The sequence below is a fragment of the Streptomyces sp. NBC_00989 genome, from assembly GCF_045162655.1.
Classification (GTDB): Bacteria; Actinomycetota; Actinomycetes; order Streptomycetales; family Streptomycetaceae; genus Streptomyces.
In genome coordinates, this window is the sequence record NZ_CP108728.1 from 1,203,769 (window position 1) to 1,260,785 (window position 57,017).

Genomic DNA, 57,017 nt, shown 5'->3' on the forward strand with positions numbered 1-57,017 from the left:
CCCGCAGTGGTGCCGCGAATTCCGGGTGCGCGTCGGGGAGTTGTCGTACGACCAGACGGACGCGCCGGTCGAGGACGGGTGGCTGCGCCTCGAACGGACCTGGGCGCGGGGCGACTCGGTCGTCCTGGAGCTGGTGCTCGAACCCCGGCTGACCGCCGCCGACCCTCGCGTGGACGCCGTGCGCGGCTGTGCGGCGATCGAGCGCGGGCCGCTCGTGTACTGCCTGGAGCAAGTGGACGTCCCCGGCGGCGGTCTGGACGACATCGTCCTCGACCCCACACGCCCGCTCGCCGTGAAGCACCGCCCGGATCTGCTCGGCGGGGTCACCACCGTCGTCACCGCCGGGTACCGCAGGCGCCTTGCGGACGACGGGAGTTGGTGGCCCTACCGGGCCCCCGCACCCGACGCCGCGCCGACCGGCGACCTGGTCGAGCTCACCGCGATCCCCTACTACGCGTGGGCCAACCGCCAGGACGGCGCCATGCGCGTCTGGCTGCCCACCTCCTGAGCCCCGCGCGCCCACCCCCTGTCTCCCTCCTACGAGCCGCACCAAGACAACGAGGTCACCGTGAGAAACACCCGCCGCACCCTCCTCACCGCCATAGCCGCCGTCGGCGCGCTCACCTCGGTCGCCGCCTGCGGGGGCGGTTCCGACTCCTCCGCGTCCGGTTCCGGGAAGACCGGCGGGACGTACAACTTCTGGGACCCGTACCCGCAGTTCGACGCCTCCTCGGCGTGGGGCAAGCTCGTCACCAAGTGCGGCAAGGACGCCGGGGTCAAGGTCAAGCGCACCAGCATGGACACCACGGACCTGGGCAACAAGGCGCTGCTCGCCGCCCAGCAGGGCAACGCCCCGGACGTGATGCTGGTGGACAACCCGGTCGTCTCCACGCTCGTGGAGGCGGGGATCCTCAACAAGACGAGCGACCTCGGCCTCGACACGTCGTCGATCCAGAAGAACATCCTCGGCGCGGGCGTCATCGACAACGCCTCCTACGGGGTGCCCATCGGCGCCAACACCCTCGCGCTCTACTACAACAAGAAGATCCTCACCGCGGCCCACGTCGACCCCGCGTCCGTCAAGGACTGGGCCTCGCTCACGGCGGCGCTGAAGAAGGTCAAGGCGGCCGGGAAGAAGGGCATCACCTTCTCCGCGATCAACACGGAGGAGGGCAGCTTCCAGTTCCTCCCGTGGTTCTGGGGCGCGGGCGGCGACCTCACCAAGCTCGACTCGGACAAGGGCGTCGCCGCGCTGTCGCTGTGGAAGCAGTGGGTCGACGGCGGATACGCGCCGAAGGACGTGCTGCAGAACACCCAGACCACCAGCTGGCAGGAGTTCGCCACCGGCGACTACGCGTTCAGCGAGAACGGCACCTGGCAGCTCGGCAACGCGGACAAGGCCGGCTTCGCCTACGGCGTCATCAACATCCCCGGGCAGAACGGCGGTTCGGCGCCGGTGCCGACCGGCGGCGAGTTCGTCACCGTCCCGGTGCAGAAGAACACCTCCCGCTACGACGTCAGCAAGAAGATCGTCACCTGTCTGACGAACTCGACGAACCTGCTGACCACCGACACGACCCTGACGTACGTGGCGCCCACCGCCCAGGTGCAGGCCCAGCAGGTGAAGCAGAACCCCGAACTGAAGCCGTGGATCGGCGCGGTGGCCGCCGCGCGCGGCCGCACCAGCGGCGGTCTGGGCACCAAGTACCCGACGATCTCCCAGCCGATGTGGACCGCCGTGCAGAACGCCCTGTCGGGCGGCAAGAGCCCGCAGGCGGCCCTCGACGCCGCTCAGACGGCCGCGAGCAAGGGCTGACACCGGCCTCCGCGCTTCTCCGGAAACCGCATCGCCACCGCCGGGACACCGCCGCCGGCCCGGACACGCCACCCGCATCCAGGAGTACCCATGACCATCGCCCGCGTCGACCGCCGCGCGCAGCGGTCCCCGGCCGGGTCCGGGGCGACCGGCACCGGACAACGGACGGACACGTCGGACCTGCGGCGCCGACAGCGCCGCGGCAGCCGGCTCACCGCGCTCGCCTTCATCGCCCCACTGCTCGTCTACCTCGCCGCCTTCTACCTCTATCCGCTCTACCGCAACCTCGACCTGAGCCTGCGCGACTACACCGTCCGGTCGTTCGTGCAGGGCGACGCGCCCTTCTCCGGCCTCGACAACTTCAGGACCGTCCTGGACGACCCCACGTTCGGCCCGGCGATGCGCCACACCCTGGTCTTCACCTTCGCGTCGATCGCGTTCCAGTACGTGGCCGGGCTCGCCCTCGCGGTCTTCTTCAACCGGCACTTCCGGCTCGCCGGAACCCTGCGTGCCCTGTTCCTGATCCCCTGGCTGCTGCCGCTGATCGTGTCGGCGTCGACCTGGTCGTGGATGTTCAACAGCGAGTCCGGTGTCATCAACTACGCCCTGCACTTCGTGGGCGTGTCCCCGGTGGACTGGCTCAACTCGCCCGACTGGGCGCTGACTTCGGTCGTCATCGCGAACATCTGGATCGGCATCCCATTCAACCTCGTCATCCTCTACAGCGGGCTCCAGAACATCCCCGCCGAGCTGTACGAGGCCGCGTCCCTGGACGGGGCCGGGGCCTGGCAGCAGTTCCGCCGCATCACCTTCCCCCTGCTGCGCCCGGTGTCGGCGATCACCCTGCTCCTCGGACTCGTCTACACGCTCAAGGTGTTCGACCTGATCTGGATCATGACCAAGGGCGGTCCGGGCGACGCCTCGTCCACCCTCGCGACCTGGTCGTACCAGCTCGGCTTCGGCACGCTGCTGCCGAAGTTCGGCCCCGGCGCGGCCGTCGGCAACATCCTCATCCTCATCGCGCTCGTCTTCGGCCTGCTCTACATCCGCGTCCAGAGGAGGCAGGAAGCGTGAAGTCCCGTACGGGAAAACGCCGTTACACCGTCATCGGCGTCCTGCTGACCGCGCTGATGCTCTTCCCGGTGTACTGGATGATCAACGTGTCCCTCACCCCGCAGCAGGACATGCGCAAGACCCCGCCCGACCTGCTGCCCCTGCACCCCACCTTCGAGGGCTACCGGGCCGTCCTGAACGACCAGTTGCCCTACCTCGGCACCAGCCTGCTCATCGGCCTGGGCACGGTCGCCCTCACCCTGGTCCTCGCCGCCCCGGCCGGATTCGCCCTGGCCAAACTGCGCCCGCTGGGCGGCGGAACCCTCGGACTCGCCCTGCTGGTAGCCCAGATGATCCCCGGCATCGTCATGGCGATGGGCTTCTACGGCATCTTCCTCGACCTCGGCCTGCTCAACTCCTGGTGGGGGCTGATCGTCGCGGACTCCACCATCGCCGTGCCGTTCGGCGTGATGATCTTCACGGCCTTCATGTCGGGCATCCCCGGCGAACTCATCTCCGCGGCCCGCATCGACGGCGCCGGCACCTGGCGCACCTTCCGGTCCGTGGTGCTTCCGGTCAGCCGCAACGCGGTGGTCACCGTGTCGCTCTTCAGCTTCCTGTGGGCCTGGTCCGACTTCGTCTTCGCCAACACCCTTGACGGCGGCGGCGATCTGCGGCCGATCACCCTCGGCATCTACAAGTACATCGGCAACAACAACCAGGAGTGGAACGCGATCATGGCCACCGCCGTCGTCGCGTCGATCCCGGCGGCCGTCCTCCTGGTCCTCGCCCAGCGCTACGTGGCCGCGGGCGTGACCGCCGGCGCGGTCAAGGACTGATCCACGATGCCGGCCGCCCCGGGCCCCCGGGTCGGGCGGGGTCGCGGGCCGCCAATGCCTCCCCGAGCCGCCTCCGCACCGCATCGCAACTCCCCGCACCGCACTGAGCAAGTCCCCCTCCCTTCCTCAGGAGAGCCGCTGATGTCATACCTGAGCCACCGTCACCGCCCCAGAGTGCCCCTCGGCCGCGCCGGCGCCACCACGCTGGCCACCGCCCTGGCCGCCACCGCCATCGCCCTGACGGGCACACCCGCCCAGGCCACCCCCACGTCGGCCACCACCTTGGTCGTCAACGCCGCGCAGAACCTGCGCTCCGTCACCCACGTCGGCACGGGCAGCCTCTACGGCCTCGCCACCGCGAGCACCCCCGCCGACAGCCTCGTACAGGCCCTGAAGCCCAACACGTTCGTCCAGATGGCGCCCGGCGGCAGCCAACTCCCCAACGGAGAGCCCGCGCCCGCGGGTGACGCCTTGGTCGTCGCGCCGAAGGCCGCGGCCGCGGGGGCCAAGGTCGTCGTACGGATGCCGGACTGGTATCCGAACTTCCCGTACCAGTGGGTGAGTTGGAGCAACTGGCTCTCGGCGGTCGACCAGCAGGTCGCCTCGGTGAAGTCCTCCGGCGCCGGCAACATCAGCGCGTACGAGCTGTGGAACGAGCCGGACTGGACCTGGGACACCACCAACGCGGGCGCTTTCGACGCCGGTTGGGCCCGTACGTTCAAGGAGGTCCGCACCAAGGACACCACCACCCCGATCCAGGGTCCGAGCTACTCGGCGTGGAACCAGTCCTGGATGACCACGTTCCTCACCGACGCCAAGGCCAGCGGTACGGTCCCCGACGTCATCGCCTGGCACGAGCTCCAGGGCAGCTCCGGCATCGCCGCCCACGTCGCGGCCTACCGCTCGCTGGAGAGCAGCCTCGGCATCAGCCCGCGCCCGATCGCCATCGAGGAGTACGGCACGCCCACCGAGATGGGCAACTCCGGCGCCCTCATCGGCTACGCCGCCAAGTTCGAGCGCGCGGGTGTCCGCGACGCCGAGCTGGCCTTCTGGAACCACTACGGCACCCTCGGCGACACCCTGACCGACACCGGCGGCTCGCCCAACGGCTCCTACTGGACGTACAAGTGGTACGGCGACATGTCCGGGAACATGCTCACCACCACACCGCCCGCGCAGACCGGCATCGACGGTCTCGCCTCCCTCAACGGCGCGGGCAACCAGATCAGCGTCATCGCCGGCGGCTGCACCGGCTCGTGCGCCGTCACGGTCAACGGGCTCTCCTCCCTGTCGGCCTACGGCAGCACCGTCCACGTCAAGTTGGAGTACAGCCCCGACACGGGCCGCACCACCGCCTCCCCGGGCCCGATCACCGTCTCCGACACGGACTACACCGTCTCGAACGGCTCGATCACCGTGCCGGTCACGATGAACGCCAGTGACGGCTACCACCTGACGATCACCCCCAGCGGCACCTCGACGTCCCTGGCCGGCCGCTACCAGATCACCAACAAGAACAGCGGCCTCGCCCTGGACACCCTCAACGCGGCCACCGCGCAAGGCACTTCGGTCGTCCAGGCCACGTCCACCACCGGCACCGACCAGAACTGGACCCTCGTGGCCGCCGGCCAGGGCCTCTACAAGATCGTCAATCAGAAGAGCGGGCTGCTGCTGGGCATCACCAACGCGGGCACCAGCAATGGCGGCACCGCCCTGATCTGGGGCGACAACGGCACCGCCGACCACCTCTGGCAGGTCATCCCGGCCCGCGACGGCTACGCCAAGATCGCCAACTACAACAGCGGCCTCCTGCTCGGCGTCGACCAGATGAGCACCACCTCCGGCGCCCAGGTCCTGCAATGGTCCGACAACGGCACCGCCGACCACCTGTGGAAACTCACCTCACGCTGAGGCAACCGCCAAGGGTCCCGCGTTGGTCGTCCACGACGAACGCGGGAAGGACCTCACCCGGCCCTGGAACGGCAGTGCGTGGCCTTGGCCGCCGAGCGGCGCACCGAAGCTGATCTGGAGGCGATGGCCGCACCGCCGGCCCGAGCGCAGAACCCCACGCTGGACATCACCGAGTGGCTGAGCACGGACCTGGAGTTCCACACGGCCGTCACTCGCGCGGCGGGCAACCGCATTCTCCCCGCCTTCTTCGAAGCCATCCACGACCAGGACACCGACCGTTCCTGTGCGCGACCACTCGACCACGTGAACCATCTGGACGAGGTACGCACCCAAGCACTCGCCGACCGCCGGGCACACGAGGTCCCGACCCCCAGCCCGCTCCCCCAGGACCGGGCCTCCGCTGCGGCAGCCCGGCCGGTCGGGGTGAGCCGCTGTCACTGCCAGTAGAACGAGGCGAGGCGGTCACAGTGCGGTGACGTCGGTGCGCCGGCCGTCCGGCTTGAAGGGCAGCGCCGTGACCGTCGCGCGGATCTCCCGCTGCGGGGTGCCGGGACGGCCCCACAGGACGACGACCTCCGTGCCGGGTGCCGTGTGCGCCGGGTCGAGCACGCACAGGGAGATCATCGACCGCAGGGTCGGGCTCACCGTCCGGCCCGTGGCCACGCCCACCGGATCACCCGCCACCAGGACCTGGTCGAAGTGGGGACCGCGGCCGCGCGGCATCTCCATCTGGTCCGGCAATTCGGCCTCGCTCAGGAGCGAGGTGAGGACGGCGGCGACATCCTGTTCGTTCCACCGCAGACCTACCAACTGCCGTGTGGGTACGCCGCTCTCGGCATCCCTGACGAGTGCGTCCCGGCCGATGAAGTCGCGGTCGGGGACGCCCTTGCGGAAGCCCCAGCCGAGCTCGCCGGGCTTGCGGAAGTAGTCGGTCACCCCGCCCGCCGGGACGAAGCTGCCGGTCGGCACACCCTTGCGGAACTGCCTCGGCGCGCCCGGCGTGAGGATCGACGCCGGCAGATAGTCCAGCCCGTTGGTCGCGATCCCGGCCTCGATGTGCTGAACAGGCTGGGCGCGGAAGCCCAGTTGACGGATGCCGACGCCCTGCCCGCTCGCCACGACCGCCGCCCAGATCCCGTTGGCGTGTTCGGTTGGCCCATGCAGCTCGTACCCGAGTTCGCCCGAGATCCCGGTACGCAGGACCCGTACCGGAACCCCGTCGACCGTCGACACACGGCTGCGGCTGAAGCCGATGTCGCGGAGATCGTCCCCCGTCAGCTTCTCCAGCGTGGCCAGGGACGCCGGCCCCTGGACGCCGAAGATGAACACGTCGGGGCTGATGTCGGTGGCCGCCGCGTCCCAGCCGCCCAGGCTCAACTGCCACAGCAGCCAGTCGCAACTGCCCGCGGTGTAGACGAACTCGTCGGGTCCGAGCCGGCACAGCACGCCCTCGGAGGCGACCCAGCCGTTGTCGTCCAGCTGCACATGGTGCTTGATCTGCCCGGTCTCGAAAAGGGACAGGTCCCGCATCCCCAGCCGGCTCAGGAACGCGAGCGCCTGCGGGCCGTGCACCTTGATCTTGTGCAGGGAGGTCCAGTCGCCGACGTAGCACGAGCCGACATGGGCGGCGCTCTCCTCGACCCAGTCCGTGTACTCCTCGGGAAGCAGGAGCTGCGCGAAGCGGCCGTAGGTGCCCCGTGTGTTGCCCTCGTCCTGGGCCGCGGCGGCCGGGCTGAACATCGCCGGGCGCTCGGTGACGAACGGTGCGTCGTTCAGCCGGAGGACCGCTTCATAGGTACTGCGCTGTTGTGAGAGAAGGTCCATTTCACTCTCCGTCGCGTGGCCGTCGTCCAGGGTGCCGTCCGGAGCGGCACCCCGGTGCTAGATCGATTAAGTCGGACGGTAACAGGCGTTTCGGGGCGAGGCGAGAGTCGTGAAGCACCATTGATCGGTCACGCGGCGCAAGCAATGCGGAACTTCCGCGCACCGCCGGACCGGTCAGGAGCGGCGGCGCCCGCGCCGTCGTACCGGCAGATGCAGCAGGTCCGTGCCCAGCACCATCGAGCCGCCGAAGTCGGCCCGGCGTGCGCTGTCGCGGAGCAGGCGGCGCCAGGTCGCGTCGGAGACCGCGGTCTGCTGTCCCGGGCCGAGGTGGGTCGCGACCAGCGTCCCCGCGTCCGACTCGGCCGCGATCCGGCCGAGTCGGGCCACGTCCGTGTGGGTCGAGGTGATGTGGTCGATCAGCGCCTGGGGCAGGCCGAGACTCGCGAGACCCGCTGGATACAGGGCTTCGTGGACAAGGACGTCCGCGTGCGCCGCGAGCTTGACGATGTTCGGGGTCGGTGCCGTGTCGCCGGAGAAGACGACGCTGCCGTGGTCCGTGTCGAAGCGGTACGCGTAGGCGGGGAACACCGCGCCGTGCGGGACCAGGACGGCGGTGACCTTCACGTCGTCGTTCTCCATCACGGTGAACGGGGCCATGGCCGGCGCGGAGTTGGTCGCCGAGGCGCTGGCACCGGACGGCGGCAGTACGTCGTGGACGGTGAGCAGGGTCGCGGGGTCGATGCCCGCGTGCTCGGTCATGAAGAAGGTCGGCGACGCCGCGTACGCCTGACCCGCCAGCCTCGTCATCTCGACGGTGCCCGGCACGATCCCGGGAGCCCCGGCGACGGTCGACGCGATACCGGCGGAGCCAGGGCCGTAGACCTCGATCGGGTTCTGGAAACCCTGTGCGCCCGAGGCGCCCGCCGACAGCAGGGGGAACGAGTAGTAGTCGACGATGTGGTCCGCGTGCAGGTGGGTGAGGAAGATCCCGGCCAGCGACGGCATCGACAGACCGGCGCGCAGATACTGGGTCACCGCTCCTCGTCCGCAGTCGACGACATACGTCCTGCCGTTCACCGTCAGCGCCGACGAGATGCCGTACCGGGTCGCCAGAGGCGGCGGCCCGCCGTTGGTACCGAGCAGCGTCACGGACAGGCCCGTACCGGAGGCCGCGGATCCGGTGTTCGTCGCCGCCGCGGCCTGTTCGGCGCCGAGCAGTGGTGTGGCGACGACGGCAGCGGCGGAAGCCGCCATCGCGCCGAGCATCGTCCGGCGGGACGTCGGTTCACCCAGGGGTTCGCACATGAAGAGACAGCTCCTTCGTGGCTCGGTTCGCGTTGCCACAGTGGCCACACCGAGCACGACTGTCCATCAGTCGGTACAAAATATGAGTTCCCATGACGAACAGTAAGATTTCGCGCCGCGCAAGTATGTGCTGACGTCAACGGCCGATCGTGGGAATCGGGTTCTCCGCGAACCACTGGGCGAGGAAGTCCAGGAAGACCGTGATCTTGCGCTGGGTACCCGGCCCGGGCCCATGGATCGCGTAGAGCGGCCGGTCGGGTGCCGCCAGGTGGGGCAGCTGGACTTGGAGGGCCCCGGAGACGAGATCGTCGTAGGCGGACCGCTGCGGCAGCAGGGCGATGCCGCGCCCGTGGACGGCCGCCTTCTGCAGGGCGATGTAGGAGTTGGACGAGAAGGCCACGTTGCGGATCTTGTGCAGCGTGGAGGTGGGGCCGTGCCCGATGCGCCAGACCGGGTCGTTGACGTGCACGAGGCAGTCGCGGGCGGCCAGGTCGTTGGGGTGCGTCAGGGGTCCGTGTTCGTCGACGTACGTCTTCGACGCGCACAGGACGAAGGGCAGCGAGGCGATCTTCTTCAGGCGCACGTTGGAGTCCCGGAGGTCCCGGGTGTGGAACGCCAGGTCGAAACCGCCGTCCAGGAAGTCGTACGTCCGGTCGGAGACGCCGCCCAGCTCGAACCGGATCTGGATCTTCGGGTGCGCGGCGGAGAAGGCGGCGATGGCGTCGCCGAGGTCCAGGCTCCCGATCCACTTCGGACAGATGATGCTGAGCACGCCCTCCGCCCGGTCGTGCAGATCCGCGATGTTGGAGTCCTCGGCGTCGATCTCCTTCACGATGCGGGAGGCGAACTCGGCGTAGCGCAGGCCCGGTTCGGTCAGGCTCACCGAGCGGGCCGTGCGGTTGACCAGCCGGACGCCGACCTGCCGCTCCAGCTCGGCGACATGCCGCGACACCAGTGATCCCGACGACCCCAGCGCCTTGGCCGCGCCGCTGAAACTGCCGAGGTCGGCGACGATGACGAAACAGCGCATGAGAAGCAGACGGTCCATGGCGGTCCTCCGGTCGTCCACGGCGCCGGTGTCCCTCCGGGCCGCGTCGAACATGGGGCGATGCAGTTGGGCGGAGCCGTCTCGCAGGCGGCGAACCTGGACGGCGGACGATGAGAGAGCGGAGGACCGTCAGGATCACATCGGTCAACGCTTCTACCATCACTATATCGATCTAGTGAACGTAACAGAACCCACTCGCGACCGCGAGGCCTGAGCTGGAAAACCCGGTGCGGTGCAGCGCGGCGCGGCGGGTCCGCGGTCTTTGTGATCGACGAGCGGTACGTGGACGAGGACACCTCGGCGGCCGCACCGGGCAGGCACCTACCATGGCCGGTGTGAGGATGACAGCGACTGACCGGCGACAACTCATCACGCGGGCTGCGGGTGAGCTGTTCATCGCGCGCGGCTACGCCGGTGTCTCCATGGAGGACGTCCTGACGGCGGTGGGCGGCTCCAAGGCGACCCTCTACCGCTATTTCACCGACAAGAGCGCCCTGTTCCGCGCATCAGTGGAGGCGCTGTGCGACGAGTGGTCCCAGCCGCTGCACACGTTCACGCCGAGCAGCGAGAACCTCACGGAGACCCTGGTCGCGCTCGGTGAACACTTCGCCGGCGTCGTCCTCACGCCCGAGGCGATCGCCCTGCACCGCCTGGTCACCGCCGAGGCCGTACGCATTCCCGGGCTCGGCGAGGTCTTCGCCGAGCACGGACCGAACGCGGGCCACGCGGTGCTCGGGCGATGCCTCCAACAGGCCTGCGACGACGGGCTGATCAAGGTCGAGGACCCGGTGCGAGCGGCGGAACAGCTCTACCAGGCCATGCTCGGCCACGCCCAGATGCGACTGCTGACGGACGCGCCGGTCAAGCTGACCGACGCCGAGATCCATGCGTCCATCAACGAGGCGGTACGGGTCTTCCTGCACGGCGTCTCCGTCGACCCTGTCTGACCTTCCCGGGTGGAAGCCCGCCGTACCCGGCACATGTCTTGCCCTCGAAACGTACTGTACCGTACCGTACAGTCGCCCGAGTGCCAGGCGTGAAGGGACGGCCGATGCCGACGACGACGATCCGAGCCGAACATGTGGGAAGCCTGCTGCGCCCCGAGGAGCTGCTGGCGGCGCGCGCCGCACACCGGCGCGGCGCGCTCGCGGACGAGCGGCTCGCGGAACTGGAGGACCAGGCCGCGGCAGCCGCGGTGAAGCTCCAGCAGGACGCCGGGATCCAGGTCTTCACCGACGGCGAGGTACGCCGGGACGACTTCATGGCCTCGGTGGTGGAGACGGTCGGCGGGCTGTCACCCGCCGAGGAGTCGTCGGCCCGGCCTCGCTGGATCCGTGACAGTGACGGCGCCGAACTCGACGGCGACGTCGCGTCGGTGGCCATCACGGAGCCCCTGTACCGGCGGACGCCGCTGTCCCTCGCCGAGGCCCGATGGCTGTCCGGGAACGCACCGGGGCCGTACAAGATCACGATGGCCAGTCCGACGATGGTGGCGGGCTTCTGGCGACCGGGGGTGTCGGACGACGTCTATCCGACCCGACGGGACGCGGTGGCCGCGCTGGCCGGCATCCACCGGCAGGACATCGCCGACCTGATCGGTGCCGGAGTCTCCTGGCTGCAACTCGACTCGCTCGCCTACTGGGCCAACATCGATCCCGAGGCCGCCCGGATGCGCCGGGTGACGGACCTGGAGGGGCATCTCTCCCACATCATCGACACGGACAACGGCCTGATCCGGTCCGCCCGTTCGCGGCGCCCCGGCATGACCCTGGCCATGCACTTCTGCCGGGGCAACATGCGCAGCGCCTGGTCCGCCCGGGGCGGCTACGAGCCCATCGCGGAGCGGGTGTTCGGCGAGGTCGAGGTCGACCGCTTCCTGCTGGAGTACGACACGGAGCGCTCCGGCGGCTTCGAGCCGCTGCGGTTCGTGCCGCCCGCCAAGACCGTCGTCCTGGGGCTGGTGTCGTCCAAGGTGGCCGAGCTGGAGTCGGTCGACACGCTGCGCCGGCGCATCGACGAGGCGTCGCGGTATCTGCCCCTGGAACAGCTCGCCCTCAGTCCGCAGTGCGGGTTCGCCTCGACGAGCCAGGGCAATCTGCTGACCGTCGACGACCAGCGCCGCAAGCTGGAACTCGTCGCCGAGACGGCACGTCTGGTCTGGGGCTGACGGCGGAACACCGATCCGGGGCCTGATGCGGCGGGCGGGCACTCGGGGGCCTGGGCGATGGCGGGGACCTCAGGCACCGTAGCGGCCAGGGGTTGGGAGCTGTGCCGGCCGGGGGCAGGCGAGGGCTCGGGCTCCGTAGCAGGCGGGGGCTCAAGCGCTACAGCGGCCGGGTCTCGGGCGCCAGGGTGAGCGGGGCCTCAGGCACCGACGCCGCCGAGTACTCAGGCGCCGGGGCGGGCGGCGAGCCGTTGGTGCGGCTTCGCGTCGTAGGGCGGACCGTTGGACGCGATGGTCAGCAGCCTCTCGGCCTTCAACTCGGTTTCCTGCCACTCCCGTTCGGGGTCCGAGCCCCAGGTGATGCCTGCTCCGGCGCCGAAGTTGAGGCGCTGCCGGGCCCGGTCGATCCAGAACGTGCGGATGCCTACGGCCAGTTCGCCGGTGCCGCGATCGGCGTCGACCCAGCCGATGCCGCCGCAGTACGGCCCGCGCGGCGCGGTCTCCAGGGCGGTGATGATGGCAAGGGCGCTCTCCTTCGGGGCGCCCGTGACGGATCCCGGCGGGAAGGTCGCCGCCAGCAGTTCGGGCCATCCTGCTCCGTCCCGCAGTTCTCCGCGCACCGTGGAGACCAGGTGGACGAGGCCGGGATGGCGTTCCACCGCGCACAGGTCCGGCACGGTGACGCTGCCGGTGGCGCACACGCGGCCGAGGTCGTTGCGGACCAGGTCGACGATCATCACGTTCTCGGCGTGGTCCTTCTCCAGGAGATCCGCCTCGGTACGCCCGGTGCCCTTGATGGGGCCCGACTCGATCAGCCGCCCTTCGCGACGCAGGAAGAGCTCCGGAGAGGCTGTGGCCACCTCAAGTCCCAGGCCCGGCAGCCTGATCAGGCCCGCGTACGGCGCGTGGTGCCGTGCCGCCAACCGGTCGGCCAGCGCCTCGATGTCGGCGTCGGCCGCTATGGGTGCCGACAGCACGCGGCACAGGTTGGCCTGGTAGACCTCGCCGCGCGCGATGTGCTCGCGGATCCGACGTACGCCCGCCGTGTACGCGTCGCGGTCCAGCGAACTGGCCCACTGCCCGGGCACGGGCCCGTCCCATCGGGCACCTCGGACGGGGTGCTGCGCGACCGACCGTACGTCACGGAAGCGGGCGCACGTCAGGCGTCCTTCGAAGTCGGCCACGACGGCCCAGAAGCCCGCGGAGTCGAGCGCGGCGGGGTCATGCGTGACGTCGGCCAGTCCGGTCGCCACCCGGCCGCCGAGCCGGGCCAGCGGGGGCAGTTGCATCATGTCCGGCACCTTTCCCGAGCACGGACGAACAGCGCGGGCACGCGGCAGCGCCCTGGGAGCCGACCGCCCGACTCGCCTATGCGGGCACGGTCTCGGACTCGGTGTTCCACTCGGCCGCGCGGAGCGTGTTGACCATCAGCATGGCGATGGTCATCGGCCCGACCCCGCCCGGTACGGGGGTGATGCGACTGGCGATGCCGTCGAGTTCGGCGGCGCGGACGTCACCGGTCAGACCCTCGGGCGTGCGGTGGATGCCGACGTCGATCACGGTCGCGCCGGGCTTGACGTGCTCGGGTCCGACGAGACCCCGTACACCGGTGGCGACGACGACGATGTCGGCGGGGCGGGTGACGGCGGCTAGGTCGGCGGTGAACTCGTGGGCGACCGTGACGGTGGCGCCGCGCCGCAGCAGCAGTTGGGCCAGGGGACGGCCGACGAGTTCGCCCCAGCCGACGACGGCGACGCATGCGCCCCTGAGCTCGATGCCTTCGGCGTCGAGGAGTTCGATGACGCCACTCGGGGTACAGGGGCGCAGTCCTCGTTCGCCGCGGGCCAGCCGGCCGGCGCTGGCCGTGGTCAGACCGTCGACGTCCTTGCCCGCGGGGATCCGGTCGATCAGGGCCGCGGCGTCGAGCTGGGCGGGCAGGGGCAGTTGGAGGAGGATGCCGGAGACCTCCGGGTCGGCCGCCAACTCGTCGATGACCGCGGCGACTTCGTCCCCGGAGGCGTGCCGGGAGAGGTGCCGGTGGAAGTCGCGCATGCCGGCCTCGCGGATGGCGCGGCGTTTGGCGGCGACGTAGACGGCGCTGGCCGGGTCGTCGCCGACCAGGATGGTCGCCAGACCGGGCACCCGTCCGCAGACCGCGGCCTCGGCGACCCGTTCGGCGACCCGGGCCCGGATGTCACGGGCGATCCGGACCCCGTTGATGGTGGTTGTCATGATGGCGAACCGCTTTCTGCTGGTGAACAATTCACCCGGCGAAGAGAACTGCCTGCCGAGGTCGCGGCGGGCCGGCCGCGGATGTGCAGATGTACGGCACCGGGACCGCGCGTCGGACGGGGGCCTGCCGTGTCCACCGCCCCCGGTGACCGGGGGCGACACAACCACCGTTCCCGGCACGGGCGTTGGGCCGATACGTGGTTCAGGCGAAGACGATGGTGTGCCTGCCGTTGCGGATGACCCGGTCCTCGGCGTGCCACAGCACCGCGCGGGAGAGGACGGCGCGTTCGACGTCGGCGCCTCGGCGGGTGAGGTCACCGGCGGTGTGGGCGTGACTGACGCGCACCACGTCCTGCTCGATGATCGGGCCCTCGTCGAGGTCCTCGGTGACGTAGTGGGCGGTCGCGCCCACCAGTTTCACTCCCCTCTCCTTGGCCTTGGCGTACGGGCCGGCGCCGATGAAGGCGGGCAGGAAGGAGTGGTGGATGTTGATGATCGGTACGCCGACCTGCTCGATGAAGTCGCCGGAGAGGATCTGCATGTAGCGGGCGAGGACGACGAAGTCGACGTTGTCCTTGAGCAGTCGCAGATGCTCCGCCTCGGCGGCCGACTTGTCCGCGCCCATGGACGGCACGTGGAAGAAGGGGATGCCGAAGCTGCGTACCTCCTCCGCGGTGTCGGGGTGATTGGAGATCACCATGCTGATGCTGACGGGGAGTTGGCCCTGGCGGTGGCGCCAGAGCAGGTCGAGCAGGCAGTGGTCGGACTTGGAGGCGAAGATCGCGACGCGCTTCGGCACGGACAGGTCGCGCAGCGTGTAGGAGAGGCCGTACGGCTTCACCAACTCCTTGTCGAAGTCGGCGCGGAGACCGGGCAGTTGGGCCCGCAGGCCGTCCAGCCCGAAGACGGTGCGCTGGAAGAAGGCGCCGCCCTGCGGGTTGTCGGAGTACTGGTCGAGGGAGACGATGTTGGCGCCGTGCCGGCCGAGCACCGAGGTCACGGCCGCGACGATGCCGGTGGCGTCGGCGCCCTGGACGATCAGCGACGCCTGGTGACCCGCTCCCCCGGTCTTCCTGGCGATCCCGGTGGGCGCGGCCTGCGTGAGGGTCATACGAGGTTGTCCTTCCTGAACTGGGCGATCCACTCGGACGTGGCCCGCAGGCCGCCGAAGGTGTAGAAGTGGATCTTTATGTCTCCGTGGCGGGCGGGGTCGTGGCCGTCGGCGAGCGCGCGCAGGAACTTGTCGGGGCCGGCGGTGCCCATCAGGTTGGTGATGGACAGGCCGTACTTCTTGGCGATGGAGGCGCTGGTGCCGACGCCGAACCGGGTGGCGTAGGACATCAGCCGCCGTACGCCGGCGGGGCCGGGGACGCCGATCCGGACGGGAAGGGTGATGCCCGCCGCGCGGACCTTCTCCAGCCAGGCCAGGACGGGGTCCACGTCGAAGCCGAACTGGGTGATGACGCTGCCGTCGAGTTCCTGCGCGGCGATGGAGGCGTTCTTGTCGCGCAGTGCGGACCAGAGCGCGTCCCCGGCGATGTCGGGGTGGCCCTCGGGGTAGCCGCTGATGCTGACGTGCCGGACGCCGTACTCCCGTAGCAGTCCCGTCTCGATCAGGGCGAGCGAATCCTCGTAGGGACCCTCGGGCCGGGCGGGGTCGCCGCCGACGGTGAAGACGTTGGCGCCGGTGCCGTCGGCCCGCAGGGCGGCGAGGAACTCCTCGAACTCGCCGTGCGAGCCGAGGCGTCGGGCGGAGATGTGCGGTACCGGCACGAAGCCGAGGCGTTTCACCGCCCGGGACGCCTCCAGGCGCATCTCCAGGTTCTCGTTGCCGAGGAAGGTGACGTTGATGCGGGTGCCCTGCGGGATGGAGTCCCGGGCCTCTTCCAGTTTCGGGACGTCCTTGCCGGTCATCTCCAGGGAGAAGTCCTCCAGCAGCGATGTGCTCACCGCCGCCGAGGCCGTGCTGAGGGGGTTCATCGTGCTCCTTGTCGATAGAGAAGGGGGGCCGCGGGGCGCGTGGCCCGACCTCGGCAGGGTGGGGGCGGTGGACGGCCGGACGCGTGACGTCGCCTCCGGCCGCCTGCCGTGGGCGATGCCGAACAGGTCCGGCTACGGCCAGCGCGCCCCGGAGGGGCGCGGGGCGGTGTCGATCTGCGGCTCCGCCACGTGGGCACGACGAGCCCCCACAGACCCGCAGACGAAAAGCCGGCCCCGCGGAGCGCTACGCGTTACGCCGGTACTCCGTGCGCGCGTGCCGGTCGAACGGGCTGGCCTGGACCGTGGCGCGGATGCGCGGGAACCCGAGGTCGGCCTCGGGATCGGTACCGGGACCCGGGTGCTCGCCCCAGACCACGGTGACCTCGGTGCCGGGCTCGGCGTGCGCGGAGTCGATCAGCGTCTGCGCAAGCACGGTGCCGACCGGGTCGATCGACGCGGTCTGCATGGTCGTACCGACAAGGCCCGCCGAGGTCTCCACCCGGTGGCGGGCGTAGGTGAGGACGAAGCCGGGGTCCTCTCCCCCGCCGACGACCCGGCGCACGTCGTCGGCGTCGAACACCAGGGTGACCTTGGTGCGGCGGGGTTCGTCCTTCGTCTTGAGCAGGGCGTCGCGGCCGTGGAAGTCGTGCCCGAAGTGGATCAGCTTGCCGTAGCCCAGTTCGTAGGGGGAGACGTAGTAGTCGGCGATGTCCTCCGAGAAGTAGCTGCCGTTGAGGGGACGCTTTCCCTCGATGCCGAACAGGGGCAACCAGGCGCGGTATTCCGCGAGTTCGGGGTCGGCGTAGATACCCGGGACCGGCGAGGGGATCCAGCCGCTCTCCACGCTCGGCGTGGTGTAGGCCAGCGCGCCGACCTGGACCAGGCCGAGCGGTTCACCGGCCTTGAGGAACGCGTCGTGCACGTACGCCGCGTGCTCCCACGGGCCGATGAACTCGTAGCCGGCCTGTCCGGCCATGCCGTGGCGCAGCGCCTCGAAGGAGCGGCCGTCCAGGGTGACCGGCGTGGAGTGGAAGAACTTGGTCTCCGGCAGCGGGCCGCCGAAGACGTTCTCGATCAGCTCCAGTGCCAGCGGGCCCTGGATCTGGTACCGGAACAGCTTGGGGTCGCCGCCGCCGGGGCGGAAGGCGGAGGAGGTGTCGGTCTCGAAGCCGACGTCGTAGCCGCCCTTCTCGGCGTGGTACTGCACCCAGTGCTGGGCGGCGGGGACACCGCTGAGGAGGTACTTGTTCTCGGCGCGCCGGGCGAGGATGCCGTCGGTGACGATCTTGCCGTCGCGGGTGACGGGTACGTACTGCTTGGCCTGGCCGATCGCGAACTTCTCGAAGTTGTTGGCGCCGTACTCGGCCAGCACGCGGGTGGCGTCGGGGCCCTCGATCCACAGGTCGTACATGTGGTGCGAGAGGTTGAGCAGCGCGACGCCCTCGTGCCAGGCCGCCTGCTCCTGGCGCCATCCGACGTACTCCCGCTCGACCACCTCCGGGGTCCACGGCTCGGCGTTCGGCTGCCACAGCAGACCGATGGGCGAACCGGCCTTGTCGATGCCGTCCTGAAGACTGGGGATTGCCATTGCGGCTCCTCTCAAAGCCATCTCCCTGAAGTACTAAATCGATCTAGTGACGCGGCTCGTCACATCGTGATCGGCTCACTTCGGGAAGGAAAAAGGGGATCGCTAGAACGATCTAGCGCAAGCTAGCAGACGGGTTTGGAGCTTGGCGAGACTCGTGCGGCGCCTTTCCGCACCGGCTCCGCACGACGGTCTCCGGCTCCGGGAGCCGGCGGTCGCCCGCCCAGGCGGCCGCCACGCACACCGCGTGCAGGCTGGAGCGGACGTCGTGCACGCGCACGCAGAACGCGCCGGCTGCGGCGGCCAGCGCGGACACCGCCGCCGTGGCCGCGTCGCGGTCGCCGGGCGCGGAGTCGATCCCCGCCCGGTCGCTCAACGCGGCACCGATGAAACGCTTCCTGGACGCCCCCACCAGCACGGGGAAACCGGTGGCCCGCAGAGCGGGCAGATGCGTGAGCAGTTCCCAGTCGTGGGCGGCCCGCTTGGCGAACCCGAGGCCGGGATCGAGGATGATGCGCCCCGGATCGATTCCGGCCGCGGTGAGTGCCTCCACGCGGCGCAGCAGTTCGGAGGTGACGTCGCCGACGACGTCGCGGTAGACCGCGTGGCGGTCCATCTCACGACTGGGCGCACGCCAGTGCATCGCCACATACGGCACCTCGGTCGCCGCGACGACGGCGGCCATGGCAGGATCCGCCAGCCCGCCGCTGACGTCGTTGACCAGACACGCGCCGGCCTCGATCGCGGCGCGGGCGACCGCCGCGTGCATGGTGTCCACACTGACGGCCACCTCCGCACGCACCAGCTCCCGCACCACCGGCACCACACGGGCCAACTCCGCCTCCACCGGGACGGGTTCGGCTCCCGGCCGGGTGGACTCGCCGCCCACGTCGACCAGGTCCGCACCCTCCTCGGCGAGTTTCAGACCCCGCTCCACGGCCTGTCCGGTCTCGATGTACCGGCCACCGTCGGAGAACGAGTCCGGAGTCACGTTCAGGATGCCCATCACCAGACACCGGCCGGGTCGTGGAAGCCCGGCGGGACCTTTCGGTGGTGGCTGCGCAACGGCGGCGCATCGCATGTCGATCATCGGTCGAACGACCTCCTCCGCCTGCGGGCCGTACGCCCTGCGAGCTGGAAAAGCTAAATCGATATAGCAGGCACGTTACAACGGATTGCTAAATCGTTCTAGTCCTCGGCGGGTCAATTTCGTCGCCCGCCGTCCGACGCCGTCCCTCGACGTGGGCGCAGCGGTCGTGACCGGCCACAGCGCTGCGGCGCCACACGCCGGAGGTGTCCCGCAACCTGATCCCGTCGCGATGGGCGACCGCGTCACCGACCGGCTCGGCGCGCAGCCGGGCGACCACGTAGCCGGCGGCCAGACCGGTGATGTCGCAGACGACACCCATGGGCAGCAGCGAGCGCGTCTCGGCGATGGCGTCGTCCTCGCCCGCGCGCATCACCACGCGGATGTACGGCGCGACGCCGTGGGCGGCGATGGCCACGGCCACGTTGTCCAGGTCGTCGGAGCCGACGGCGGCCAGCGCCCTGGCGTGACCGATGCGCAGCCGTTCCAGTACATGGCGGTCGCCGCCGTGACCGTCCAGGACGGGAATGCCGAGGGTGCGTGCCAGCCGCGCGGTGGCGGCCTGCGGGTCGCGTTCGACGCCTACGACGGGGATGCCCAGGGCGCGCAGCTCGACGCAGAGCCGCATGCCGACCTGACCCATTCCCACCACGATGACGTGCCCCGCGCGGGGCAGGGTGCGCGGACCAACCAGCCCGATCAGACGCGGACCGAGCATCCGCTCGACCACTCCCGCGGTGAAGAAGGCGGTGAAGACGACGGTGCTCAACATCGCGAGGACGGCGAAGATCTGGTACGCGTGGGCATCCGGTGGCGCGGCGGCCGGACCGACGCCGGCCACCACCCGGGCGGCCTCGAACAGCGCCTCGGACGGGCGATGGCCGAACGCCGTGAGCCACCCCCAGTCGGCGGCGAGTACGACGAGCATCGCGAGCATGCCCAGGACGAGCAGCCGGGTGCCCGGGTCGTGGGAGCGCAGCTGGAACCCGACCCGTCTTCGGCGGTACCGGCGACGCCACTGCCCCGGCAGCGCCGATTCCGCTGCGTCCAGGACGCCGTCACGCTCTCGGACGACCTGGACACACCCTCCGCGCAGGCGAGCGGCGACGAAGGAAGGATCCAGGCACGGGCCGGCCAGGGACGGCGCCGCGAGGTCGGCCGGCGAGGTGACATCGCACTGCGGCAGGAGGCGCGCGAGCTCGTCGGCGATCGTGCGGTCGAAGATCGTGACGATCAGCGGAACGTCGGGCGCGACGTGGGCGACGGCCAGCGCGTAGCGCAGGGCCGCGACGTCGTCGTGGAGCAGTACTGCTACGCCCGCCGGCCGCGGGGCCAGCGCCGCGCGCAGTTCGGGGTCACGTGGACGCGGGAGGTGCCGCACCGCGTCGGACGAGGTGTGCAGGGCACCGCACACCCGGCCGGCCAGGTGCGTGTCACCGATGACGACGTACGAGTGGGCGGGGTCGTACTGCGTCGGGTTCGAGGTCATGGGGTCGACTTCCTGCCGTGAGAGATGACGGTGAGCCGGCAGGCGGCCGACCGGTTGGAGCCCGTCCGGAAAGCCGAGTTGGTCGTCAGTGACCTTCGGCCGGCGGTGATCGTCGAGGAAGCCCGGCGAGAGAGCCACGGCCGGCCTTCCGCCGGCGCCGCGGCGTACCGCCCCTCGGCCGTCTCTCTTCCGACGGCTCGGCACGACGGCACGAGACACGGAGGGACGCGGAACTCCCGATACGCGCCCGGTCCAGGTTCCCGACCACCGCCGCGCCGTACCGTACGGTTCAGTGCCGTACGAAGCAAGGCGATTCGATCCGACGGAACCGGTGCACTCGGCGTCCCGTAGCCGCCCGTGCTTCAGCTCCCGTCGGTCTCCTTACAATGAGTGAACGCCGTGTCGCTGGGACTCGGGTGCGCACGACAACGTCAGAGCAGGGGTGATGGGGACGTCCAGAAGAGTCACGCTGAACGACGTGGCCGCGGCGAGCGGTGTCTCTCGCGCCACCGTCAGCTTCGTCCTCAACGACGACCCTCACCAGACGATCTCGGCAGCCACCCGCGACCGGGTGAAGGAGGCGGCCCGAACACTCGGCTACGTTCCGCACGGTGTGGCGCGAGCACTGCGCGAGGGGACCTCCCGGGTGGTCGTCCTGAACATCGACGCCGGCATGGAAGGCGCGTACTCCCGCAGCTACATCCACGGACTCGACGCCGAGTTGGCCGCCCACGACCATGTCCTTCTGGTCCGTCACGGCCACCACACCGCGCAGTCCACGCAGCAGGTCCTCGACGCCATCGTCCCCCGCGCGGTCATCCGCTTCGGCGAGACGTACCTCACCGGACACGCACTCGACGACCTGGGAGGCGGCTGGCGCAACGGTCTCGCCGCCCACACCGCCCTCCAACTCCGCCACCTCGTCGAGCACGGCCACACCCACATCGCCCTGGCGTTGCCGGACACCGAGTCACCGCTCGCCACGGCCCGCCTGCGCTTCACCGGGCATGCCGCGCAGAACCTCGGTATCCCCACTCCGGTGTCCTTCGTGGCTCCCCATGACCGGTCCGCCTGCGCCACCGCCGTCAACGCGCTCCTCTCCCAGGCCCCCGAGGTGACCGCGATCGCCGGCTTCAACGACGACGTGGCCCTGTGCGTCCTCACCGCCCTGCGCGACCTGGGCCGACGCGTGCCGGACGACACGGCAGTGATCGGCTTCGACGACAACGGCTACGGCGAACACGTCATCCCCTCGCTGACCACGATCAACGTCGACGGCGAGGCCCACGGCCGGCTCAGCGCCCGGCTCGCCCTGGGGCTCGACACCAACGGTCTGGAGCCCCCGCCCGCGCGGGTCGTCGTCCGCGAGTCGATCTGACGGCGCGGGCCACTCCACGGCTGCGGCTGCGGCTGCGGCTTTGCCGTGCCGTCGCGGTGACCACGGTCTCCGTCGCACGGCGAAGTTCCGCGTCATGACCGTGCACCGCACGCCGTCTCCCAGGGGGTACGTGCCCCACCCGCGGTGATCATGAAAACGACGCCGACACCGACACCGAAGACTTCCTGAACGCCTCGGCGAAGACCAGCGCCCGCCGGGTTGCGCGTGGGGTCCAGGACAGCCGTCGGGACTCCCACACGACTTCCATCCATCCGTCTCGGGAACTTCCCGACGGGCCAACGGAGTCGACCCGGAAAGGCGCAGGTCCGAGGCTCATACGATCCGGAACGTGACCTGCGGCCCGCCGCCGTCGACCATCCGCTCCAGAAATTCCACGCCCCGGCTCTTGAGCACACCGAAGGTGTACCGTACCGTACAGTTCACCCAGCCGGTGAAGGCTTCCGCTCCTTCCCTTCGGCATGCCCGCCCGTTCGTGCTGTACCGATCAGCCGCGACACCCCCGAGCCGGGTCACTCACGACGCCAGGCGCCGCAAACGGCTTCGCCCACCGCCACGACGGCGGGCCCCACGCCCTTGCCGCCGCCTCACCCACGCATCGCGACGACATGGAGAAACCGATGGCACATCTCGAAGACCAACTCCAGGCGGCCGGAGGCCCGTTGGGCCTGCTGCGCAGCGGCCGTTCCGGCGCCTACCCGTTCCCGATCAAGGCCGAGTTCACCAACTGGCGTGACGAGCAGGAGAGTTGGCGCAACTCGGCGGCACTGATGGACCTGTCCCACCACATGACCGACCTCACCGTCCAAGGACCCGACTGCTACCGGCTGTTGGCCGACGTCGGCGCCAACACCTTCCAGGGGTTCGGCCCGATGAAGGCCAAGCAGTTCATCGCGGTCAACCACGACGGCTACATGATCGGCGACTGCATCCTCTTCGGCCTCGACGACCACCACGTCCGTCTCGTCGGCCGCCCGCCGGCGCTCAACTGGGTCCAGTTCCACGCCGAGACCGGCGGCTACGACGTCACCCTGCGCCGCGACGAGCGCACCGCGCAGAACCCGAACGGCCGCGAGTTCTTCCGGCTCCAGCTCCAGGGCCCGCACGCTTCGGCGATCTTCGAGAAGGTCAACGGCGGCCCCATGCCCGACATCCCCTTCTTCAGCATGGGCAAGTTCAGCATCGGCAAGCACGAGGTAACCGCGCTCAACCACCGTATGTCGGGCTTCCCCGGGCTGGAGTTCTTCGGACCGTACGAGCACATCGACGACGTCCGCGACGCCATCCTGGAAGCCGGCGAACCGTTCGGAGTCCGTCAGATCGGCGGCCGCGCCTACGCTTCCGTGGCCACCGAGTCCGGCTGGATCGCCAACACCGTCCCCGCCGTGTACTCGGGCGAGAGCATGAAGACCTACCGCGAATGGCTCGGCGTCAGGACCTTCGAGGCCAACCTCTCCCTCGGCGGCAGCTTCGCCTCCGACCGCGTCGAGGACTACTACGTCACCCCCTGGGACCTCGGCTACGGACACATCCTCAAGTTCGACCACGACTTCATCGGCCGCGAGGCCCTGGAGCGCCGGAAGGACGAGAAGCACCGCCGCAAGGCATGGCTGGCCTGGCACCGCGACGACGTCGCCCGGGTCTTCGCCTCCCAGTACGAACAGGGCGACCGGCGCTTCAAGCACATCGAGATGCCCGCCGCCTTCTACGCCGCCTCCCAGTTCGACCGCGTCGAGAGCAACGGCCGGCTCGTCGGTATCTCGACACTGTGCAGCTACACCTCCAACGTCCGCGGCTGGATCTCCGTCGTCATGATCGACGACGACGTGCACTACGGACAGCAGGTCGAGCTGGTCTGGGGCGAACCCGACGGCGGCTCCGCCAACCCCACGGTCGAACGCCACTCCCAGACCACCGTCCGCGCCACCGTCACCCGCAGGCCCTTCGCCGACGACAAACACTGACAACGTCCGGCTACGGCATCTCCCCCACTCCCGGGCCCTTCCACCCCGTGACGTCGAGCGCAAGGGCGTCCAAGACCCGTCCGCCGGAAGGCTCACCGAGATCTCGGTGCCCCGAGGGCGCCTCGATCAGGGCGGGGCACCAGGCAGGCGGCTCCCGCCTGGTGCCCCGCCCGCGCTTCCCGGCATGCCGACCAGCGCTCCACGCCTCCGAAACCGGGCCGCCAGGTTCGCAAGCGCCTCGCTGCGGCTGCACCTCCAGGTCACCCTTGCCGTGGTGCCCAAGATCCGTCACGTCCCGGGTGAAACCGGGAATCAGGTCGGCCTCCTTCGGGTCGGCCTTGAGGAAGACGAGAAGCTTGGTCTGCTGCGGCGGGCGGACGCACGCGAAGTTCCGCAGCCGCTGGTACGCCGCGTAGTGCTAGCGCTGAATCCGGGTGACGCCGTCCCCAAGACCGAGAGCACCTCGTCGACCGCCATGCCCACCTCCGTCAACGCACCGCCCGGCCGACGCGCAGCCGGCAGCCCGGCCGCACGCCAGCGGCTCCTCCTGGCCGCAGTCGATACCGCGCCGGTGCTCGCGTACGGCCTGCGCGTCGTAGCGGGTGAATTCGCCGGCCACGCAGATCAGCCTTGGCACGCTCCACAGCACCTGGGCCGAGGCCGTCGGGCACGGGGCGACTTCCATCCCGCAGCCCTCCGCGATCTCTTCAACCGCATGCTCGGCCGGCTCCAACACTGCCTCCAGATAGTTTCCACGATCGCCTTCGAGCGCGTGAAGACGGTGCGAGAGGCCATGCCCGAGCCAATGGAGATTTTCGGACCGTCAGGCGTCGAGCGCGTCGATCAGGGCCTTCGTGACGTCCTCCGTCGTGGCCGTGCCGCCGACGTCCCGGGTGAGGATGCCCGCGGCGGTCGTGGCCTCGATCGCCTTGTTCAGGCGGGCGGCCTGGTCGGGCAGGCCGAAGTGCTCCAGCATCAGCGCGGCGCTGCCGACCGCGCCGATCGGGTTGGCCAGGCCCTGGCCCGCGATGTCCGGGGCGGAGCCGTGGACGGGCTCGAACATGCTGGGGAAGCGGCGCTCGGGGTTGAGGTTGGCGCTCGCCGCCAGGCCCAGGCTGCCGGCCAGGGCGCTGCCGAGGTCGGAGAGGATGTCGGCGTTGAGGTTGGAGGCGACGACGACCGAGAGGTCCTCGGGGCGCAGGACGAACTTGGCGGACATCGCGTCCACGAGCACGCTCTCGGTCTCGACGTCCGGGTAGTCGGCGGCGACGCGCTTGAAGACGTCGTCCCACAGGACCATGCCGTACTGCTGGGCGTTGCTCTTGGTCACGGAGGAGACCTTCTTGTGCGCCCTGGTCCGGGCCAGGTCGAAGGCGAACCGCATGATCCGTTCGCAGCCGACCTCGGTGAACAGGGCCGACTGGACGGCGACTTCACCGCCGTGTCCGCGCGCGGAGAGGTTGCGGCCGCCGAGTCCCGCGTACTCGCCCTCGCTGTTCTCGCGGACGACGACCCAGTCGAGTTCGGTGTCGTCGGCCTTGCGCAGGGGGCTCTGTACGCCGGGCAGGAAGTGCACGGGGCGGACGTTGGCCCACTGGTCGAAGTTCTGGCAGATCTTCAGGCGCAGGCCCCAGAGGCTGACGTGGTCGGGGACGTTCGGCCAGCCGACGGCGCCGAAGTAGATGGCGTCGAAAGCCTTCAGTTGGTCGAGGCCGTCGTCGTCCATCATCGTGCCGGTGCGCTCGTAGTACTCGCAGCCCCAGGGAAACTCCTGCCACTCGAAGGCGAAGGCCCCGCCGGAGTCGGCGGCCAGCGCGTCCAGGACGGCCCGCCCGGCGGCGACGACCTCCTTGCCCACCCCGTCGGCGGGGATGGCGGCGATGCGGAACGTGCGGGGTGCGGCTGTCATGGGTGCCTCCGGCTCGCTGTCGTGCGGTCGGATTCGAGTCAACACACCGCCGTCCGTACGCGTCCAAGACCTGCTTTCGATACGACGTATAGGCGCGGCCGATCGGTCATGCGTCAGGTGGAGGGGGCCCGCCGCTGTGCCAGGGATCTGGTGAGGGCGAGGAACTTGCGCGCGGCCGGCGTGAGGTGCGCGGGCAGGCTGACCATCGCCACGTGCAGGCGGGCCGTCGGCTCGATGGGTGCGACCACCGCGCCGCAGCGGCGGGCCAGCCGGGTCCAGGAGGACGGCAGGACCGCGACTCCCACCCCGGTGAGGACCAGCGGCAGGATCGACGTGCGGTGGTCGACGACCGTCACGATCTCCGTTCCGGTGCCGCCCGCGGTGATGTCGTCGACGATGCTGCGCATCAGGCTGCCGGTACGGGACGCGATGAGCTTGTGGCCGGCGAGATCCTCGGGCCGGATCGTGACGTCGTCCTCGATCGTCCCGCCGGGTGCGGCCACGACGACGAACGGCTGGTCCTCGATGTGCAGGACGTCCACACCGGACGGGTGCACGGGGGCGGAGCTGCCCAGCAGGCCCAGTTCGCAGGCGCCGCTGCGGACCAGGGAGACGACCTCGTCCGGGGTGAAGGCGGCCTGAGTGCTCACCGTCACCGACGGGTGCAGTTCGGCGAAGCGGTGGATGAGGGTGGTGAGCGGTTCGATGCCGGGCGAGGGCATGGTGGCGACCTCGACCGTGCCGCCGTGCAGCCCGGCGAGCGCGGCGGCGGTGTCCCGTACGGCCGCCATGTCCCGCAGCACGCGCCGGCTCGGCTCCAGCAGTTCCGCACCGGCTTCGCTCAGTACGACGCCCCGTCCCACCCGGTGGAAGAGGGCCACCCCGAGATCGGCCTCCAGGTTCGCCATCGCCTGGGACAACGACGGCTGGGCCACGTGGAGGGCGGCGGCGGCCTTGCTGAAACCGCCGTGCTCGACGATGGCGAGGAAGTACTCCAGTTGCCGGGCGTCCACGGCGCCTCCCCGCTCTGTGCTGGTCCGACGGGCGGAGCGAGCCTACCTGCCGGTTTCCGTTCCTCCGCGTCCGATCCAGTGGTCGGCCAGGGTCCGCCCGCACTGGGCGAGCAGGTGCGCCGACAGGGCGCTGTCGTTCGCGCAGTCCTGGTCGGTCAGGTCCGTCAGTACCTGGACGGAGCGGAAGTCGGCGGCGGTCCTGTCGGCGGGAAGGGTGCAACGGCCGGCCACCGCGTGCACCGCTGTGCCCTGCCGACGGGCCCGCCGGGCGAGCGCGACCGGCAGCTTGCCCGACAGGGACTGCTCGTCGAGGCTGCCTTCGCCGGTGACGACGAAGTCGCTGCGGGCCAGTAGTTCGTCGGCACCGAGCAGGGTGAGGAAGTAGTCGGCCCCCGACCGCACCCGACCGCCCAGCAGCATCCCGGCATACCCGAGCCCGCCGGCCGCCCCGGCACCGAGGGCATCGGCAAGACCTGCTGCCTCTGCGACGCCGGCCGCATCCAGTCGCCGTACGAATCCGGCGAGCGCGCCGTCCAGTTCCCGCACCTCGCTCGCGGTCGCCCCCTTCTGGGGACCGTAGACGGCGGCTGTGCCCGCCGGCCCGGGCAGTGGGTTGTCCACGTCGGTGGCGAGGACCAGGCCGACTCCCGCCAAAGCGGCGCGGGCCTCGGCGAGGTCGACCGTGCGCAGACCGGCGAGTCCCGCACCACCCGGACCGATCGGAGTGCCGTCCTCCCGGGCCAGTCTCCCGCCGAGGGACTGCAGCAGGCCCACCCCGCCGTCGGTGGTCGCGACCCCGCCCAGAGCGAGGACGATCGTGTCCGCCCTGCCCGCCAGCGCGTAACGGACGGCCTGACCGACACCCCAACTGGTGGCCGTGAGCGGCGCCTTGCGGCCGCCCGGCAGCATACCGAGTCCGCAGACGGAAGCCGCCTCGACGAGGACGGTACGGCCGTGCACCGCGACCTCGGCCGTGACGGGCCGGCCTGTCGGCCCGGTCACCGTGATCTTCTCGGAGCTGAACCGGCGCGCGCAGGCGGCGGACACGCTCCCCTCGCCCCCGTCCGCCGGCGCCAGGCGGTCGCCCCGGGCCCACGTGGCTGCTTCCAGCAGCCCGCGTTCAAGCGCTCGGGCCACCTCGTCGGCGCTGAGAGAGCCCTTGAACTTGTCCGGGGCGATCAGCACGGACACCATCAGGACGGCACCTCGGCGGTCTGCGGGGCGGGGAACACGGCGACCGGCCGGACGTCCTCGACCTCGGCCTCGGTGGTCAGCGGAGGCTCGCCCGCCTTGCCGGCCAGCACCGCCCGGGCCCGCTCCAGGTCCAGGCCGTTCTCCCACCTGGCGACGAACAGGGTGGCGACGGCGTTGCCGAAGAAGTTCACCAGCGCCCGGCACTCCGACATGAACTTGTCGATGCCGAAGATGAGCATGATGCCCGCCGCCGGGACGGAACCGACCGTCGACAGGGTCGCGGTGAGCGCGATGAACCCGCCGCCCGCGACGCCCGCCGCGCCCTTGGACGTCAGCAACATGACGGCCAGCAGGCCGAGTTGCTGGCCGATGGAGAGGGAGGTGTCGGTGGCCTGGGCGATGTAGAGGGTGGCCAGCGAGAGGTAGATCGCCGCGCCGTCGAGGTTGAAGCTGTAGCCGGTCGGCACCACCAGGCCGACCGTGGACCGCTCCGCGCCCATGAACTGCAGCTTGCGCATCAGTCCGGGCAGCGCGGGCTCGGCGGTCGAAGTGCCGAGGATCAGCCAGAACTCCTCCTTGAAATAGCGGAAGAGCTGGAAGATGTTCAGCCGCACGTACAGGGCGAGCACCGCGCCGAGCGCGACCACGACGAACAGGGCCGAGGTGACGTAGAAGAGGACGATCAGCGAACCGAGGCTGGTCAGGGTGGAGAGGCCGAACTTCCCGATCGCGTACGACATCGCGCCGAAGGCACCCAGCGGCGCGGCCTTCATGACGAAGGACAGCACCTTGAAGACGACCTCGGTCAGCCGTCCCACGGCCGCGATGACCGGCTCGCCCGACTTCCCCACCATCTTGATCGCGATGCCGAAGACGACGGCCAGGAAGATGACCTGGAGGATGTTCCCCTCGACGAACGGGCCGAAGAAGCTGTTCGGCACGATGTTGGTGAGGAACTCCCACCAGTGCTGGTGCTCGCCCTGCGAGATGTACTGGCTCGCGTCGCCCGACGTCTTCAGCGTCGACGGATCGGCGTGCACGCCGTCGCCGAGCCGGAAGACGTTGATCGCCACCAGGCCCGTCAGCAGCGCGACGATCGTGCCGGCCTGGAAGTAGACCAGCGCCTTGATCCCGGTACGGCCGACCTTCTTCAGGTCCGCGACGCCGGCGATGCCGCCGATGATCGTCAGGAAGACGATCGGGCCGATCAGCATTTTCATCGCGGTGATGAACGTCGTACCGATCGGCTCCATGTCGGTGGCCGGATCCGGCCACCGCCAGCCCAGCACGATGCCGATCACGATCGCCACCAGTACCTGGACGTACAACTGCCGGTACCACGGCTTCGCCGTGATACGCGCGGCCTGCTCGGCTCGTCCGTTGTCCGGGGTATGCGTCATTGCAGCCTCCCTGATCGCGCGACACCGAGCCCGATCGGTCCGCGCGGACTTTCGCCACAGTGAACCGGGGCACACGTCAGGGGGTCCACGACCAAAAATCGATGCCCCGTATAAGCCTGGCCTATCAATACCGGCCCAGGCCGCAGGCTCCACTCCGCGGACTGACTGGCCCTAACAAAAGCGGTTGATCATGTGACGGTGGGCTTGTCTGCTCGCTGGTCTGGCTGTGGGGAACTGCTCCTCATACCACTGCTGAGGATTCGGCATACTGCGCACTTCGCTCGTCCTCTTCGCGAGCGTGCAGCTGGTCGCCCCGGGCCTCGGCGACCACTGGTTCAGCCGGGACTACGCGCCGTACGGCCGGCATCACGACGAGCGCGTGAAGTACCTCCTGACCGAGGCACTCCCGCTGCTCGGATTCATGCTCCTCGGCGTCCTGTTCCGGGCGCAGGGCAGGCCGCCGCGCAGGGCGGAGACGGGCCCGCGTTGACCCGCTCCGGGTGCCTACGTGACCTGCACCGGCTGTCAGTTCGGGTCCAGCCGGTGGGCGAGTTCGAGGGCGGTGGCGCCGGTGAGGTCTCCGACGTAGGGCCCGACGATCTCGATACGGCCGCCGGTGATCGACGAGGTCACGAAGGGGGTGCCCCAGAGCTTGCCGTCGATGACTATGGCGATTTCGTTGCGTGGGGCCGGGGCCGACGCGATGGAGCCGGTGAGGGCGGCGAAACGGGTCCGGTCGGCGGAGTCGAGGGTCACCTCGACCCGCCAGGTGCCGTCGGCACCGCTCTTGTCGGCCTTCGCGGAGGCGACCTTGACGTCGGTCATGCCTCTGGCCCGGTCGGCCTGAACGCAGAACTCCGGGTGGGCCGCGCTCGCGGGCACGGGGTAGCCGCCGCTGCCCTGGGCGCAGGCGTGCTCGTTGGACGAGGTGACCGGCAGGAAGGAGATCAGGGCCGCCTTCCCGGTGTTCGTGGTGTCGCCCCCTGCGGCGGGCTGACCCACGTGGGCGCGCAGGGGCGCACCGTCCGCGACGGCCGCCCAGGCGGTGGCGACCGCGACGGCGGCGACGATGCCGACACCGGCACGGGCCAGTCGCTGCCGCCGCCGGGCGATCCGCAACGCGCCGTCGGCCAGGCCGACCAGTTGGGCACCGGCGGCGTCACCGCCGCTCCCCCGGACCTGGGCGTGCAGGGCGTCGCGCAACGACGTTTCGTGCAGCGGGTGTTCCGTCGAGTCGTTCATGCGACGACGCCCCTTCCGGAGGCGGTGGAGGAGGCGGCCGACTGTCCCGCCTCGGCCAAGGCGGTACGGAGAGAAGCGAGGGCCTTGTGGGTCTGGCTGCGGACCGTCCCCTGGGCGACACCCAGAATCGCGGCGATCTCCGCGTCCGGCCGGTCCTCGAAGTAGCGCAGCACGACCACCGCACGCTGGCGCTTGGGCAGCCGCCGCAGCGCGGCCATGATGTCCTGCCGCTGGACCACGGTGTCGGCCCAGTCGACGGCCTGCGCGGACGGCTGGTCCGGCAGGGTGTCGGTGACCGTCTCCCGTCCCCAGCTGAGCAGCCGGAAGCGGTCCACCTGGGCGTGGTAAAGCGCCCGGCGCACATAGATCTCCGGCTGCTCCCGGTCGCGCAGCTTCGACCAGCGCCGAGCGGTGGCGGCAAGCGCGGTCTGGAGCAGGTCCCGGCCCTGCTCCCAGTCCCCGGTGAGCAGGTAGGCCGTGTCCAGCAGCGATCTCGACCGTGCCGCCACGAACTCGCGGAACTGGCGTTCCTCGTCGGCATTCAATGCGCCCTCCCTCGTTCCCCTGTAAAGACGGGCGCGGAAGGAGGTTCGACTGCCCCGCCGGTCAGACTTTCTCGCCCCCAAGCCTGCCGGGCTCCTCGCGGGGGCGACGTGACGGCCACATACGGTCAGAGCATGGACATGATCGGCGGCGTCGTCGGCATCGCGTACTCGCACTTCTCCATCAGCGAGCGTGTCGAGCCAGGCTTCGACAACGCCACGCAGGCACCGGACTCCTGTACCGACGACCCAGTGATCCTCACGCCCGGCCGGCTTTAACTGGCCCTAACAAAGACTCTGGACGTGCCGTTGGGTGATGAGGCAGGTGGCGAGGCCAAGGAATGCTTCGTGGATGTCGTCGCGTCGTTCCCAGCGGATGCGCAGGCGGCGGAAGCCGTGGAGCCAGGAGATGGTGCGCTCGCCGACGTAGCGGAAGATACTCAGTCCGGTGCCGTGGGGCTGGCCTCGCTGTGCAATCACCGGGCGGATCCCGCGCTGCCAGAGCAGGCGGCGGTACTTGTCGTGGTCGTAGCCACGGTCGGCCAGCAGCGCGTCCGGGCGTCGGCGGGGTCTGCCGACCCGGCCCGCAACGGCCGGAATCTTGTCGAGCAGCGGCAGGAGTTGGGTGACGTCGTTGCGGTTGCCGCCGGTCAGCGACACCGCGAGCGGGATGCCCTGCCCGTCGACGATGAGGTGGTGTTTGCTGCCCGGACGTGCACGGTCGACCGGGCTGGGCCCGCTTTGGGGCCGCGTCGGGCCGCGCGGACGTGCGAGGAGTCGTTCACCGCCCGGGACCAGTCCAGCTTGTCCTTCGAGCGCAGCTTCTCCAGCAGCACGACTTGGAGTTGGTCCCAGACGCCGGCCTCGTTCCAGGCGGCGTGGCGCCGCCAGCAGGTCATGCCGGATCCGAAGCCCAGTTCCTGGGGGAGGTACTCCCACTGGATGCTGGTGTGCAGGACGAACAGGATTCCGCACAGGGCCTGGCGGTCCGGCACGTGAGGTCTGCCCTCGACCAGCTTCGGACCTGGTTCGGGCAGCAACGGCTCGATGAGCGACCACAGTTCATCCGACACGATCCACGAACGCGACTGACGTTTCCCCACAGCCAGACCAACGAGCGGACAAGCCCACCGTCACATGATCAACCGCTTTTGTCAGGGCCAGTAAGGGACCTCCACATGACCGAGTGGACGCGCTTCTGGTGGATGGTCGACTGTCCAGCAACCCGACTCCGCCAGAACCGGGGCGTCCCACCCCGTTTCCCCGCCAAGCGCCGATCACTGCGAGCTCAGCGAGAAAACGAGCCCACGAGACCACGAGGCAGCTCCAGCCTCAGGTCAGCTGTCTCTCGCGTCCGGCTCCGACGCCGCCGCAGCCGCAGCCGCCGGACCGGCACGGAGCATGGCCCTGTAGAGAGCGTCATGCTCGGGCGAGGCGGGCAGGGGGCCACGGGCCGGGCCCTCGAAGGACTGGACCAACAGAGCGACAACGCGGCGCCAGGCATCGGGGGCGGCGTCGCCGGTGGCGTTGACGACACCGGCGTTCGCCATGTGCAGCAGCACCAGGTCCGAGGAGTCGAAGTCCTCGCGCAACCGGCCCGTCGCCTTGGCCCGGTTGATGAGCTCCACCATGCCCTCGTAGGCCTCGTTGCGACGCCGTTCCAGGGCCTTGGCGGTGGGGAAGGTCGTGATCAGGACGTCGGCGAAGCCGCTGTCGGCGGCCTGCATCGCACAGGCGGTCTCGACATAGCCGACGAACCCGCTCCAGGGATCGGGGTCCTCCAGGGCGACGGCGACCGCATCGGCGTAGGCGTCCATGCGGTCGAAGAAGACCGCGTCGACCAACTCCTCCTTCGTGGGGAAGCGACGGAACATGGTGGCGATCCCGACCCCCGCCTCACGGGCCACGGATGCCATCGAGGCGCCCAGACCGTCGCGCGCGAACACCTTGCGGGCGGCGGCGGCGATCCGCTCACGGTTGCGCTCGGCGTCGCTGCGCAAGGGCTGGGCGGCAGAGCCGTCGGGATGCTGGGCGCCAGAGGTCATGCCGGGGAGTCTAGCAATCGGAGTGCCCTATCCATTTCGAGTGGTACGGTGATGACAGTGAACCGGTAAGGCCTATCCGGATGTGAATACGGATAGGCCTATCCGAATCTCTGCTTCCTTCAACTGGCTTTTTTGGGAAAGGATTGCTGTGACCAGCATCGCCATCATCGGAGCCGGCCCCCAGCTGGGCCTGGCCATCGCCCGTACCTTCGGCACCCAGGGCTTGAACGTCGCCCTGATCTCCCGCAACCGCACCAAGCTCGACGAACTCGTCGGCAAGCTCACCGCCGAGGGCATCACCGCCGCGGCCTTCCCCGCGGACGTCCTCGACCGCGAGGTGCTCACCCAGGCCCTCAAGGACGCCGCCGCGAAGTTCGGCAGCATCGACGTCCTGGAGTACTCCCCGGTCGCGGGCGCCGCCACCGCGCTGGCCACGCCGGCCGAGGCCGAACCGGCTGACGTACAGCACGAGATCGAGTTCCAGCTCTACGGTGCCATCGCCGCCACCAAGGCGGTGCTGCCTGCGATGCGGGAGGCCGGCGCGGGCACGCTGCTCTACACCACCGGCGCGGGCTCCATCGATCCCGTGCCGCAGGTCGGCAACGTCAACGCGGCCGCCGCGGCCCTGCGCAACTGGGCGGTCAACCTCCACAAGGAGCTGGACGGCACCGGTGTGCAGGCCGCCCACATCGGCATCGACGTGTCGATCGGCACGCCGGCCGTCCCCGGCTTCCCGACGGCCCAGCCCGAGGAGATCTCCCCCGTCTACTGGGAACTGCACACCACCAAGCGCGACCAGGCCGAACTCGTCTTCAGCCTCTGAGACCACACCAGGGCTCCGCCCTCCTTCGTCGGAGCTGGATCGCGCCACCGCGCTTCCTGCCGCGGCGGCGCGATCCGAAAGAGGGCTCATGCCACGTTCGCGCCGCCCGGAGCCCGGACGCAGGCCCCCGCCGGTGCACCTGATAGGCGTCGTCAAGTGCACTGCGACCCTTCGGCTGCGCCACCTGACCATCGCCGTCCACGCGGTGCTGCCCGCCCTCGCGTCGATCGCCGTGAGGTTGGTCCGGGTGCCGATGACGCGACACCGGGCAGTGCAAGATCGCCCACCACACGGCCACCGGATCCTCGCCCTGCCCCGCACGAAGCGGGCCGTCACGCCCCGGAGCACCGCATGGAGGTCGACGCCGGCATCGCCCTCTTCTTCCAACTGTTCGGCAAGCGCTGGACCGGCCAGATCGTGTCCGTACTCGCCGCAGGGCCGGCACACTTCGCCTCCCTGTGTCGGGCGATCCCCGGGATCAGCGAGCGCATGCTCTCCGACCGCCTCACCGAGCTCGCCGCCGCGGACCTGATCGTGCGTGAGGTGGACGAGGGGCCGCCGTTGCGGGTGTCCTACCGGCTGACGGAGGCGGGCACGGCGCTGGAGCCCGCGCTCGACGAACTCGCGCAGTGGGCGCGGACCCATCTGCCGGAGACGGGAGGACCGGCCGACCGCTGAGGTCGTCCGCCCAAAGACGGCGGCAAGGCCCCGCCCAAGCCGATCCCCGTTGTTGGTACGCACGCCGCGCGCTCGACCTCGACAGGCTCGGATCACGGCAAACAGTGCCCACGGCCCGGGGAAAACGCCCGGGTTCCGCGGACGTGGATCCGGCTCAGTCGTAGCGGTTGGGCGATGCCGGCCGTTCGGTGGGACGCTCCGGTCGCCACGTCGTGGTGGTTCCGGTGGCCAAGGTGGTCACGTCTCCGTCCGGCCATTCGATCCGTGCCGTTGCCCCGGTGGGCACCGTCGTGCGTACCTCGATGCCCGAGGCGTGCAGTTCCCAGCGGATGGCTACGCGGCCGTACGGTGACTCGTGGGCGGCGTCGGCCCAGGTGATGCCCCCGCCCGGTCGGGGGCGGAAGACGACGTCGCGGTAGCCGGGTGAGGCGGCGGTCAGGCCGGCGACCGTGGTGTGCAGCCACTGGGCGACCGCGCCGAGGGCGTAGTGGTTGAAGGAGGTCATCTCGCCCGGGTTGACGGTGCCGTCGGGGAGCATGCTGTCCCAGCGTTCCCAGATGGTGGTGGCGTCGTGCTTCAGCGCGTACAGCCAGGAGGGGCAGTCCTGTTGGAGGAGCAGGGTGTAGGCGGTGTCGACGTGGTGGGTGGCGCTGAGTGCGGGGGTCACGAGCGGTGTGCCGATGAAGCCGGTCTGGATGGTGTGGCCGCCCGCGGCGACGAGTTCGGCGAGACGGTTGCCTGCCGTGGTCCGGGCTGCCGGGTCGGGAAGCAGGTCGAACTGGAGGGCGACGGCATAGGCGGTCTGGGTGTCGCTGGTCATCAGGCCGGAAGGGAGCACGTAGGCGTCGTTGAAAGCCTGGCGCACCCGGTGAGCGAGATCCTCGTAGCGTCGACGGTCTTCTTCGCGTCCCAGGACGCCTGCGGTCCACGCCGTGTGCCGCGCGGACCAGGCGTAGTGGGCGGTGGCGATGAGGTGGCGGTCGGTGCGGCCTGCACCCGGGTCCTCAGGGGGTGCGGACGGGTCGAGCCAGTCGCCTAGCTGGTAGCCGTCGTTCCACAGGCCCGACGGGTCCGCGAGTTCGGTGACGAGGTCGACCCAGCGGCGTGCGCTGTCGTACTGGGCGGCCAGCAGCCCGGTGTCGCCGGAGTCCTGGTACAGCGCCCACGGGGTCAACGCCACGACGTCGCCCCAGCCCGCGCCGGGTCTGGCCGGTGTCCACTGCGGGCCGCCGGGGATGGCCGGCACGTACCAGGGGACGGTGCCGTCGTCGTGCTGCTCGACGGCGACGTCGCGCAGCCAGGACGTGAGCATGCCGTGGCAGTCGTAGAGGAAAGTGGCGGTGGGTGCGAAGACCTGGATGTCGCCTGTCCAGCCGAGCCGTTCGTCGCGCTGCGGGCAGTCGGTGGGCAGGTCGACGAAGTTGCCGCGCAGGCTCCACACCACGTTCTCGTGCAGCCGGTTCACCTGGTCGTTGGAGCACGCGAACCAGCCGGTCCTGGCCATGTCGGTGTGGTGGACGCGGGCCACGATGTCGCGGTGGGGGTCGCCGCCGCGCCAGCCGGTGATCTCGGCGTAGCGGAAGCCGTGGATGGTGAAGCGCGGTTCCCACGTCTCGCGGCCGTTGCCCCGGAGGACGTACCGGTCGGTGGAGACGGCCCCGCGCAGGGGGCGCACGCACAGTTCGCCGTCCTGGAGCACCTCGGCATGGCGGATGACGACCGTGTGTCCGGCCGGTCCCGTCACGGTGATGCGGACCCTGCCGACGAGGTTCTGGCCGAAGTCCACCAGGAGACGGTCGGCGTCGAGGGCGGTCACCTGGGCCGGGGCGATCTCCTCGGTGCAGCGCACCGGTGGCCCGGTGGGGGCGACCAGCGTCGCCGGGTCCCGGGTGACGATGTCGACCGGTGACCAGTCGCTGTCGCCGAATCCGGGGGTGGACCAGCGTGGTTGGTCGTCCCGGGCGTCGTAGGTCTCGCCGTCGAGCAGGCCGCTGGACACGATCGGACCGTGTGCCGCCCGCCAGGAGGTGTCGGTGCCGATGGTGGTGCGGGTTCCGTCGCGGTGGACGATCTCGAGCTGGGCGATGAGGGCGACCCGGTCGCCGTAGAGATCGGAGTGGCCGCCGTCGAAGCCCAGCCGGCCGCGGTACCAGCCGTCGGCCAGCCAGGCGCCGATGGTGTTGCCACCGGCGAGCAGATGGTCGGTGACGTCGTGGGTCTGGTAGCGCAGCCGGTGGTCGTAGCTGGTCCAGCCGGGGGCGAGCGTGTGGTCGCCGACGCGTCGGCCGTTGATCTCGATCTCGTACAGGCCGTGCGCGGTGACGTACAGCCGCGCACGCTCCACCTCCGCGCCGGCCCGGAAGTCCTTGCGCAGGAGCGGGGGACGCCGCTCGCCGTCGAGCCGCTCCAGCGACTGGCGTCGCGGCGAGATCGCGTGCGCGGTCCAGTCGGCCGGCTCCAGCAGTCCCGTCTCCAGGTGCAGCACCGGGCTCCAGTCGCCTGGGGTGCCGTCGGCTCCTCGGACCCGGACGCGTATCCCGGCATGTTCCCGCGAGGCCAGTGGCTGGTCCGGCCAGTCGACGAGGACGGACTCCTCGGAGGCCACCCAGGGGGTGCGGTGCGTGCCGTCGGCGCGGTGGATCTCGATCTGGTACGCCTGCTGCGTCCAGCCGGACGGCGCGGTGGTCCTCCAGGAGATCCGGGGTGCTGATTCACCGATGCCGAACGGCTCCCGGTGATGTTCCGCGGTCGGAGTGGCGACGGCCGGTGTCGGCTCGCGGGTCATCCCTTCACCGCCCCGGCCGTCAGGCCCTTGATGATGCGCTGGTTGATGAGGAGGTACAGCACCAGGGCGCCGATCACGTTGATGCTGATCGCGGCGAAGAGCGGTCCGTAGGCCGTCTCGCCGTACTGGCCGGTGAAGTTGAGCAGTCCCACCTGGATGGTGCGCAGGTCGTCGTCGGTGGTGAAGGTGAGGGAGATGAGCAGGTCGTTCCAGATGAAGAAGAACTGCACGAGTCCCACGGTGAAGACGGCGTTGCGGACCATGGGGAAGGCGATCTTCCAGAAGGCTCTGAGGATGCTCGCTCCGTCGAGGGTGGCGGCTTCGAACACCTCGCGCGGGATCGAGCGGAAGTAGGTGGCCATCATGAAGACGGTCAGCGGGAGACCGGCCGCGGTGTAGGTGACGATCAGCGGCGCCAAGGTCCCGGACAGGCCGGTCTGGAAGTAGATCCGGAACAGCGGCAGCAGGATCATCTGGCTCGGCACCATGATGCCGAGGAGGAAGGCGAGCAGGACTCTGTGGCGTCCGCGCCAGACCATCACCTCCAGGGCGAAGCCGGCGGCGACGCCGAACAGGATGATGAGGGCGAGCGAGGGCACGGTGGCCATGAGGCTGTTGCGGATGTAGAGGGCGACATGCCCGGTCGTCCAGGCCTCGGTGTAGTTGTGGAGGCCCCAGCTCTTCGGCAGCGACCAGGCGGGGTCGTTGACGAACTCGGACTGGGTCTTGAAGGAGCTCAGCAGCAGCCACAGCAGCGGCGCCACCTCGATCACCACCAGCAGGGCCACGAGTGCGTCGCGCACCAGACGCCGGACGTGCCGGCTCTTGGGGAGGACGGCCGTCGGCGGGCGGGTGAAAGGTTTCCGCGGCGGCGCTGTCAGCGTGTCGGTCATGGGGGTTCAGCCCTTGGTCAGGTCGCGTCGCGAGAAGCGGAAGATGATGAGGGAGACGCCCAGGCAGACGACGGTGAGCAGCGAGGCGATGGTGCTGCCGTAGCCGTAGTCGCCGTAGGAGAACGCGGTGCGGAACATGTACAGCGTCAGGGGCGTCGTGTCGCTGCCGGGTCCGCCGTTCGTCAGGGCCAGGACGGAGTCGAAGACCTTGAGGGTGCCGTTGATGCTGAACACGGCCGACGCCAGGACCACCGGCCAGGACAGCGGCAGGACGACGTGCCGGATCAGCCGCCATCCCGTGGCGCCGTCCATCCGCGCGGACTCGAGGGTCTCCTCGGGGATGTCGAGCAGTCCGGCGTAGATGAGCACGCCGTAGAAGCCCATCGAGCGCCACACGTCCATCACGACCAGGACGAGGAAGGACCCTCCGCCGCCGGCGAACCAGTCCCCGTGGTGGATGCCGAGTGCCTCGATGGCGGTGTTGGCCAGGCCGTTCTGCGGGGCTACGGCGAAGAGTTTCTGGAACATCAGGGCCACGGCGACCGTCGGGAGGATCACCGGGAAGAACACCAGGGTGCGGATGAGCGCGGACGACTTGCGCAGGACGAAGACGTAGAGCAGGGCGAGCAGGTATCCGCAGAGCACCTGCCCGACGCTGACGACGACTCCGTACTTGAGGGTGAACCACAGTGCCGAGTGCGCCTGCGGGTCGTGCCACAGCTTCTCGAAGTTGCCGAACCCGTCGAAGGTGAACCCCTCGATGACGTTCCCCTTGAAGAAGGTGTATCCCAGGGACCAGCCCATCGGCACCAGCATCACCAGTGTGTACACGAGCAGCGCCGGACCCAGCAGGATGGCGAGGGCGCGGCGGTCTCCCAGAACTGAACGCATGACGGCTCTTTCGAAGGGTGCGGTGCGGTGCGGCGGCAGTTGGGCGGCGGACGGCGGTCAGCCGTTGTCGAGGTCTGCCTGGACCTTCTTCATGAAGTCCTTCGCGGAGAGGGACCCGTTGACCAGCGGCGCGGCGTTCGTCTGGCTGGTCGCGGTCGCCTTCGTGTTGAACAGCGCCTCGAACCACAGGGTGCTGGTCGTGGTCTTCGTGATGGTGTCCTGCACCGTCTGCGTGAGGACAGGCAGCGTGCCGGTGTCGCCGTTCGGCTTGAACCCGGAGACCGTGCCCTGGTCCTTGAGCGAGCCGGCGCCGTAGTTCTTCGCGGTGCAGGAGAGCCAGTCGCCGACCTTGGCGTTGTACGCCTTCGCCGAGACGGCGACCGGGAGACCGACGTTGGCCGGGATCTGGTCCGCGGACCCCTTGCCGCCGGCCACGGTCGGGAACGGCATGAAGCCGACGTTGGCCGCGCCGACCTTGTTCTTGGTCTCGTCGTTGAAGTCGCCGAGCGCCCAACTGCCCATGTAGTACATGGCGGCCTTGCCGGTGAGGAACTGCTGCGCGGCGGTGTCGTAGTCGAGGGATCCGACGCCCTTGCCGAAGTAGCCCGCCTTGCCGAGGTCGGCGATGGCCTGGGCGGCCTTGACGTATTCGGGGTCGGTCAGCTTGGCCTTGCCGTCCGCGACCGCCTGGAGAGCGTCGGGCCCCAGCTCGCGGTAGAGGTAGCTGCTGACCAGCCGGGTGAGGGGCCACCCCTCCTTGCCGGCCGCGGCGAAGGGGGTGACCCCCGCGCTCTTCAACTTGGCCGCCGCCGCGACCAGTTCGTCGTACGTGGTCGGGACGGCGATGTCGTTCGCGGCGAGAAGCTTCTTGTTGTACCAGATGCCCTCGATGTTGAACTGGTAGGGCATCACGTTGAACTTGCCGTACAGGTTCTCCACCGTCTTGACCGCGGCGGGCTGGATGTCGTCCCACACCCCGAGGTCCTTGAGCGTCTTCTCCAGGTCGAGAACCTGCCCGGCTTTGTCCAGCGTCTTGGTGAGGGCCGGAGTGCCTCCCGCCGCGAACTGCGCGGGGAGCGCGTTCTGGCCGGCGAGAAGCTGCACCTTCTGGTCGACGTTGCTGATCGGCAGGGTCTGGATCTTCAGCGGCAGAGCCGAGTTCTGCGTCTTGCACGCGCCGGTGCTCAGGGCCTTGAGCTCCTGCTGCACGATGTGGTTGTCGTCGTTGATGGTGAGCGAGTAGTCCTTGGCGCCGCCGCTCGACGCGTTCGAACCGCCGCCGCAGGCGCTCAGCAGCAGACCGGCGGAGGTGGCGGTTGCCAGGACGGCAAGACTGCGGGGCTTGAGGGTGTGGTGCACGGGGTTGCTCCTCGCGGTGCACAGCGCATTGAAGCGCTTCAATGTTGCCCCGGAACCTACGGCCCGCTTCGCGACCATGTCAAGGATGATTCGCCGGTATTTCCGAACCGCAATGCGCGCACAACGCCGGGAATCGGGCACGCCGGAAGGCGGGCCCTTGAGGAGCGGTGACGGCTGCGGACTACGGGTTCAGTGCGGCGCGCTGGCGCGGACGACCAGTTCGGGTTCGAGTACGACGGTGGCATGCCGGTGCTGCGCGCCCGAGGCCACCTCGTCCATCAGCAGCCGCATCGCTTCCTGCCCCATCGCCCGCCCCGGCAGGTCTACCGCGGTCAGGGGCACGGCCGCGGAACCGGCCGTCCGGTTGTTCTCGCACCCGATGACCGCGACCTGGTCGGGTACGCCGATGCCCGCCACCGTGTGCAGTTCGTGGATGATGCCGTTGGCCAGTTCGTCGGCGACGACGACGAGGCCGTCCGGCAGGTCGGCGGGCTTCCGTCCGGCGAGGGCCCTGCCGACCAGGTGTCCGTGCGCCGTGGTCAGGCCGACGCTGTCGATCTCTTCCAGCGTCACGCGGGCGCCGGCTTCCTCGACGGCCGCGTGTACCCCCCGGCGCCGCTCGCGCACGGGCTGGTAGTCGTCGTGCGCGACCACGTACGCCAGCCTGGTGCGTCCGGTGTCGATGAGGTGGCGGGCCGCGAGGTATCCCACGTGCTCGTTGTTGACCAGCACCGAGCAGCATGTGCCCGGCTTCGGCGAGTAGTTGAGGAGCACGATCTGGCGTCCGTGCGAGCGCATCCGGGCGATGCCGTCGGTCGAGTCCTCCATGGGGGCCAGCAGCACGCCGGTCACCCGGGCCTCGTCGAAGACGTCCAGGTAGTCGTTCTGGAGTCCCATGTCGCAGGTCGTGTTCGCGAGCAGCAGATTGAGGCCTGCCGTGCGGGCCGCCTCCTGTGCGCCGTGCGCCATGTCGATGAACAGTGAGTTCTCGATGTCCGCGAGCACCATGCCGACACTGTCGTTCGACCCGGACGCCAGCGACCGGGCCGCGTCGTTGCGTACGAAACCCAGCCGCGTTATGGCTTCGCGCACGCGCTGCGCCGTCACGGGGCTGACCTTGGCCGGATGGTTCAGGACGTTGGACACCGTGCCGAGCGAGACGCCCGCCGCCTTCGCGACGTCCTGCATGCTCGGACCGGCGTGCCCGTTCGCCCGTGGACCTGCGGCTGCCACGACGCTCCTCGACTTCCGGTCTCGATCGGCCTGGACGCGGATTGACGGGCCAGGCCGGTGTGAACAGGCGCAGGATACACGCTTCCGTTAAAGCGCTCCAACGCCTTCGCCGGCCACGCCCTGAAGACCAGTGGACGCCCGCGCGTACGCACAGGTCACGGCACTCCGCAGTCGTACGCCGAGAAGTCCCGCACTCCCCCGGGCCTTCTGCTCGACGGGTCCGGCTCCGGGAGCGGCACCACGGCACAGTACGGGCTGCGGCCTGCGGGACAAGCGCGCGAACCCTTGACGTCACGCCGGGAGAATGCCAGCCTCACACCGCTGAAGCGATTGAAGCGTATCAATCCGTCCTTCGGCTCTTGAGTGCCGGCCCACGCGGCGACACTCCCCGCAGCCGTACCGGCCAGGCACAAGCCTGACCATGTGCTCCGGTTCTGCGTCGGAGCACATGGTCGGCTCCCGCGCACACAGACCACGCCCGCCGTCCTTCTCTCACCGTCGAGGGAGTCGCGAAGTCATGACAGCCGGCCCCGACGTCCCAGCCCAGAACCGCTTACCGACGCCACCGCCGCCCGCTTGGACGACTGCCGTCCGGGCGTGCCCCGGACCCTGACGGCGGGGCGGTCGGAGGGACCGTATCGGGCCGAACCCGGCTGCGGACCTGCGCGAACCGATGCCCGGACACCGGCTGCGCGGTCGCACTCACCCACCCATCAGCGACACGAAGGAGTCTCGTATGACCAGCCATCGCACCGGAGGCGCCTACCCCGGAATCCGTGGACGCCGCTTCTCTCCCACCCTCGCCGCGATCCTGGCCGCCCTCGTGGCCGTCATAGGTCTGGTCACCGCCGGCCAGGCGAAGGCCCTGAGCGGTGACATCCGTATGCACGACCCGAGTCTCATCAAGGTGGGGAGCTGCTACTACGGCTTCTCCACCGGGTTCGAGAACGACTCCCTCAATCCCAGCGGATCCATCACCATCCGCAAGACGTGCGACGCCACCGCGGCGACCGGCTGGACGAAGGTGGGCAACGTCTGGGGGACGACCCCGTCCTGGATCACGAGCAAGCTCGGCTCGACCCCGCCGAACATCTGGGCCCCCGACATCAAGTACTTCAACGGCACCTACCACCTGTACTACGCCGGTTCGCTCTGGGGCACCTCGTACGCCGTCATGGGCCTCGCCACCGCCACCGACATCGAAGGCCCCTGGACCGACCAGGGCATGGTCACGGACGTCAACTACCCCATCGACCCGAACGTCGACTGGGGCCCCGACGGCCGGCTGTACATCTCCTGGGGTTCCTGGACCGGCAGCGGCACCTACCTGCACGTCCTGGACCAGACCACGGGCAAGCTCTCCACCACCGACAACAACCTCTGGCACATCGCCGTCGGAATCGAGAACCCGACGATCATCCTCAACGGTGGCTACTACTACCTCTTCGGCTCGAAGGGCCTGTGCTGCAGCGGAACCAGCAGCACCTACTACACCGTGGTCGGACGGTCCACCAGCATCACCGGCCCCTATCTCGACCAGAGCGGCACGGACATGGCCTCGGGCGGCGGAACCACCGTCCTCACCGGCGCCTACCCCAGGGTGGCCGCAGGCGGTGCCGACGCGTTCGACGACGGCGCGTCCAAGTTCCTCGCGTACCACTACTACGACGGCGACAACTCCGGCCAGGAGACCCTCGACATCCGTCAGGTCACCTTCGCGGGCGGCTGGCCCGTCATCGCAGGCCCGCTCGGAGGCGCCAACAACCATCTGCTGAACCGCAACAGCGGCAAGTGCGCTGACGTCTGGTCCCTGAGCACGGCGGACGGGGCAGCGGTCAATTCCGGCAACTGCAACTCCGGCGCCAACCAGCAGTGGGTGCCGACCGCCGTCGGCTCCAACTACAAACTGGTCAACGTCAACAGCGGCAAATGCCTTCAGGTCGCCGGCGCCTCCACCGCCAACGGGGCGGTGGCCGTCCAGTCGACGTGCACGGGCGCCTCGAACCAGCTGTGGACGAAGACCCCGGTGATCGGCGGCTACGTCACCTTCACCAACGTCAACAGCGGCAAATGCCTTGAGGTCGCCGGAGCGTCCACCGCCAACGGCGCGGCCCTGGACCAGTCCACCTGCGCCACTGGCGCGAACTACCAGTGGATGGTCGTCTGACGGTTCCAACGGGCGGTGCCGAGCCGCCGGCAGCGTCCTATCGCACACGAACGACGGGTGACCTCATGACCACCGCACAGCAGCAATCCACCCCGCCCGGGAGCACGGGCCGACTCGCCATCACCCTGTGGGACTTCAGCTGGTACACGCAGGCGGGCCCCGGCGAACCCTTCGCCGACCTCGACCGCGCCTTCGCCGAGGCGGTGGAGCGGGGCTTCAACACCGTGCGCGTCTGCGCGATGCCCTTCCTGCTGTTCTCCGGACGGGTCCCCTCCTCGGAGTCCGTCCAAGTCCGCGGCCTGGGCGATCAGTTCGGACAGCGCACCCGCTGGTACAACGTGCGCGGCGGCTATCCGCTGGACGGCCGCCGCCGACTCGTCGAGCTGTTCGAGGCAGCCGCCCGGCACGACTGCCAGGTGATCGTGTCCTCATGGGAGTACCAGCAGTCCCCCAGCTTCGCGGACACCGACACCTGGCACCGCGCCCTGGCCGCCGTCCCCGGCCCGGACCGCGCCGAGGCCGTGGCCGAAGCCCTCGCCGCGCTGCTCGACTTCCTCACCGAGCGCGGACTGGCCGACCGCGTCGCCTACGTCGAGGTCCACAACGAGGTCGACAACTGCTCCCTCGTACCGGCCGACGGCACCCCCGGCCACTACGCCCGGTTGCGCGGCCCCCTCGAACGGGCCGTCAAGCTGCTGCGGGCCCGCCACCCCACCATCCCCATCACCTACTCGCTGGGCGAGCCCTGGCCCGGCGAACTCAACGACCTGCCCGAGCAGGCGCAGATCGCACACTTCCACTTCTACGTCTACGGCGTCCTCGGCGCGCTCTATGAGGCGGCGGGACTCGGCCACGGCACCGAAGGGGCACCCGAGACGGCCACCTGGCCCACCCCCGCGCTGGCCGCCATGCTGCGCCCCGACGCGCCCGCATTCACCGACTACCAGCCGGCCGAACCCTGGCGCCTGGCCGCCACCGGGATCCCCCGCGAACTGTTCTACGCGCACGACTGGGTCGACCCCGACCGCTGGGACCTGTGGCTCTACGAGAACTATCCGGCGCACCGGCAGGCCATGCGGGAGACGCTGGCCGGGTGGGTCGACTCCGTCGCCGAGTTCGCCCGCCTGCGCGGCATCCCCGCCGTCCTCGGCGAGAGCGTCGTCGGATACACACCTCTCCTGACCCGCTTCGAAGAGGACGCCGTCGGCAAGGACATCGCGGAGTTCGTCGTCGACCGCTGCCTCGCGGCAGGCTTCCAGGGCATCGTCCTGACCTCCAACGCGGCCCCGCACCACCCCATGTGGCACACCGATCCGGACTGGATGCGGCGGGTCAACGCCCGTATCACCACGGGCGGGCAGGGCGCGACCTGAGAAAAGCGGTGGCCTGATGGAGGAGGTGCAGGCCGGTGCCGCGTCGTGCGGTGCCCCGCACAAGGATGGTGGCGGGGCACCGGTGGGCAATCCGTGGCGTCAGGCGTCTTGGTCGGGGTGCCTGAGTGAGGACACGTGACGACCAAATCCCCTTCGGCGACGGCCCGCTCGATGTCCTGGCGCAAGTCAGCTCTCGCCGATATGCGCGGCAGCGGCCTGCTCCGGCTGACAGTCGTTGAACGGCTGCTCGTAAGACGCGATGCCGAGCGCCTTGTTGTCGGCGGCGGTCACGAGCTTCTCCTGCTCTCTGGGGGTCGAGTGGTGCGGTTAGACGGTCATGGCGTCGCGGACGAGCGCGGTGTCGACGAACTGCTCGAAGCGCACGATGTGTCCGCCGCGTACGACGAAATGGTGGGCGACGCGGACGGCGATCGGCTTCCCTGTCGCCTTGTTGGCCGCGGTGTAGCGGGCGAGGACGACGACGTTCTCGCCGTCGACGACGTAGGTGTCGTCATGGGCGGTCCAGCCGTCCCAGTCCTGGCCCAACTTCTCCATCACGCCCGCGGTGACGCCGTCGGGGGTCCGGTACGTGCCGGCGAGGGGGAAGCCGGCCATCTCCGTCCACTCCACGTCGGGAGCGAGGGTGGCCCGAAGCGCCTCCAGGTCACCTGCCGCGGAGGCGAGGTACTGGCGGCGCACGACGTCGGCGGGGGCGGTGGAGGTGGTGAACTCGGTCATGGTCAGCCCCACTTCATCTCGCCCTTGGCGACCTTCGCGCCGATCTGGGCGGCGATCAGCATGCCGTTGTCGGGGTAGCGCTTGACCAGCGCCTCGGTCAGCGCGGCGCCGTCGGCCGCCTTGCCGAGCTCCTCCTCGAAGGCGAGGAGGTACTCGCGGGTCGCGGTGATCGCGGACGTGTCCGCCGCCGTACCGGGCAGACGGTGCCCCGGCACGACGAGCTGCGGGTCGAGCGCGGCCATCTCGTCCAACATGTCGATCCATGCGGCACGGTCGCCCGGGGTGGGGGTGTCGGCGACCCAGACGTGCTCCTGCTGGAAGAGCAGGACACCGCCGAGGAGGGCACGGTGCTCGGCCTGCCACAGGTAGTGCCGGTCGGGCAGCGCGGCCGGGCCGCCCTTGAGCTCGAAGCGGTGGCCCTCCAGGGCGAGGTCACCGGTCAGCGCGGTCAGGTCGACCAGGCGGGTGGGCAGGTTCGGGCCGAGCGCGGCCCACGCCTTGAGCTTGCCCTCGTAGGAGTCCTGGATGTGCTCGATGACGAGCGGGGTGGCGACGAACGTCGCATCCGGGAAGGCGTCGGCGATCACCTCGGCGCCGAAGTAGAAGTCGGGGTCGGCATGGCTGACGAAGACGGTGGTCAGCTTCTTGCCGGAGTCGAGGATCTCGGCGGCGAGTCGGTGGCCGTCGGCGCGGGTGAAGGCGGCGTCGACCAGCAGGGCCTCGTTCTCGCCGGTGACGAGGGTGGCCGTCTTGTTCTTACTGCCGGCCGGGAAGTCGAGGTCGAGGACCTTGAAGGAGAGGGTGCTCATGCGGGGGCTCCTTTACGCGAGGGATGGGGTGGGGCAGGGGAAGATCAGTGGGCGGCGAAGCGTGCGTCGACCTCGTCGGCGGTGGCTTGGCCGTAGGCCAGCGGGGTGACGGAGTCGCCGTCGACGGCCAGCAGCGTGGGGAACCCGGTAACGCCGAGCTGGACCGCGCGGCGGAAGTCGGCGTGGGCCGCGGCCTGTGCGTCGGGTGCTTCGAAGGCGGCGACCACGGCGTCCGCGTCCAGCCCGGCCTCCTCCGCGACCTTCCGATAGGTGGCCGCTTCGGACAGGCTGCGTCCGTCGACGTAGAAGGCGGCCTGCAGGGCCGCGGCCAGCTCCGCCGCGCGGTCGGGGGCGGCCTGGCGCAGGGCGGCGACGCCACGGGCGGCGGCCTCGGAGTCCATCACGAACGAGCCGTCGGCGATCCGCTGCTCGTAGGCCGCGCCGAACTCGGCGCCGGTCAGCTCGGCGATCTTGGCGTTCGCGCTCTGGACGTAGCCGAACTGGCGGACGGGTACCCGCCGCGATCCGGTGAACAGGCCGCCGGAGACGACTTCGACCGGTAGTTCGGGGTGACAGGCGGCGACCTCGCTCAGTGTTCCGGAGAACCCGTGCGACCAGCCGCAGTAGGCGTCGAAGACGTAGACGAGCTTCATCGAGGACCTCGGCAGGGATGTGCGCCCGCGGGCTGCGAGCGATTCATCTGACAGAACAGTAACTGACGCGTCAGATATTTCAAGGTTCGTGTGAGGTGAGGCACACGGGTGTGGCTGACCACGTCATCACACCAGCGTGGCCGCTGGTCCGCAGGTCAGGGCAGTCGGGGCAGCAGGTCCCTAGCGGTGTGGCTGATGATCCGGAGATCCTCCGCGAACCGCTTCCGATCCGCCTCCGGCAAGGGCTCCACGAGGTACCGCTTGATGTTCTCCAGGTGCACCCGGGACGCGCACACGACCGTCTCCTCGCCCAACGGCGTCAGCCGCACCAGCTTTCCGCGCCGGTCGTCGGGGGAATCCGCACGCGTCACGAAACCCGCCGTCTGCATGCGATCCACCAGGCGGGTGGCACCGCCCGTGGTCAGCACCTGCTCCTGGGCGATGGCCCGCATGGAAAGCCCCGGCTCGCCCGCACGCCCGAGGATCAGCAGCACCTCGAAGACCAGATGGCTGATGCCGCACTCCGCCTCCAGCGCCCGGCCGAGGATGTACTCGAGCCGGTTCGCCGCCCCCTGCAGCCGCCCGAACGCCAGGATGAGCTCGTGATCCGCAGCCTCCTTCGCCGTCCTGATCTCAGCTTCCTCACCCACGGCAGCGCCGCCCCTCTCGTCGTCCCGGTGCCACCGTACCGATCACGTTCGGACATGCGGGGCAGCGGAGGCACCTGGACCTGTCGAGCGACAGACAGACTCATCTCCGCCTCCAGCGCCGTGAGGTCGGGACGGCATGAGCAAAGCCACCGACACCGGTTCATACCAGGGTGAAGGCGATGCTCGCCGTCGCCGCGCTTCACCCGTGGCCCACGCCACGGCGTGTTGTGAAAGTGCCCATTTTCGTGTGCGTGGGCGGTGAGCTCGGGCGGTGCTTGCGGGCACCGCCCGAGCAATGCCGTGACTATTCGGGCGGAGGCAGGTGCCCGATCACCTTCTGGCCGACGAACGCCGACGTCCGCAGGGCGTGGTAGGCGTAGTCGCGCATGGCCTCCTCGTAGGCCGCGATGCCGTCGAGGAGCGGCTTGTCTCCGGCGGTGACTGCGATCAGTTGATCCCCCAGGGTGTGCGCGTCGCGCAGCGCGGTGTTGGCTCCGATGCCCAGGGCGGGACTCATGGCGTGGACGGCGTCGCCCATGACGGTGACGGTGGACGGTTCCCAGGCGTCGACGGGTACACAGCTGCGGCACTTGAGGGCCTGCACGGTGGCGGTGTCCCACAGCCGCACGGTGTCGACCAGGGCCGGGTGCCAGCCGGCGACGCGCCGCCGGGCGTGTGCCTTGAGCATGTCGGGGCCGACGGTGAACAGCTCGTCGTCGGGGAGCATCCGGTCGGGCAGGGAGTTGAAGATGCTCAGCGCGTAGTCGGCGGTGGCCTCACGCCGGAAGCCGGGGTCCTGCTCGGCGATCAGCGGTGACGTGGGGTCGGTGCGCTCCAGCGGTCCGAGGGTCAGCCCGGTGAGGTCGGCGTCGTAGGCCAGGGAGAAGGCGTTGAACAGCTCTGCGGGCAGCTTGGCCTTCGCCTCGCCGGTGAGGTGGATCTTCGCGGCGATGTGCCGCGAGCCGAGGTCGGCGACCTGGACCTGAGGCAGGCGCTGCGCGCGGACGGCCGAGTTGATGCCGTCCGCGGCGATGAGCACGTCGGCTTCGACCGTGGCACCGTCCTCCAGCAGCACGGTGACCGTCGAGTCGGGGCGGACGCGGTAGCCGGTGACCTTGGCACCGAAGTGCACGGCCTTCTCCAGGCCGAGGTAGAGGATGCGGCGCAGGGTCGAGCGGCACACCACCAGATGTTCGGGAATGTCGGCGGGCACGCCGGTGCCCTCGGTGGCCGACCTGTCGCGGCCGGGGCGGAGGGTGAGCTGCTCGTCGAAGAGGAGCATGTCCTCGCTCGGCATGCCGCAGGTCGCCAGGAACAGCTCCCACAGGCGGGGCTCCAGCGCGGCGTGCAGCGCGGAGGTGCCGGTGGAGTTGATGCAGATCCGGTACCCGGCCTCGCGGGCCGCGATATCGGCGTCGCGTTCGCAGACGGCCACGTCCAGGCCGTGCCGGTCCAGGTAGTGGGCCAGGGTCAGCCCGGCGAGTCCGCCGCCGGCGATGACAATTCGCATTTCGGACACAGTGCTGCGAGTGCAGAGTTCTTCTCGTACGCGGAGCACACCAGAACTCCCCTGAAGGGGAGGACGTTGACGCAGAACGGGAAACCGGTGACCTGCGGTCCGGACTACCAACCGGAAAGCAATTTCGTGTGCGCTGAAAGAGTACACCGACAGCCTGCCGCGAGGGGCGGGTCAATCCTGCGATGTGCGGGAGTTCACCACTTCCACACCTAAGGAATCCTTCATCTCTCATTCCCCGCGTAAAGCCTTGACGAATTGAGATATATCTGGTCAGCGGAACATGGATTAACCGATTCGGCGAATATGCGTTCACATTCCACACGATCGCTTTCACGCCCGCATCCAGCACCGGAGGGCTGACCGCCGAACGCCGGCCATGGCTGGATCAGAGGCATTCGTCGCCGGCCGCGACCACCAGCCCTGGTCGAACTTCGGCGGGCGCCCGCCGCGTGTGCCGAGGTCCCTTCGGTTGCGGATCCGATCCACCACGTCTGTTCCTTGCTGCCCCAGCCACTTCGCCAGGGAGACGATTGGCTCACCGGGTTCGAGCATCACCGAGGCGTACGTATGGCGCAGTACGGGGAAGCCCTGCTCGCGGCTCGGCTCCCCAACGCGCGACGGCTTCTCACCCGGCTGCCGCTTGGGCAGCGGCGAGATGACTCCCGCACCCGCAAGAGCGGGCTTCCACGCCGTGGTGTTCCAAGTGGTGCGGGTGATCGCGTTGCGCTGCCCCGTGTAGACGAGGAGCCGGACCGTCGCCCTACGTCGGTCCTCGCGTGCGAGACCGGGCTCTTCGGGATCCAGCCATGGCAGGGGCACGTCGATCGGTTCACAGTGCTCCTGGTGCGTGAGGATCCGCTTCGCGAGGAGCGCGCGGATGATCTCCACGGCCTCCTCCAACCTCTCCAGCCGGACATGCGCGGCGGGCCAACCGCCGCCCACCACATGCTCGTTGACGTTCTCCCCGGAGCCGAGGCCGAGGCGGAACCGTCCCTGGGACAGGAGTTGGACCGTGGCGGCCTTCTGGGCGACGACCGCCGGGTGGTAGCGGGTCGTCGGGCAGGTCACGTACGTCATCAGCGGAATGCGTTCGGTGGCCTGCGCGGCGGCACTGAGCACGCTCCACGCGTAGGAGGCGTGGGCCCTGGGACTCCAGTCAGGGGAAGTAGTGGTCGGACGTGACGGAGAAGTCGAAGGCGGCGCGCTCGGCGCCGACCACATGGCCCACCAGCTCCCGTGGACCGGCCTGCTCGGTCATCATCGTGTACCCGATCTTCACCGTGGCGCTCATCTCCTCACGGGTCGGACTCTCGCAAGGACGGCTCCCTGTCCCGTCACCCCTTCGTCGTGAGCCGCAGGCCGACCTCCTTCTCCTGGCCTCCTGACGCCGCACCCCAGTGGTCCACGGCGAACGCCGTACTCAGAGCCTCGAACAGTCGGTCCACGGCGGCGTAGGCGCCCTGGAGCGTGGCGGAGACCGAGCTCTCCAGCGCAACCGGATCCGTGGGGATCCGCTCCCGTTCCGGCTCGAACTCCGCGGTCCACACGGCTGAGTGATCGCCCGGCCGCTCCTGGGGCATGCCGTCAAGGGAACGGTCGGTCGGGAACGCCCTCCGCAGGACGCTGAAAACAGTGGCAGCATCCTCTTTGGACGCTCCGGTGAGGGACACGGTGGCCATCTGGCTCACTCTCCTTCAAGACGACGGGACGCAGGGGATCGAACGAACGGTTTACGGTGCCGGCCCGCGGTCGACCAGACGCAGGGGTGGAGAACACGGTGGCCCGTCCCAGAGTGACGGTTACGAAGGCGACCTTTTCAGCGTCGCCCGCCTCGGCTCCCACGGTGCACGGAGCGTCAGCCGGGCGGTTCGTCGGGTACGGGGTGCCCCGGACGTGCGCCGCCGGAATGCGTGGCGCCTTTCCGTCCGGTGCCGGCCTCGTCCGTGTCGGGGATCTTCGGGTCAGGAGGTTCCGCATCACGCCCCTCCGGCTCGCGCTGCTCGTCGGCGCCGGCCTGCTGATCGGGCAGGTCCCTCGGTATCGGCTTCGGTTTCGGCACTCCTGCGTTTCCTGGGGCTTCCGGGCGGCGCTCGCTCACGGCGTTCTCGCTTCCTCGCACAGGGTCGGTGTCAGAGGCGGGTACCCCGACGGCCCACGACAAATCCGACCTCGACACCCCTGACCTGGGGCCGGGCCGTGCGGACATCCAGAGCACCGGTGGGGGTGCCCAGTCACGGCGAAGGGCGAGCGCCGGCAGAACGCCGGTACCCGCCCCTGTGCGCTGTGGTGACCGTCAGGCTCGGTGGTCTCCGTAGTAGCCACCGACCTGCTCGTGATAGCCGGCGTCACCGATGTGCTTGTCCTTGTCGAACTCGGGAGAGTTCTTGATCTCTTCCTTCGTACGGCCGACGTGGATCGTCCGGTCCGCGACGTCGATGGAGGAGATGACACCGGCAGGTAGCAGAACCTGCTTGCCGAAGATCCACACTCCGGTGTCGACGACGATGTACGCGGCTCCGACGTCCTCGGAATGCTTGTCGACCTTGCCGATCGAGCCGTCGCTCGCCTCGACCTTGAATCCGGTCAGGTCCGTCCCCGTCTGGTGGCCCGACTCTGCCTGGTAGCCCCACATGTTGTCCGTCATACAAAACCTCCTCGTGTAGTACGTGAAATACCGAGGAAGCCCGTCAGGATTTTCGGTGGGCGTCCCTCGGCAGGTCGAGTGCCCACCGTTTCCGGTCCCACACAATGTGAAATATCGACTACACGCCAGGGGAGATCACCACCGGTACCGGCGGCCCCTCGATCCGCCGCTTCCGGCGCTTCCGAAGCTCCGGAAAACGAACCCCAGAAGCCACAGAACCGCTACGACGCCAGCCACCCACCACAGAATATGGATCGCAAATCCCGCGCCACCCAAAATCAGTGCGAGGAGAAGTACAAGAATCAACACAGCCATGTCGATTCACCTTTCCGAAAGGCCGTGGTGCCCTCTTTGCCGTATGGCATACGGGCGTTTTTCGGCCTCACCTCCACGGTACGTCGCCGACCCTCCCGACCGGGACCTTCCACCAGGTCGACACGGTCGGTCCGTATGAGACGGCGCCTGCGGGTTACTCGTGGGCCGTGGGCGAGAGCCCGGCCGGCCGCGCTGTCGGCGGCTGTCAGATATCCGCCGACGTACGGTGCCGCCCGCCGCCCGCCCCGCAGGTCCAGGGACGGGACCGGTCGGCGTGCGCATCGAGGCCGATGGACAGGTCAGAGGAAGCGTCGTATCGGCAGGACAACCGCCTCCCGCACGCGTTGGAGCAGCGCGCGTCGCTTCCACCGTCCGGCTCGGATGAGTTCGCTGTGCTCCAGGTCTTCCGTGAAGTGGCGGTCCAGCGTCGCGGTGAACGTGGGGTCCAGTACGGCGAGCATGACCTCCTCGTCGTGGTCGAGGGAGCGGCGGTTGAAGTTCGTCGAGCCGATGAGCGCCGTGGCCCTGTCGACGGTGACGACCTTGGTGTGGAGCATGGTCGGCTGGTAGTGGTAGATCTTCACCCCGCATCCGGTGAGATCCTCGTAGTAGCGCTGGCCCGCGAGTTGGCAGACCCGCTTGTCGGTGTACGGGCCCGGCAGCAGGATCTCCACCTCGACCCCTCGGCGGGCGGCGGCGCACAGCAGCTCGATGAAGTACGCGTCGGGTGCGAAGTAGGCGGTGGCCAGCCGGATCCTTTCCTCCGCCGTCTCGATCACCACGCGGAACAGGGTCTGCATGTCCTGCCAGCCGAAACTGGCCGAGCCCCGGACGACCTGCACCACGGCATCGCCCTGCGGGGTGTGGTCGGTGAACCGGTCGCGGTCGTCGAAGAGTTCGTCATGGCACTCGGCCCAGTTCTGGGCGAAGGCTGCGGCCAGTCCGTCCACCGCGGGTCCGGTCACCTGGACGTGGGTGTCGCGCCATTCGTCCGGGGTGCGGGCGTCGCCGCACCATTCCTCGGCGATGCCGACGCCGCCGGTGAAGGCCGTCTCCTCGTCGACGACGAGGACCTTGCGGTGACAGCGGTGGTTCTGCTTCAGCGGAGACAGATACAACGGCTTGCGGAACCAGGCCACCTGCACGCCGGCCCGCTCCATCGCCTCCAGCTGGTCCTTCTCGATGAGCCGGCTCCCGAAGCCGTCCAGCAGCAGCCGTACCCTCACGCCTTCGCGCGCCCTGTCCGCGAGCGCGTCGGCGAACTGCCGGGCGATCTCTCCCTTCCAGTACACGAACGTCATCATGTCCACGGTGTGGTGGGCGGAGCGGATCCGGCCCAGCATGGCGCCGAAGATCTCGTCGCCGTTGCGCAGCGGGAGAAGCGCGTTGCCTTCCGTGGCCGCGATTCCTATGAGCCGTTCCAGCCGGCGTCTGGTGCGCCGGGCCCGGCCGTCGAGGACGCTACCTACGTCCTCCGCGCCGCCAGGCTCCTCGGACCTGACGGTTCCCGCCGTTCCGGCGGCTGCGTCGGCTGCGTTCTGCGTGTTTGGCATGGCTGCACCTTCCTGGACATCGAGCCGGAAGACAAAACCGGGATGGCCTCGTACTTCGAGGGCACCCGGAACGGCATGGCTACTGGATCGGCAACGGCACGCGGGCAGGAACAGGCCCACCGTGCGGCGAACAGCAAGGCGGTCGCGGCAGCGGCCCGTGCGGGCTTCGTCGCCCGCGGGGTCATCTACGTACTGATCGGCGTCCTCTCCCTGCGCATCGCCTTCTTCGGCGGGGGCAAGCAGGCCGACCGGGGTGGCGCGATCGCCGAGATCGCCCAGAAGCCCTTCGGCACAGTGCTGCTGTGGCTGCTCGGGATCGCTCTGGCCGGGATGTCCCTGTGGCGACTGTCCGAGGCCGCCTTCGGGCAGGCGGGCCCCGACGGCGACAAGCCGGGCAAGAGGGCGATGGCGGCGGGCCGTTTCGTCTTCTACGGCTTCGTCGCGTACTCCGTGCTCGCCTACGCGGCCGGGGACAAGGGCAGTGGCAGCGGCAGTTCCGACAAGAACTCCCAGGACGTCACGGCGAAGGCGCTGGACTGGCCCGGCGGGCAGTGGATCGTCGGCATCGCCGGTGCCGCCGTGACCGCTGCCGGTATATGGATCGCCGTCCGGGCGCTCCTGCGCAAGTTCGAGAAGCATCTGAAGATGGCGGAAATGTCCCGGACGACACGTCAAGTCGTCGTCTTCTTCGGTGTGTTCGGCGGTACGGCCCGGGGCATCGTCTTCGCCACGGCGGGCGGCTTCGCCATCGCCGCGGCGGTCCGGCACAAGCCCGGCGAGGCCAAGGGCATGGACGACACCTTGCGTACCTTCGCCGGCACCCCTGCGGGACCCTGGCTGCTGGCGCTGATAGCGGTTGGCCTCATAACCTTCGGCGTCTTCTCCTGGGCCAACGCACGCTGGCGCGACGTCTGACCCGACGGGCGCGGTTGTGGCACCCCATCACACGTCGACGGTGCCGCAGCTCGCGCTGCCGACGCCTTCCCAGCCACTTGCGGTGCGGACGAAGACCCGGAGTGCGGACCGCCGAAGTGATGGATACCGAACGCCGGCTGTCTTGCCAGGGCGCTCGTCCCGAATGCGCGGCGGAAATCACCGACGAGGGACTGTGCGTCACCGTCGGGATCGCGGGCTGCTCCCCACCCCCACACAGGGGCGACGGGGAGCAGCCGGTGTGTCGCGGATCAGTGCGGTCTAGTTGGTGGTGAGCATGCCTGCGCGGAGTTTGGCGAGGGTGCGGTTGAGCAGGCGGGAGACGTGCATCTGGGAGACGCCGAGGTGTTCGCCGATCTGGGCCTGGGTGAGTTCGTCGACGAACCGCATGTGGATGATGCGCCGTTCGCGGTCGCCGAGTTCGGCGATCAGGGGGGCCAGGGCGTTGAAGTCCTCGACGAGTTCGAGGGCGTTGTCGTCGAGGCCGATGAAGTCGGCCAGCGCGGCTTCGCCGTCGTCGCCGGAGCTGATGGCGGCGTCGAGGGAGGCGGAGTTGTAGCCGTTGGAGGCGAGACGTGCTTCGTTGACCTCTTCCTCGCTGAGGCACATCAGCTGGGAGAGTTCCTTGGTGGTGGGCATACGGCCGAGCCGGCTGCGGAGCTCTTCGTTGGCTTTCGCGAGCTGGACGCGGGCTTCCTGGAGGCGGCGGGGGACGTGGACCGCCCAGGAGGTGTCGCGGAAGAAGCGCTTGATCTCGCCGGTGATGTAGGGGACGGCGAAGGAGGTGAACTCGACTTCGCGGGTGAGTTCGAACCGGTCGATGGCCTTGATCAGCCCGATCGTGCCGACCTGGACGATGTCCTCCATCTCGTCCTGGCCACGGCTGCGGAACCGCGAAGCCGCGTACCGGACGAGCGTGACGTTCATTTCGATGAGGGTGTTACGCGCGTACTGGTACTCGTGCGTGCCCTCTTCGAGGAGGGCAAGCTGGTCGAGGAACAGCCTGGTCAGCTGACGGGCGTCCTTGGGGGCGACCTGTGAGGGGTCCGCGATCTCCGGCAGCACCCGGGTCTGTTCGTCCGCCGTCTTCGTCACCGTCATGTCAGGCCCCTCCCGCGTTGTCCGGACTGCGTGCCGGCGGTTCCTTGCCCGCCGACAATGATCGGCCTACCCGGGTTCGCGGAATGCACACCAGGTGATTTCAGAGCGAGTCCGCCGCCTGCCGTCGCACCGGGTCCATCGGTCCGCCCGGGGAAGGCGAGACCATGCGCTGTCGGCGGCCCGTACGACCGAATGCGGGGCCGACCGGAGTGTCTCCGGCCGGCCCCGCATTCGGGCTGATGCCGACGTCAGACGCATCGCTGGGTCTGGTAGTAGTCGGCGACCCGCTGGTGGTAGCCGACATCGCCGATGTGCTTGTCCTTGTCGAACTCGGGGGACTCCCTGATCTGGTCCCTCGTGAGGCCGACGTAGATCTTGCCCTCGGCCTGGTCGACCGTCTTCACGGTTCCGGCGGGCAGCAGGACGTGCTGGCCGAAGATCCACACGCCGGTGTCGACGACGAGATACGCGGAGGCGACGTCGTCCGAGTGCTTGTCGACCTTGCCGATGCTGCCATCGGTGGCCTCGACCGTGTAGCCGATCAGGTCGGTGCCCGTGGCGTGGCCGGTGGTCGGCTGGTAGCCCCAGATGGTGTCACTCATGGAGAACCGCTCCCTCGTCGAGCTCGTCGAGATTGTTTATTGATCCCGCATTCGAACTGCGAAGTCGTGCAGGTGCCGTCGAATTCGGTGACGTCTCCTCAGGACTTCAGAAATCCGCATGCCCCGGCCGGCCGGTCCCACACATTCACATCGGGAAGGAATGCGGATGGAAGGAATGCCCGCCTACCAGCGGTACCAGCGGCCGCGCTTGCCACCGCTCGCCGCGGGGCGGATCACGAAGCCCAGGACCCACACGACCA

53 protein-coding genes and 2 pseudogenes (2 of these 55 only partly in view) are annotated in these 57,017 nt (G+C 69.5%); 17 read left to right on the plus strand and 38 right to left on the minus strand.

What is annotated here, in order from left to right; genetic code table 11:
• The 6 genes from OG714_RS05425 to OG714_RS05450 all read left to right on the plus strand — a co-directional run.
• A protein-coding gene (locus OG714_RS05425) for a glycoside hydrolase family 127 protein (RefSeq protein ID WP_406118908.1) crosses the window boundary here: on the plus strand, positions 1–508 show its 3' end. 1,454 nt of this gene lie to the left of the window's left edge; the window shows 508 of its 1,962 coding nt (coding positions 1,455–1,962); its start codon lies off the left edge, out of view; the stop codon is at positions 506–508.
• 60 nt (positions 509–568) lie between these two features.
• Positions 569–1,816 (plus strand): extracellular solute-binding protein, encoded by a 1,248-nt coding sequence (locus OG714_RS05430; RefSeq protein ID WP_406118909.1) that lies wholly within the window; start codon positions 569–571, stop codon positions 1,814–1,816.
• Positions 1,817–1,906: 90 nt separating this feature from the next.
• The gene (locus OG714_RS05435; RefSeq protein WP_406118910.1) at positions 1,907–2,890 is read left to right on the plus strand and encodes a carbohydrate ABC transporter permease; all 984 of its coding nucleotides are present in this window, start codon (positions 1,907–1,909) and stop codon (positions 2,888–2,890) included.
• Entirely contained in the window at positions 2,887–3,708 is an 822-nt protein-coding gene (locus tag OG714_RS05440) for a carbohydrate ABC transporter permease (RefSeq protein ID WP_406118911.1), read from the plus strand. Before OG714_RS05435 ends, OG714_RS05440 begins: the two co-directional genes overlap by 4 nt.
• Positions 3,709–3,849: 141 nt before the next feature.
• Positions 3,850–5,619, plus strand: coding sequence for an RICIN domain-containing protein (locus OG714_RS05445; RefSeq protein WP_406118913.1), 1,770 nt, complete (start codon positions 3,850–3,852; stop codon positions 5,617–5,619).
• 63 nt (positions 5,620–5,682) lie between these two features.
• Complete coding sequence (locus tag OG714_RS05450) at positions 5,683–6,066, plus strand: FCD domain-containing protein (protein ID WP_406131723.1); 384 nt, start codon at positions 5,683–5,685, stop codon at positions 6,064–6,066.
• A 15-nt stretch (positions 6,067–6,081) separates the two neighbouring features.
• On the opposite strand, the gene OG714_RS05455 is transcribed toward OG714_RS05450, so the two are convergent.
• From OG714_RS05455 to OG714_RS05465, 3 genes are all read right to left on the minus strand, one after another.
• Entirely contained in the window at positions 6,082–7,443 is a 1,362-nt protein-coding gene (locus tag OG714_RS05455) for a glycine cleavage T C-terminal barrel domain-containing protein (protein ID WP_406118914.1), read from the minus strand.
• Between the two features lie 174 nt (positions 7,444–7,617).
• Positions 7,618–8,748 (minus strand): MBL fold metallo-hydrolase, encoded by a 1,131-nt coding sequence (locus OG714_RS05460; RefSeq protein ID WP_406118916.1) that lies wholly within the window; start codon positions 8,746–8,748, stop codon positions 7,618–7,620.
• Positions 8,749–8,884: 136 nt separating this feature from the next.
• The gene (locus OG714_RS05465) at positions 8,885–9,796 is read right to left on the minus strand and encodes a LysR family transcriptional regulator (RefSeq protein WP_406118917.1); all 912 of its coding nucleotides are present in this window, start codon (positions 9,794–9,796) and stop codon (positions 8,885–8,887) included.
• Between the two features lie 341 nt (positions 9,797–10,137).
• On the opposite strand from OG714_RS05465, the gene OG714_RS05470 reads away from it, so the two are divergent.
• Positions 10,138–10,743 (plus strand): TetR/AcrR family transcriptional regulator, encoded by a 606-nt coding sequence (locus tag OG714_RS05470; protein ID WP_406118919.1) that lies wholly within the window; start codon positions 10,138–10,140, stop codon positions 10,741–10,743.
• A gap of 104 nt (positions 10,744–10,847) precedes the next feature.
• Positions 10,848–11,963 carry a cobalamin-independent methionine synthase II family protein gene (locus tag OG714_RS05475; protein WP_406118921.1) on the plus strand — a complete coding sequence of 372 codons (1,116 nt, stop codon included), beginning with the start codon at positions 10,848–10,850 and terminating at the stop codon, positions 11,961–11,963.
• Between the two features lie 221 nt (positions 11,964–12,184).
• On the opposite strand, the gene OG714_RS05480 is transcribed toward OG714_RS05475, so the two are convergent.
• The 7 genes from OG714_RS05480 to OG714_RS05510 form a co-directional block, all read right to left on the minus strand.
• Positions 12,185–13,252: a chorismate-binding protein gene (locus OG714_RS05480; protein WP_406118922.1), complete on the minus strand. Its 1,068-nt coding sequence runs from the start codon at positions 13,250–13,252 to the stop codon at positions 12,185–12,187.
• Between the two features lie 76 nt (positions 13,253–13,328).
• Complete coding sequence (locus OG714_RS05485; RefSeq protein WP_406118923.1) at positions 13,329–14,192, minus strand: bifunctional 5,10-methylenetetrahydrofolate dehydrogenase/5,10-methenyltetrahydrofolate cyclohydrolase; 864 nt, start codon at positions 14,190–14,192, stop codon at positions 13,329–13,331.
• 202 nt (positions 14,193–14,394) lie between these two features.
• A complete protein-coding gene (gene purU, locus OG714_RS05490; RefSeq protein WP_406118925.1) occupies positions 14,395–15,303 on the minus strand; it encodes a formyltetrahydrofolate deformylase in 909 nt (302 codons plus the stop codon).
• Positions 15,300–16,172, minus strand: coding sequence for a methylenetetrahydrofolate reductase (locus OG714_RS05495; RefSeq protein WP_406118927.1), 873 nt, complete (start codon positions 16,170–16,172; stop codon positions 15,300–15,302). The genes purU and OG714_RS05495 overlap by 4 nt, the downstream gene beginning before the upstream one ends.
• A gap of 244 nt (positions 16,173–16,416) precedes the next feature.
• Positions 16,417–17,760: an aminomethyl transferase family protein gene (locus tag OG714_RS05500; RefSeq protein ID WP_406118928.1), complete on the minus strand. Its 1,344-nt coding sequence runs from the start codon at positions 17,758–17,760 to the stop codon at positions 16,417–16,419.
• 112 nt (positions 17,761–17,872) lie between these two features.
• Positions 17,873–18,763, minus strand: coding sequence for a dihydropteroate synthase (gene folP / locus OG714_RS05505; RefSeq protein WP_406118930.1), 891 nt, complete (start codon positions 18,761–18,763; stop codon positions 17,873–17,875).
• A 172-nt stretch (positions 18,764–18,935) separates the two neighbouring features.
• The gene (locus OG714_RS05510; RefSeq protein WP_406118931.1) at positions 18,936–20,333 is read right to left on the minus strand and encodes an NAD-binding protein; all 1,398 of its coding nucleotides are present in this window, start codon (positions 20,331–20,333) and stop codon (positions 18,936–18,938) included.
• Between the two features lie 445 nt (positions 20,334–20,778).
• Between OG714_RS05510 and OG714_RS05515 the strand changes: the two genes are divergently transcribed.
• Both OG714_RS05515 and OG714_RS05520 read left to right on the plus strand, forming a co-directional pair.
• Positions 20,779–21,711 (plus strand): LacI family DNA-binding transcriptional regulator, encoded by a 933-nt coding sequence (locus OG714_RS05515; RefSeq protein WP_406118933.1) that lies wholly within the window; start codon positions 20,779–20,781, stop codon positions 21,709–21,711.
• Positions 21,712–22,349: 638 nt separating this feature from the next.
• Positions 22,350–23,693, plus strand: coding sequence for an aminomethyl transferase family protein (locus tag OG714_RS05520; RefSeq protein WP_406118934.1), 1,344 nt, complete (start codon positions 22,350–22,352; stop codon positions 23,691–23,693).
• Between the two features lie 247 nt (positions 23,694–23,940).
• Here OG714_RS05520 and OG714_RS05525 read toward each other — a convergent pair.
• The 5 genes and pseudogenes from OG714_RS05525 to dctA form a co-directional block, all read right to left on the minus strand.
• A pseudogene (locus OG714_RS05525) lies at positions 23,941–24,357 on the minus strand (transporter); the annotation flags it as partial.
• Positions 24,358–24,516: 159 nt separating this feature from the next.
• Entirely contained in the window at positions 24,517–25,602 is a 1,086-nt protein-coding gene (locus OG714_RS05530; RefSeq protein WP_406118936.1) for a tartrate dehydrogenase, read from the minus strand.
• Positions 25,603–25,715: 113 nt separating this feature from the next.
• On the minus strand, positions 25,716–26,615 hold the full coding sequence (locus tag OG714_RS05535; protein WP_406118937.1) for a LysR family transcriptional regulator: 900 nt from the start codon (positions 26,613–26,615) through the stop codon (positions 25,716–25,718).
• Positions 26,616–26,657: 42 nt separating this feature from the next.
• Positions 26,658–27,809, minus strand: a complete 1,152-nt coding sequence (locus OG714_RS05540) for a glycerate kinase (protein ID WP_406118938.1) — start codon at positions 27,807–27,809, stop codon at positions 26,658–26,660.
• Positions 27,809–29,209, minus strand: a complete 1,401-nt coding sequence (gene dctA, locus OG714_RS05545; protein WP_406118939.1) for a C4-dicarboxylate transporter DctA — start codon at positions 29,207–29,209, stop codon at positions 27,809–27,811. Before dctA ends, OG714_RS05540 begins: the two co-directional genes overlap by 1 nt.
• Positions 29,210–29,507: 298 nt before the next feature.
• On the opposite strand from dctA, the gene OG714_RS05550 reads away from it, so the two are divergent.
• On the plus strand, positions 29,508–29,699 hold the full coding sequence (locus tag OG714_RS05550) for a hypothetical protein (RefSeq protein ID WP_406118941.1): 192 nt from the start codon (positions 29,508–29,510) through the stop codon (positions 29,697–29,699).
• A 35-nt stretch (positions 29,700–29,734) separates the two neighbouring features.
• On the opposite strand, the gene OG714_RS05555 is transcribed toward OG714_RS05550, so the two are convergent.
• Together OG714_RS05555 and OG714_RS05560 are read right to left on the minus strand one after the other, a co-directional pair.
• On the minus strand, positions 29,735–30,451 hold the full coding sequence (locus OG714_RS05555) for a SecDF P1 head subdomain-containing protein (RefSeq protein ID WP_406118943.1): 717 nt from the start codon (positions 30,449–30,451) through the stop codon (positions 29,735–29,737).
• Positions 30,448–30,996 carry a SigE family RNA polymerase sigma factor gene (locus OG714_RS05560; protein ID WP_406118944.1) on the minus strand — a complete coding sequence of 183 codons (549 nt, stop codon included), beginning with the start codon at positions 30,994–30,996 and terminating at the stop codon, positions 30,448–30,450. The genes OG714_RS05555 and OG714_RS05560 overlap by 4 nt, the downstream gene beginning before the upstream one ends.
• Before the next feature lie 132 nt (positions 30,997–31,128).
• On the opposite strand from OG714_RS05560, the gene OG714_RS05565 reads away from it, so the two are divergent.
• Positions 31,129–31,272 carry a hypothetical protein gene (locus OG714_RS05565; protein ID WP_406118946.1) on the plus strand — a complete coding sequence of 48 codons (144 nt, stop codon included), beginning with the start codon at positions 31,129–31,131 and terminating at the stop codon, positions 31,270–31,272.
• Positions 31,273–31,278: 6 nt separating this feature from the next.
• Here OG714_RS05565 and OG714_RS05570 read toward each other — a convergent pair.
• A protein-coding gene (locus OG714_RS05570) for an IS5 family transposase (RefSeq protein WP_406131724.1) occupies positions 31,279–32,069 on the minus strand; the annotation gives its coding sequence in 2 pieces (ribosomal slippage) (positions 31,279–31,751 and positions 31,751–32,069; 792 coding nt in all).
• 261 nt (positions 32,070–32,330) lie between these two features.
• The gene (locus OG714_RS05575; RefSeq protein WP_406118948.1) at positions 32,331–33,038 is read right to left on the minus strand and encodes a TetR/AcrR family transcriptional regulator; all 708 of its coding nucleotides are present in this window, start codon (positions 33,036–33,038) and stop codon (positions 32,331–32,333) included.
• A 148-nt stretch (positions 33,039–33,186) separates the two neighbouring features.
• Between OG714_RS05575 and OG714_RS05580 the strand changes: the two genes are divergently transcribed.
• Both OG714_RS05580 and OG714_RS05585 read left to right on the plus strand, forming a co-directional pair.
• Complete coding sequence (locus OG714_RS05580; protein ID WP_406118949.1) at positions 33,187–33,861, plus strand: SDR family NAD(P)-dependent oxidoreductase; 675 nt, start codon at positions 33,187–33,189, stop codon at positions 33,859–33,861.
• Positions 33,862–34,212: 351 nt separating this feature from the next.
• On the plus strand, positions 34,213–34,539 hold the full coding sequence (locus tag OG714_RS05585; RefSeq protein ID WP_406118951.1) for a winged helix-turn-helix transcriptional regulator: 327 nt from the start codon (positions 34,213–34,215) through the stop codon (positions 34,537–34,539).
• Positions 34,540–34,693: 154 nt separating this feature from the next.
• On the opposite strand, the gene OG714_RS05590 is transcribed toward OG714_RS05585, so the two are convergent.
• From OG714_RS05590 to OG714_RS05610, 5 genes are all read right to left on the minus strand, one after another.
• The gene (locus tag OG714_RS05590; protein ID WP_406118953.1) at positions 34,694–37,324 is read right to left on the minus strand and encodes a family 78 glycoside hydrolase catalytic domain; all 2,631 of its coding nucleotides are present in this window, start codon (positions 37,322–37,324) and stop codon (positions 34,694–34,696) included.
• The gene (locus OG714_RS05595; protein WP_406118954.1) at positions 37,321–38,217 is read right to left on the minus strand and encodes a carbohydrate ABC transporter permease; all 897 of its coding nucleotides are present in this window, start codon (positions 38,215–38,217) and stop codon (positions 37,321–37,323) included. The genes OG714_RS05590 and OG714_RS05595 overlap by 4 nt, the downstream gene beginning before the upstream one ends.
• Positions 38,218–38,223: 6 nt before the next feature.
• Positions 38,224–39,108, minus strand: a complete 885-nt coding sequence (locus OG714_RS05600; RefSeq protein ID WP_406118956.1) for a carbohydrate ABC transporter permease — start codon at positions 39,106–39,108, stop codon at positions 38,224–38,226.
• A 57-nt stretch (positions 39,109–39,165) separates the two neighbouring features.
• The gene (locus OG714_RS05605) at positions 39,166–40,467 is read right to left on the minus strand and encodes an ABC transporter substrate-binding protein (RefSeq protein WP_406118957.1); all 1,302 of its coding nucleotides are present in this window, start codon (positions 40,465–40,467) and stop codon (positions 39,166–39,168) included.
• Positions 40,468–40,656: 189 nt separating this feature from the next.
• Positions 40,657–41,700 carry a LacI family DNA-binding transcriptional regulator gene (locus OG714_RS05610; RefSeq protein WP_406118958.1) on the minus strand — a complete coding sequence of 348 codons (1,044 nt, stop codon included), beginning with the start codon at positions 41,698–41,700 and terminating at the stop codon, positions 40,657–40,659.
• A gap of 736 nt (positions 41,701–42,436) precedes the next feature.
• On the opposite strand from OG714_RS05610, the gene OG714_RS05615 reads away from it, so the two are divergent.
• Together OG714_RS05615 and OG714_RS05620 are read left to right on the plus strand one after the other, a co-directional pair.
• A complete protein-coding gene (locus OG714_RS05615; RefSeq protein WP_406118960.1) occupies positions 42,437–43,867 on the plus strand; it encodes an RICIN domain-containing protein in 1,431 nt (476 codons plus the stop codon).
• 65 nt (positions 43,868–43,932) lie between these two features.
• A complete protein-coding gene (locus OG714_RS05620) occupies positions 43,933–45,240 on the plus strand; it encodes a cellulase-like family protein (protein WP_406118961.1) in 1,308 nt (435 codons plus the stop codon).
• Between the two features lie 327 nt (positions 45,241–45,567).
• Here OG714_RS05620 and OG714_RS05625 read toward each other — a convergent pair whose 3' ends face one another.
• The 11 genes and pseudogenes from OG714_RS05625 to OG714_RS05675 all read right to left on the minus strand — a co-directional run bounded on the left by OG714_RS05625 (position 45,568) and on the right by OG714_RS05675 (position 54,121).
• A complete protein-coding gene (locus tag OG714_RS05625; protein WP_406118962.1) occupies positions 45,568–45,978 on the minus strand; it encodes a nuclear transport factor 2 family protein in 411 nt (136 codons plus the stop codon).
• 2 nt (positions 45,979–45,980) lie between these two features.
• Positions 45,981–46,787 (minus strand): MBL fold metallo-hydrolase, encoded by an 807-nt coding sequence (locus tag OG714_RS05630; RefSeq protein ID WP_406118964.1) that lies wholly within the window; start codon positions 46,785–46,787, stop codon positions 45,981–45,983.
• Positions 46,788–46,831: 44 nt separating this feature from the next.
• Positions 46,832–47,440, minus strand: a complete 609-nt coding sequence (locus tag OG714_RS05635; RefSeq protein WP_406118965.1) for a DsbA family protein — start codon at positions 47,438–47,440, stop codon at positions 46,832–46,834.
• 155 nt (positions 47,441–47,595) lie between these two features.
• Positions 47,596–48,090, minus strand: a complete 495-nt coding sequence (locus OG714_RS05640; RefSeq protein ID WP_406118967.1) for a MarR family winged helix-turn-helix transcriptional regulator — start codon at positions 48,088–48,090, stop codon at positions 47,596–47,598.
• 304 nt (positions 48,091–48,394) lie between these two features.
• Entirely contained in the window at positions 48,395–49,600 is a 1,206-nt protein-coding gene (locus tag OG714_RS05645; protein ID WP_406118969.1) for an FAD-dependent oxidoreductase, read from the minus strand.
• 339 nt (positions 49,601–49,939) lie between these two features.
• Positions 49,940–50,900, minus strand: a pseudogene (locus OG714_RS05650) (TIGR03557 family F420-dependent LLM class oxidoreductase).
• Positions 50,901–50,943: 43 nt separating this feature from the next.
• Positions 50,944–51,288, minus strand: a complete 345-nt coding sequence (locus OG714_RS05655) for a hypothetical protein (protein ID WP_406118970.1) — start codon at positions 51,286–51,288, stop codon at positions 50,944–50,946.
• A gap of 176 nt (positions 51,289–51,464) precedes the next feature.
• On the minus strand, positions 51,465–51,707 hold the full coding sequence (locus tag OG714_RS05660; RefSeq protein WP_406118971.1) for a hypothetical protein: 243 nt from the start codon (positions 51,705–51,707) through the stop codon (positions 51,465–51,467).
• Between the two features lie 195 nt (positions 51,708–51,902).
• Complete coding sequence (locus OG714_RS05665) at positions 51,903–52,253, minus strand: PRC-barrel domain containing protein (protein WP_406118972.1); 351 nt, start codon at positions 52,251–52,253, stop codon at positions 51,903–51,905.
• Between the two features lie 135 nt (positions 52,254–52,388).
• A complete protein-coding gene (locus OG714_RS05670; RefSeq protein ID WP_406118973.1) occupies positions 52,389–52,568 on the minus strand; it encodes a hydrophobic protein in 180 nt (59 codons plus the stop codon).
• A 299-nt stretch (positions 52,569–52,867) separates the two neighbouring features.
• Positions 52,868–54,121: a phospholipase D-like domain-containing protein gene (locus OG714_RS05675; RefSeq protein ID WP_406118974.1), complete on the minus strand. Its 1,254-nt coding sequence runs from the start codon at positions 54,119–54,121 to the stop codon at positions 52,868–52,870.
• A gap of 75 nt (positions 54,122–54,196) precedes the next feature.
• On the opposite strand from OG714_RS05675, the gene OG714_RS05680 reads away from it, so the two are divergent.
• Positions 54,197–55,036: a DUF1206 domain-containing protein gene (locus OG714_RS05680; RefSeq protein ID WP_406131725.1), complete on the plus strand. Its 840-nt coding sequence runs from the start codon at positions 54,197–54,199 to the stop codon at positions 55,034–55,036.
• 279 nt (positions 55,037–55,315) lie between these two features.
• Here OG714_RS05680 and OG714_RS05685 read toward each other — a convergent pair whose 3' ends face one another.
• The 3 genes from OG714_RS05685 to OG714_RS05695 form a co-directional block, all read right to left on the minus strand.
• On the minus strand, positions 55,316–56,155 hold the full coding sequence (locus OG714_RS05685; RefSeq protein WP_406118975.1) for an RNA polymerase sigma factor SigF: 840 nt from the start codon (positions 56,153–56,155) through the stop codon (positions 55,316–55,318).
• 248 nt (positions 56,156–56,403) lie between these two features.
• Positions 56,404–56,757 (minus strand): PRC-barrel domain containing protein, encoded by a 354-nt coding sequence (locus OG714_RS05690; RefSeq protein WP_406118977.1) that lies wholly within the window; start codon positions 56,755–56,757, stop codon positions 56,404–56,406.
• A 183-nt stretch (positions 56,758–56,940) separates the two neighbouring features.
• On the minus strand, positions 56,941–57,017 hold the 3' portion of the coding sequence (locus OG714_RS05695; RefSeq protein WP_033279275.1) for a hypothetical protein. It continues 94 nt past the right edge of the window; only the last 77 of its 171 coding nucleotides appear in the window; its start codon lies off the right edge, out of view; its stop codon occupies positions 56,941–56,943.

Coding starts and splice junctions, on each gene's coding strand:
- OG714_RS05585 (WP_406118951.1), top strand. CDS start 34,213: ATGGAGGTCGACGCCGGCATCGCCCTCTTCTTCCAACTGTTCGGCAAG.
- OG714_RS05600 (WP_406118956.1), bottom strand. CDS start 39,108: ATGCGTTCAGTTCTGGGAGACCGCCGCGCCCTCGCCATCCTGCTGGGT.
- OG714_RS05665 (WP_406118972.1), bottom strand. CDS start 52,253: ATGACGGACAACATGTGGGGCTACCAGGCAGAGTCGGGCCACCAGACG.
- OG714_RS05595 (WP_406118954.1), bottom strand. CDS start 38,217: ATGACCGACACGCTGACAGCGCCGCCGCGGAAACCTTTCACCCGCCCG.
- purU (WP_406118925.1), bottom strand. CDS start 15,303: ATGACCCTCACGCAGGCCGCGCCCACCGGGATCGCCAGGAAGACCGGG.
- OG714_RS05685 (WP_406118975.1), bottom strand. CDS start 56,155: ATGACGGTGACGAAGACGGCGGACGAACAGACCCGGGTGCTGCCGGAG.
- OG714_RS05690 (WP_406118977.1), bottom strand. CDS start 56,757: ATGAGTGACACCATCTGGGGCTACCAGCCGACCACCGGCCACGCCACG.
- OG714_RS05675 (WP_406118974.1), bottom strand. CDS start 54,121: ATGCCAAACACGCAGAACGCAGCCGACGCAGCCGCCGGAACGGCGGGA.
- OG714_RS05500 (WP_406118928.1), bottom strand. CDS start 17,760: ATGGCAATCCCCAGTCTTCAGGACGGCATCGACAAGGCCGGTTCGCCC.
- OG714_RS05565 (WP_406118946.1), top strand. CDS start 31,129: ATGGACATGATCGGCGGCGTCGTCGGCATCGCGTACTCGCACTTCTCC.
- OG714_RS05470 (WP_406118919.1), top strand. CDS start 10,138: ATGACAGCGACTGACCGGCGACAACTCATCACGCGGGCTGCGGGTGAG.
- OG714_RS05645 (WP_406118969.1), bottom strand. CDS start 49,600: ATGCGAATTGTCATCGCCGGCGGCGGACTCGCCGGGCTGACCCTGGCC.
- OG714_RS05670 (WP_406118973.1), bottom strand. CDS start 52,568: ATGGCTGTGTTGATTCTTGTACTTCTCCTCGCACTGATTTTGGGTGGC.
- OG714_RS05475 (WP_406118921.1), top strand. CDS start 10,848: ATGCCGACGACGACGATCCGAGCCGAACATGTGGGAAGCCTGCTGCGC.
- OG714_RS05485 (WP_406118923.1), bottom strand. CDS start 14,192: ATGACAACCACCATCAACGGGGTCCGGATCGCCCGTGACATCCGGGCC.
- OG714_RS05630 (WP_406118964.1), bottom strand. CDS start 46,787: ATGAGCACCCTCTCCTTCAAGGTCCTCGACCTCGACTTCCCGGCCGGC.
- OG714_RS05495 (WP_406118927.1), bottom strand. CDS start 16,172: ATGAACCCCCTCAGCACGGCCTCGGCGGCGGTGAGCACATCGCTGCTG.
- OG714_RS05530 (WP_406118936.1), bottom strand. CDS start 25,602: ATGACAGCCGCACCCCGCACGTTCCGCATCGCCGCCATCCCCGCCGAC.
- OG714_RS05465 (WP_406118917.1), bottom strand. CDS start 9,796: ATGGACCGTCTGCTTCTCATGCGCTGTTTCGTCATCGTCGCCGACCTC.
- OG714_RS05435 (WP_406118910.1), top strand. CDS start 1,907: ATGACCATCGCCCGCGTCGACCGCCGCGCGCAGCGGTCCCCGGCCGGG.
- OG714_RS05520 (WP_406118934.1), top strand. CDS start 22,350: ATGGCACATCTCGAAGACCAACTCCAGGCGGCCGGAGGCCCGTTGGGC.
- OG714_RS05540 (WP_406118938.1), bottom strand. CDS start 27,809: ATGGTGTCCGTGCTGATCGCCCCGGACAAGTTCAAGGGCTCTCTCAGC.
- OG714_RS05510 (WP_406118931.1), bottom strand. CDS start 20,333: ATGACCTCGAACCCGACGCAGTACGACCCCGCCCACTCGTACGTCGTC.
- OG714_RS05635 (WP_406118965.1), bottom strand. CDS start 47,440: ATGAAGCTCGTCTACGTCTTCGACGCCTACTGCGGCTGGTCGCACGGG.
- OG714_RS05555 (WP_406118943.1), bottom strand. CDS start 30,451: ATGAACGACTCGACGGAACACCCGCTGCACGAAACGTCGTTGCGCGAC.
- OG714_RS05575 (WP_406118948.1), bottom strand. CDS start 33,038: ATGACCTCTGGCGCCCAGCATCCCGACGGCTCTGCCGCCCAGCCCTTG.
- OG714_RS05590 (WP_406118953.1), bottom strand. CDS start 37,324: ATGACCCGCGAGCCGACACCGGCCGTCGCCACTCCGACCGCGGAACAT.
- OG714_RS05515 (WP_406118933.1), top strand. CDS start 20,779: ATGGGGACGTCCAGAAGAGTCACGCTGAACGACGTGGCCGCGGCGAGC.
- OG714_RS05620 (WP_406118961.1), top strand. CDS start 43,933: ATGACCACCGCACAGCAGCAATCCACCCCGCCCGGGAGCACGGGCCGA.
- OG714_RS05480 (WP_406118922.1), bottom strand. CDS start 13,252: ATGATGCAACTGCCCCCGCTGGCCCGGCTCGGCGGCCGGGTGGCGACC.
- OG714_RS05455 (WP_406118914.1), bottom strand. CDS start 7,443: ATGGACCTTCTCTCACAACAGCGCAGTACCTATGAAGCGGTCCTCCGG.
- OG714_RS05625 (WP_406118962.1), bottom strand. CDS start 45,978: ATGACCGAGTTCACCACCTCCACCGCCCCCGCCGACGTCGTGCGCCGC.
- OG714_RS05655 (WP_406118970.1), bottom strand. CDS start 51,288: ATGGCCACCGTGTCCCTCACCGGAGCGTCCAAAGAGGATGCTGCCACT.
- OG714_RS05615 (WP_406118960.1), top strand. CDS start 42,437: ATGACCAGCCATCGCACCGGAGGCGCCTACCCCGGAATCCGTGGACGC.
- OG714_RS05680 (WP_406131725.1), top strand. CDS start 54,197: ATGGCTACTGGATCGGCAACGGCACGCGGGCAGGAACAGGCCCACCGT.
- folP (WP_406118930.1), bottom strand. CDS start 18,763: ATGGGCATCCTGAACGTGACTCCGGACTCGTTCTCCGACGGTGGCCGG.
- OG714_RS05445 (WP_406118913.1), top strand. CDS start 3,850: ATGTCATACCTGAGCCACCGTCACCGCCCCAGAGTGCCCCTCGGCCGC.
- OG714_RS05460 (WP_406118916.1), bottom strand. CDS start 8,748: ATGTGCGAACCCCTGGGTGAACCGACGTCCCGCCGGACGATGCTCGGC.
- dctA (WP_406118939.1), bottom strand. CDS start 29,209: ATGACGCATACCCCGGACAACGGACGAGCCGAGCAGGCCGCGCGTATC.